The organism is Kribbella sp. NPDC051620, from assembly GCF_044453825.1.
Taxonomy (GTDB): domain Bacteria; phylum Actinomycetota; class Actinomycetes; order Propionibacteriales; family Kribbellaceae; genus Kribbella.
Window position 1 is genome coordinate 902,059 of record NZ_JBITDB010000002.1, and the last position, 57,165, is coordinate 959,223.

Below are 57,165 nucleotides of genomic sequence, written 5' to 3' on the forward strand. Positions count from 1 at the left end.
ATCCACTACGACGACGCCGCCGACGCGACCGTGCGGGCCGTCACGACGGGCGACCCCGGCATCTACCAGATCGCCGACGACGACCCGGCCTCCGCGGCGGTCTGGCTGCCGGAGCTCGCTCGGATTCTCGGCGCGAAGCCACCGCGTCACCTCCCGGTATGGCTGGCCAAGCTGGCCGCCGGTGAGGCAGCGGTCTCCGCCTTCACGCAGATCCGCGGAGCGGACAACAGCTTGGCGAAGGACGCCTTCGGCTGGCAGCCCGGCTATGCCAGTTGGCGGCAGGGGTTCCGCCACGGTCTGGGATAGCGGGTCCGGCCACCCGTTCGGGCAAGGCTGCGTTTCCGAAAATGCAGCATGTGCTTGATTCACCGCCTTGGGCGCCGTGAGCTGCTTACGGTTCCTGCTGACCGAAGTCATCGCTCAAGGGGGATACACCCATGCGTTACAAGTCGTTGCTCGCAGCAACCGCACTGCTTGCTTCCGGACTCGCTTTCGGCACGCCCGCCGAGGCCGCGCAGACGAAGCTGGAGTTCCTCAACGGCGACCGGTTCGCCCAGCTCGAGCTGTCGGCATTCGTCTCACCGATCGGCGCCGTTACCTGGACCCCGACCAGCACCTACGGCACGGACAGCGAAGGCGACAACGTCGCCGTCCTCAAGCCGGTACCGTCGGTCACGAAGTACGCGTCGTCGGCAACGATCTCCGGCAAGCGCGTCGGCGGCACCACGACGGTGGTCGCGACCGTCGGCTACTACAACCCGAAGGCCAACGCGTTCGTCCGCTGGCCGTCGAAGGCCGTCACCCTGCAGTACAAGGTGCCGGGCAGCACGAAGTGGCTGTACCTGCGCAAGGTCACCACGAACAAGGTCGGGCAGGCCGCCTTCACCTGGACCCCGAGGGCGACCCGGTACTACCGCGCGGTCGTACCGACCAACGCCACCATCTGGGACTTCACCACCGCTGCCATCAGCAAGTGAGCTGAAGGCCGCCATCTGCTCATACACCGGCGATGTCCGCTGGTTCCGGAAGCCGCGTCCTCGGGGGCGCGGCTTTCCGGTGTGCGCTGCGAAACTGGTCCCATGATCACTCCAGCCGAACAAGCCGTTCTCGATCGTGTCGACGAGCAGCTCCTCGTCCGGATCACCCAGAGCCTGTTGCGGGCTCCTGGACAGAATCCCCCCGGCGAGGAGGCGGCGACGGTCGCCGCGTTGAGCGCGGCCGCGATCGAGCTCGATCTCGACGTCGTCGCCACCCGGGTCGAGCCTGGTCGCGACAACGTCAGCATCACGCTTGCCGGGGGCAACGGACCTGGGCTGCTCCTGCTCGGTCATACCGACGTCGTCCCGGTCGGCGACGGCTGGACCACAGACCCCTTCGGCGGCGAACTGATCGACGGCCGGATCCACGGCCGCGGCGCCTCCGACATGAAAGGCGGCCTCGCAGCAGGCCTAGCTGCATTGGCTGCCTTGCGAGGCGTCGAACTGAGCGGTCCGGTCGAGCTGGCCGCGCTGATGGACGAAGAAGAAACCGGCAAGGGAATCCGTGCGTACGTGGAGAGTGCAACAGACTCTTGGATCGGATGTATCACCGCGGAGCCAACCGACCTGCAGACCATCATCGGGGCTCGGGGCGATTCCTACCTTCGCGTCGCGATCCATGGGAAGTCCTGCCATGCAGGGAATCCGGCCGACGGGGCGAACGCCATCTATGGCGCGGCGGCTGTTGTCGCCGAGATCGAGCGGTTGCATGCGGAGCTGGCTGAGTCGCCGCATCCGTTGCTCGGGGCAGCCACCTGGAGCGTCGGGCAGATCCAGGGCGGTACCGGTGGTTCGATCGTGCCCGCGGAGTGCGTGCTCGTCGCCGACCGCCGGCTGCTCCCAGGGGAATCGCCGGAGGCGGTGCTCGACGATCTCAAGGTCCGTGTCGCCGCACTCAACCTCCAGGATCGCGGCCTCTCGGTGGAGCTGGAGATGCCGATGGAGATGCCCGCCTTCCTCACCTCCGCCGACGCGGACCTGGTCACCGTGACCGATGCGGCGCTTGCCGACGCCGGTGGCCCACGGCTGCCGCTCGGCGGGTGGACGGCCGCTTGCGACGGCGGTTTCGTCGCGCGCGATCTCGGCGTACCGGTGGTCGTGCTCGGTCCTGGTTCCGTCACCACCCAAGCCCATCGCGCCGACGAATCCGTCGGCGTCGATGAACTGGTGGTCGCTGCCCGGGCCTACGTACTGACTGCTCTACGGTTACTTGGTTGAGTACTGCTTGATGATCGGTACGGACCCGGCGACTCGCAGGGCCGCGATCGGCAGGGCCAGTACGCCGACTCCGGTCAGCATCGCGATCGGGAAGAACCCGCCGACCGCCACACAGACCGCGGCCCAGACAGGTACCGCGCCGCGCAAAGCGAGCCCGGACAGGATCGACCCGACGAAGAACAGCGGGAACGCGAACAGCGCGACCAACGGCGGCGAACTCAACCGCGACGCGAGCTGATCCAGCGTCGAGTGATCGCCGAGACCGTTCATCAGGGCGACCGGCACGCTCAGCATCGCGTTGGCGAGCATCGCCGACAACCCGAGCACCGAGCAGGCCAGCCCGGCCCCGGCCAGTCGCGGCGAGCGCCGTCCGGCCACGGCGATCGCGAACACCGACCCGAACAGGAACGGGAAGGCGGCCGCGGCGAAGTTGAAGGACACCATCAACAGCCCATGCTCACTGTTGACGACGTCGTAGTCCGGCAAGTCCCCACTCCACGGCTCATGCAGCGTGGCCAGGGCCAGCGCGATCAGCACCGGCCCGAGAACCAGGCTGACCGGAGCAAGAACGGCGCCCACCGGGCGCGTCGTGGTAGCGGGAGTAACTGCTGTCTGTGTGCTCATACTCCGACAATCCACCGCCGGCCCACCCCAAGTCTGCGGTGCCCACCCGCCCCCGACCCCCGGGTTTTCCTGGTTGTGGAGTTGGTCGGCGGGGCGGGATCATCGAGCGGTGAGCCTACGGGTGGTGCGGTCCGACGCGCTCGCGGCGGCGGGCTGGATTCTCGGCTCGGTCGGCGCGCTCTGCGGGCTGCTCGGGCCGGTGCTGGCCGGCGGGCTCGACTCCACCTCGCTCGTCGGCATCTTCAGCGGCTCGGGCGCGTGCGTGTTCGCAGCCTTCATCATCGACCGGCAACCGGCCAACCGCGCCGGCTGGGCGTTTCTGGCCGGCGGCCTCGCGCTCGTCGTGTTCTCGCTCTGCTACAGCTATGCCGCCGGACAGGTCCGCGACGGCCGGCTCACCTCAGGAGTCGGTACCGTCGCGGCGATCGCCGAGATCATCGGGGTCTTCGCCGGCGCCAGCCTCCCGTTCTTCCAGTTCCTGTTCCCCGACGGCCGGCTCCCGTCACCCCGCTGGCGACCGGTCTTCGCCGGCTACCTGATCGGCTGGTTCGCCTGCCCGCTCGCCGTCGCGATCGCGATCTGGCCACACCGGGCCCCCGGAATCGTCGCCCACAACGGCCCGGTCGACATCGCGATCCCGGCAGACCTCTCCGGTGCCCTCACCGTGATCGCCGCCGCCGAAGCGTTCGCCGGTATCTCCATGCTGATCGGCTTCGTCTCGATCGCGGTACGCCTGCGGCAACCAACTGAGCGCCGCCGGGTACTGCTCGCCCTCTGGGGCATCGGCATCACCGCATCGTTGATCGCGGCAACCGCCGTACTGGACAACCTGAGCGCCTACACCGCCGAGACAGTCGTCTCGCTCTGCGCGCCCCTCCCCCTCCTCATCTCGGTCACCATCGCAATGCGCCGCCACGAACTCTTCGACGTAGAACGCCTGGTCGGCCAAACCCTCACCTACGCGACAGTCACCCTCCTGCTGACCGCCCTGTACGCCGCAGTCGCCATCAGCCTGGGATCCCTGGCCGCCCGAGCCGGCCTCGGATCCTCACTAGCCGTTGCCGCCGGCACCCTCGCCGTCGCCGCCGCCTTCCGTCCCCTGCTCCGCTTCGTCCGCGCCGCGATCGACCGCCGCTTCGACCGCCGAACCTGGCTGGCCACGCGCGCGATCGACGCCTTCACCCGCGACCTCCGCGCCGGCAAGGTGACGACAACCGACCTCACGCCGGTACTCCGGCAAGCCCTGGACGACCCCACAGCCGTCATCGCCTACCTGGACGAGGGCCGACCAATCAACGCCGACGGCAGCCCTAGCACCGTCAAACCACCAAGCCCAACAACCATCCCGAACAGGCCCACCAGCGCAGACGCCGTTGGCGGGACCAGTGGCGTGGGTGGGGTCGGTGGCGTGGGTGGGGTCGGTGGGGTCGGCGGGGGCGGTGGCGTGGGTGCGGTCGGCGGTGAGGGTGAGGTGGTGGGTGGGCGGGTTCGGCGGACTGTTTGGGCGGGTGGGGTGGCGGTGGCTGTGGTTGAGCTGGATGGGCGGCTCGCCGGTGAACCGCGGCTGGTGGCAGCGGTGCTTGCGGCGGCCGCGCTGCCGATGGAGAACGCTGCGTTGCATGCGCATGCGGCGGTCCGACTGGCCGAGGTTCGCGAGTCGCGGAGCCGGATCGTCGAGGCGGAGGACAGCAACTGGCGGCGGATCGAACGCGATCTGCACGACGGGGCTCAGCAACGCCTGGTCGCGCTCGCCTTGCGGTTGCGGATCGCCGAGCGCGAGAGCACCGACAAGGCGGCAGCGCATGTACTGGGTGACGCGGTGACCGAACTGCGCGGGACAGTCAACGAATTGCGCGACCTGACCCGCAGCGTGCTACCCCCGGTGCTCGCCGACGAAGGACTGGCCGTCGCCTTGCGGACGGCAGCAGCGCGCTTACCGTTGCCGGTGGCAATCGAAGTACCGGATGAGCGTTTCCCGGCACTCGTCGAGGCAACAGTGTGGTTCGTGAGCTGCGAGGGCATGGCCAACGCGGCCAAGCACGCGTCGGCCGAGTCACTGCGGATCTCTGTACGCCGTACAGGTGAAGCTGTCGTGTTGGAGGTAACCGATGACGGAGCAGGCGGCGCAGTGGTGACGCCGGGCGGAGGCCTGCAGGGCTTGGCAGACCGGGTCGCGGCAATCGGCGGCCGATTCGATTTCACCAGCCCGGCCGGCGGCGGTACCCGGATCGAGGCGGTGCTGCCGTGCACGTCGTGATCGCTGACGACAGCGTCCTGCTCCGTGAGGGAATCGTCCAGCTGCTGACCAAGGAAGGCTTCGTCGTCGATGCGGCCGTAGGCACCGCTGACGAGCTCCTGACCGAGGTCGCCTGCCATCGCCCCGAGGTGGTGATCGTCGACATCCGGATGCCACCGACCCACACCGACGAAGGCCTGCAGGCAGCCGCCGTACTCCGAACGTCCTACCCGTCCCTCGGCATCCTCCTGCTCTCCCAATGGGTCCACGCGGGCCGGGCACTCGACCTCTTCCGAGGCGGCGGCGCCGGTCTCGGCTACCTCCTCAAGGACCGGGTCACCGAGATCGACGACTTCGTCGACTCCATCCGCCGCGTCGCCCGCGGCGGCTCGGTCCTCGACCCCGACGTCGTGTCCTCACTGCTGAACACCGCCGCCGACCCCCTCGCCCGACTGACCGAACGCGAACAACAGGTGCTGGCCCTGATGGCCGAGGGCAGAACCAACTCGGCCATCGCGGACCGCCTGTACCTGGGCCGCAAAACCGTCGAGAGCTACGTCAACACCCTCTTCCTCAAACTCGACCTCCCACCAACCCCCGACGACAACCGCCGAGTCCTCGCCGTCCTCACCTGGCTCCGAACCCAGTGAGCACCGCGCTGGTACAGGTTCTGCCTGCTAGCTCGCCGGCGCAAAGAGTTCCAGCTGGATGTTGTCCTGGTCGCGGAACACCAGGACAGAGGCGTACGGTTCGTCGGCGATGGGCGACTGGGTCAGCGGCTTGTCGGCCAGGTCTGCGCGAATCACCCCATGGGCCTCCAAGTGTTCCTGCCACTGTTCGAGATCCGCCCGGCTGCCGACCGTGAAGCCGGCATGGTCGAGCCCGGTCCTCGTCTCGGCGCACAGCTCTCCGTCGTTGGTCTCGTGCCGGTGCAGAGCGATCATCAGCCGATGGTCCGCATCGGCGAGGATCCGGCCGACGCCGCCGCGATGCGGGACATCCATCACCGGGTGGACGTCGAAGATCTCCCCGTACCACGAGACGCTGGCCTCGAGGTCGGTCACGGTGAGCGCCAGATGGTGGAGCGTCGGCTGGGTGACTGTGGACATGATGTGCCCCTTCAGGTACTGGTTTCCCCGGTCGCGTAGCGCGCGAGGAACATCCGGATCACCTCGTCGACGTGCCGGGTCCACCGGTCGCCACCAGGCTCGTTGGAGACCTGCTGATCGACCAGGCCGGTCGTGACGGCGGTCAAGATGTCGAGGTACTGCGGATCGTGCACGCCGTTGCGTGCGAGGAGCTCGCGAGTGTTGACCAAGGCCCTCACCGCGAGTTCGTAGGACTCCGGCGACGGCGTGAAGCCGGGCACGGAACGCTGGAAGAGCAGCTGGTAACGCGGTACGTCGTCGACGCAGAAGCCGACGAACGCCTTGGCCTCGGTCAGCAGGTCCTGGCCCGGATCGTCGGTCACCGGCAGCCCGGCCTTGAGGTCGAGAAAAGCCTGTGCCGCCCCGGCGAACATGGCGTCGAGGATCGCGTTCTTCGACTCGAAGTACGCATACACGGTCGGCGTCGTGATCCCGGCCCGCCGAGCCAGCTCCCGCAAGGACAACGCGGCCAGCCCGTCCTCCCGCACGAGCTCCCACGCGGCAGCGAGCACCGCGGCCCGGGCACTCTCCCGCCGGGCCTCACGCCAGCCACCAGCATCCTTCTTTAACATAGTCAGCATTATTTGCACAGCGTATAAATCCTGTCAACGCCTCAGGCCCGCGGAGCAAGCTCACAGGCTGAAGTGGGAACCGGGGTCGGCTGAAACAGGTCCAACTGGCCAACGGGACCTGGGAGGACGTCAGGATGAGAGCGGCTGCGTTGTCGTTGCATGAGTTGTCCTGTCTTTGCGGCGGGGCTCGGCGGGCTGTGGTGACGGCTGTGCTTGCGCTGTGTCAGTCGGGGCAGTTGGAGATCGGCGCGGATGGCCGGGCCCACCGGTTGGACCAGCCGAATTCTGCCGAGCTGGACCTGATCGAGCAGGCGGTTCTGGCCGCGGTGCCGGTCGGTCCGTTCGAACTGAGCTCCATCGTGGAGGCGGTTGCTGGGTCCTCGGGTATGCGGCAGACGCGGGCCATGTTGGTTGCGCGCGGGCTGGCGCCGAAGTGGTTGCCTGGGCTGACGCGGACGGGTCGGCGAGCACGTCGTGAGGTGCTGGCCAACCCGCCCGAGGGGCTTCGCCGGGTAGCGGTGCTCGGGCCCGAGGCCATCGAGGACGCGCAACTCCGGCGTACCCTCGAGGGCTTGACCCTGACACCGTGTCAGACCGTAGAGCTGACCGCATGAACAGACTCAGCACCGCGACCGAGGCCGCCGCCGCGATCCGCGCCGGGCAGGCCTCTTCCCGCGAACTCACCGAAGACCTGCTGGCACGGATCGCCGCCGACAACACCGTCAACGCGATCATCGAGACGCGACCCGAGTACGCGCTGGCAGCAGCCACGGCCGCCGACGAAGCAGACGATGGCGGCCCGCTGCACGGCGTACCGATGACCGTGAAGGACGCGATCGACGTCGCCGGCCTGCACACCACCTGGGGCAACCCGGCCTTCGCCGACTACACGGCCGCCACGTCGGCGACTCTGGTCGAGCGGCTGACCGGGGCCGGCGCGATCATCGTCGGCAAGAGCAACGTCCACACCATGCTCGGCGACTTCGGCCAGACGCAGAACGAGCTCTACGGCCGTACCAACAACCCCCACGACCCCACCCGTACTCCGGGAGGCTCCAGCGGAGGTGGAGCCGCCGCACTGGCCGCCGGCCTCACGTACCTGGAATACGGCTCCGACCTGGTCGGCTCCATCCGCCTCCCCGCGGCGTATTGCGGCGTCTACGGCCTCAAGCCCACCGCGGGCGTAGTACCGCTGGACGGCTTCCAACCCCCAGGCCCACCCGCCCCCACCACCGAGTTCCCCAACCCCTCCAGCCTCGGCCCGCTCGCAACCTCCGTCGCGGACCTGCGCATCGCCCTCCAAATCACCGGCGGCCCAACCGGTAAAGCGATGTCATGGCGCCTCGAACCACCAAGGCATCGCAAGCTGACCGACTACCGAGTGGGAGTAGTCCTCGACCACCCCGACGCGCCCGTCACCGACGAGGTGGGCAAGGCGCTCTCCAACCAGCTCGACGCCCTCGCAAGCCAAGGCGTGAAGATCGTCGAAGGCTGGCCGGACGACGTCGACCCATCAGCCGAGGCGGAGGCGTTCGGTTTCCAGATCGGCCTTTTCTTCGCGACGCATGGCGAGGACACCGACTTCGCCCCTCTCGCTCAGGTCATCCAGGAAGAGCAAAGGCGCTTGGCGACGCGAGCAGCCTGGCAGACGTACTTCGGAGACATCGACGTCTTCCTCTGCCCGACCAGCTTCACCACCGCCTTCCCGCACGACGACCGGCCCTTCGAGGAACGGACGATCGACGGCCGCCCGTACGACGCCCAAGTGTTCTGGATCTCGCACGCCTCGCTGACCGGCCTCCCCGCCGTCAGCATGCCGATTCCGGCGAGCGGCCTGCCGGTCGGCGCTCAGGTGATCGGCCCGTTCCACGAGGACGACACGGCGATCACCTTCGCCGAGCTCGCGGCTGGTTAACTCGGGATCATGTTCGCGATCGGGGATTTCGCCAGGCACGGCCGGGTATCGGTCCGGATGCTGCGGCACTACGACGCCATCGGTCTGCTCCGGCCGGCCCACGTCGACGAGGCGACCGGCTACCGCAACTACGACGCCGCGCAGCTCGCCGACCTCAACCGGATCGTCGCTCTCAAGGATCTGGGCTTCAACCTCGAGCAGGTCGCGACGATGCTCACCGACGAGATCAGCCTGGTGGAGGTACGGGCGATGTTGTCGTTGCGCCGCGCCGAGCTCGAGTCAGCCGTGGCCGAGAGCGCCGCGCGGCTGACGCAAGTCGAGTCGCGCCTGCGCAGCATCGAGCAAGGCGACGACGTACCGGCGGTCGTGGTTAAGGACCTGCCCGCGGCCCGGTTCGTCGAGTTGTCCGGTACCGCGGCCAGCTTCACGCCCGACGACATCGGCCCGGTCATCCATCCCCTCTGCGCTGAGCTCGGGCGACGGTTGCCTGAGGCAACCGGAGTCCGGCCGGCCGGGCGGTTGACCTGCTATTACGAGGCGTCCGGCGATGAGGTGATCGTGCATGCCGCAGTACCGGCCGCCGTCGACTCCGATGCCTCGCTCAACGGATTGACGGTGGTCGACCTACCCGCCACGCGAGCCGCGACGCTCGTCCACCGCGGGCGCATCGACGGAGTACTGCCGTCCTGGCAGGCCTTGGCCCGCTGGATCGACGACAACGGCCACCGCTCCGGCAGCGCCTCCCGCGAGCTCTACCTGGACTGCCCCGACGACCCCGCGGCCTGGGTGACGGAGCTCCAGGAGCCGCTATTTCTCAGCGAGTGAGGCCAGCCCGGCCACGATCACCTGTACTCCGAACTCGAACCGCTCATCGCCCATGGCGCCCGAGGTGAGCGCGGTAGCCAGCGACACAATCATCGGGAACTTGTCCGCCGGCAGGCCCGCGAAGTACTGACGCAGTCCCTCGACGAACTTGACCACATCCTCTTCGGTCCACTCATCCGCGCGCTGGACGCTCTCCTCGAACGCCGTCGCGGTCACGTACAGCGGGATCAGGTCGACCGCGTAGGCAGCAACCTGATCCGGCAACCTGCCCGCCTTGAGGATGCCGAGCATGTTCTCACTGCTCTGCAGCGCGCGATCACCGAGCGGAACCTGACCGATCGCCGCCCGCGCTACCCCCGGATAGGCGCGCATCATCTTCAGCATCTGGCGCATCAGGTCCTTCAGCTGCTCCTGCCAGCGCTCCGGATCGGGCTCCTCGAGCTCGATCCCCTCCGCCGCCCGGTCGAGCATCAGCTGGTCGAGTTCCTTCTTGTTCGCCACGTGGGCGTACAGCGAGGCCGGTCCGGTGTTCAGCACCTGGGCGACCTTGCGCATCGAGACCGCCTCGTAGCCCTGCTCGAGCAGCACGCTCATCGCCGCGTCGACGATCCGCTCCCGGCTGAGCGGCTCGCGGACCGGCCGGGCCGGCTTCTCGGGGCTGATGGGTTGCCACGGCGACTGGTTCATACGGACCACTGTAGCGAACACCGTACTTGACACGAACACCGTACGCGCGTAGAACGGTGTTCGTCAGCGAACACCGTTCGAGATAATCTCGAGAAAGGGGCGCCACCGATGAGCACCCAAACCCTGGCCGAACCGGCCGCGCCGGCCACCTCCCCGGCGTACAAGTGGCGCTGGATCGTGCTCGGGACCGTGCTGGTCGCCGAGATCATGGATCTGGTCGACGCCACCATCGTGAACATCGCCGCCCCGTCGATCCGGGCCGAGCTCGGCGGCTCCGAGGCGGCGATGCAGTGGATGCTGGCCGGCTACACGCTCGCCTTCGCGATCGGGCTGGTCACCTTCGGCCGGCTCGGCGACCTGGTCGGCCGCCGCCGGCTGTTCCTGATCGGCGCGGCCGGCTTCACTCTCACCTCCGCGCTCTGCGGATTCGCCACCTCGCCGGAGCTGCTGATCGGCAGTCGGATAGCGCAGGGTTTGCTGGGAGCGGTGATGATCCCGCAGGGCTTCGCGATCCTCAAAGCGGTCTTCCCACCGGCCGAGATCGGCAAGGCGTTCAGCCTGTTCGGTCCGGTGATGGGGCTGTCCGCGGTGGCCGGCCCGATCATCGCCGGGGTGCTGATCGACGCGAACTGGTTCGACGCCGGCTGGCGGATGATCTTCTTCATCAACGTCCCGATCGGGATCCTCGCCATCTTCGGAGCTCTCCGCTACATGCCGGAGGTCAAGGCAGACGGCGCCTCTCGGCTGGACCTGCTCGGCGTACTCCTGGTCAGTCTTGCTTCCGGCCTGCTGGTCTACCCGCTGGTGCAGGGCCGCGAACTCGGCTGGCCGGCCTGGTCGATCGCGATGCTGATCTCATCCGTCGGCGTCTTCGCGCTGTTCGGCTGGCGTGAGCGCCGGTCCGGCAACCCGGTGATCGATCCGTCGCTGTTCCGCAACCGCGGGTACGTCGCAGGGCTCGGTGTGATCTCGACGTTCTTCCTCGCGATGTCCGGCTTCATGCTGGTGTTCAACCTCTTCACCCAGCTCGGACTGCACTACAGCCCACTGAAGGCCGGCCTCGCGATGGTGCCGTTCTCGCTCGGCATCGCGATCGGCGCGCCGCTGTCCGGCGGGCTACTCGCTCCCCGACTGGGCCGGACCGCGCTGCAGTTGGGCATCGTGGTGATGACGGTGGCGATGGTCGGGGTCTGGTTCACGCTGCACACCCAGGGCGACGCCACGACGATCTGGAACCTGGTACCGGCCACGCTGGCCACGGGGATCGGCGCGGGCATGGTGTTCGCTCCGCTGTTCGACATCATCCTGGCCTCGATCGACGACCAGGCGGCCGGCTCGGCTTCCGGCGTACTGACTGCCATGCAGCAGTACGGCGGGGCGATCGGCGTCGCGGTGATCGGCACGATCTTCTTCCAGCTGCTGCCGGCTCACCAGTTCCTCGGCGCCACCAAGACGGCCACGTTGGTAGCCGTCGCACTCTTCATCGTCAGCCTCCTGGTCACCTTCGCCCTCCCCAAGCGGGCACGTGAAGGAGTACAGCCTCACTGAGTTGGACGCCGTTCCCGGGCATGCCGAAGCCCCGCTCACCGAAGTACCGGTGAGCGGGGCTCTGGGGTTAGCTCAGTTGAACGAGTCGCCGCAGGCGCAGGAGCCGGTCGCGTTCGGGTTGTCGATCGTGAAGCCCTGCTTCTCGATCGTGTCCACGAAGTCGATCGACGCGCCCTTGAGGTACGGCGAGCTCATCCGGTCGGTGACGACGCTGACGCCACCGAAGTCGGTCACCACGTCGCCGTCGAGCTGACGCTCGTCGAAGAACAGCTGGTACCGCAGCCCGGAGCAACCGCCCGGCTGTACGGCGACCCGCAGGGCCAGGTCGTCGCGGCCCTCCTGGTCCAGCAGCGCCTTCACCTTGGCGGCGGCGCCATCGGTCAGCAGGATGCCGCTGCCCGTCGTGGTGCCCTCCGTGGTCTGCACTGCCTCGGTCTGCGCTTCAGTCATTCCTGACTCCAGTCATCTCATGAGCGCCCGGCCGCTTTGGGCAGGCGGCCACGCGCGGAAAGTCCGCTGTCATTCGAGCCAACATCAGCCGGTCTCGAACCATTCCCATGGTCGCACACCATTTTCAGGACTCAACTCCACGCCTCACCCCTGAGACCAGCCCGGCGCACGGCATACCGGGTGTTTTCAGCGGGCCCAGGTGCGGGCGACTCGCTCGGCGACGGTCGCCAGGGAGCCGTGCGGGTCGGCGAAGGCGCGCTCCTCGCCGACCGCGTCGACCAGCGAGTACGCCGATTCGACCCCCATCGTGCGCATCTCGCGGGCACCGATCTGGACCTTCCCGGCCAGCACCACGCACGGCCGCATCGCGTCGTTCGCGACCTTCGCCACACCCGAGATGACCTTGCCGTCGCGCGACTGGAAGTCGAACGCGCCTTCACCCGTCAGCACCAGATCGACCTGCTTCGCCTTCGTCTCCAGCCCGGTCAGCCCGGCGACCAGGTCGATACCGGAGACCCGCTCGGCGCCGAGCAGCAACAGCGCGTACCCGAGTCCGCCGGCAGCCCCCGCGCCCTTCTGATCAGCCGTTTTCCGCCCGGCCAGCTCGGCGAACTGCGTCAGGTACCCGTCGACCGCGGGCTTCCGCTCGTCGGCGATGCCCTTCTGCGTACCGAAGATGTTGGTCGCGCCACGCAACCCGAGCATCGGGTTCTCGACATCGCTCGCGGCCACGAACTCGACTCCCGCCAGCCTGCTCCGCGCCGGCTCCAGATCCACCGCGGTCAGCGTCGCGAGCCCCGTGGCGCCCGCCTCGAGACTCCCACCCTCGGAGGTCGCCCCCAGCGCCGCGAGCAGCCCTGCGCCCGCGTCGTTCGTACCCGACCCACCGAGCCCCAGGATGATCCGCTTGGCGCCGGCATCCACCGCCGACCCGATCAACTGCCCCACCCCGTACGTCGACCCGTCCTCCGGCCGCCGATCCGCCGGCTCAATGAGATGCAACCCACACGCCTGCGCGGTCTCGATATAGGCGGTCTCCCCCGCGACCAGCACCGTCGCAGGTACCTCTTCCCCCAGCGGCCCCCGCACGGTCACCGACAGCAGCGTCCCATCCACCACAGCCGCCAGCACGTCGATGAACCCAGGCCCTCCGTCAGCCATCGGCGCCACCAACACCACAGCCTCCGGATCCCGCCGCCGCCACCCCTCCTCGATCGCAGCCGCAGCCTCAACGGCCGTCAACGTCCCAGCAAACTTGTCCGGAGCAATCAGCACGCGCATGCCGCCCATCCTCCCCTACCCCCGCGCCACCCCGCCCCCACCCAGCCCATCCCCGGACAACCCGCCTGGGCGCGGTAGCCTCCGCGGCGTGGACTGGCCGACGACAGCAGCTGAGGCGATCGCGGTGCAGGAAGCGCTCCGGGGGCAGGTGGACACGACCGGACCCGGCCCAGCGCCGGGCAAGACCCGGTACGTCGCAGGACTGGATGTCGCCTACGACGGAGACGACCTGGCCGCCGCGATCGTCGTACTCGACGGACAGACCCTCACCGAGGTCGACCGCTCGATCGTCCTGGGCCGGACAACCTTCCCCTACGTCCCCGGGCTCTTCGCCTTCCGGGAGATCCCGGCGCTGCTCGACGCGCTCGCCAAACTGACCATCACCCCAGACCTCCTGGTCTGCGACGGCCAAGGCCTCGCCCACCCGCGGCGTTTCGGGCTGGCTTGCCATCTCGGCGTACTGACTGGTCTGCCCACGATCGGGGTGGCCAAGAACGCCTTCGTCGGCACCTTCTCACCGCCTGCCGCCGAGCGCGGGTCCTGCTCTGACCTAGCGCTGGATGGTGAGGTGGTCGGTGCGGTCGTCCGGACGCAGAAGGCGGTCAAGCCGGTGTTCGTGTCGGTCGGCCATCGCGTCGACCTGGCGAACGCCATTGCCCACACAGTCCAGCTGAGTCCGAAGTACCGGTTGCCGGAGACGACCCGGGCGGCTGATCGAGCCTGTCGGCGAGCGGTTGCTCGCGAGGAGTGAACGCTTCGCGCAAGCGTTCGTGCTTGTGCTTTCGTGCACATGATTTCGCATGCTGGGCAGTGACGTGGACCATGAAATCGAAGGCCTGGCGCGTGGCACGATGGATGCCGTGACCACCATTGCAGAGGGTTCGAAGTCTCTCCCGTTGCTGTTCCTGGGCCGCGACACCGACCCACATTCGGAGCGCGGGGTGGAGTGCCCCGGCGCGCTGCCGCCGGCCTCCGACCCGGACCTCGTCGAGCGGGCGCTGAAGGCCAAGGCCGCGCTCGGTGACCAGGTCTTCGTGCTCGGTCACCACTACCAGCGCGACGAGGTGATCCAGTTCGCCGACGTCACGGGTGACTCGTTCAAGCTCGCGCGCGACGCGGCGAACCGGCCGGACGCGCCGTACATCGTGTTCTGCGGCGTGCACTTCATGGCCGAGTCCGCCGACATCCTCACCAACGACAACCAGACGGTGATCCTGCCCGACCTCGCGGCCGGTTGCTCGATGGCCGACATGGCCCGGATCCAGCAGGTCGAGGCGGCCTGGGACGCCCTCGCCGACGCCGGGATCGCCGATGTCACCGTGCCGGTCACCTACATGAACTCCAGCGCCGACATCAAGGCGTTCTGCGGCCGCAACGGCGGTGCGGTCTGTACTTCGAGCAACGCCGACGTCGCCCTCGACTGGGCCTTCCAGAAGGGCGAGAAGGTGCTCTTCCTGCCGGATCAGCACCTCGGGCGCAACACCGCCGTACAGAAGATGGGGATCAGCCTCGACGAGTGCGTCGTCTACGACCCGCACAAGCCAGGCGGCGGCCTGACCAAGGAGCAGCTCGCCAAGGCGAAGATGATCCTGTGGCGCGGGCACTGCTCGGTGCACGGCCGCTTCACCGCCGCCTCCGTGGACGACGTCCGCAGCCGCGTCCCCGGCGTCAACGTGATCGTGCACCCCGAGTGCCAGCACGAGGTGGTCCTGAAGGCCGACCTGGTCGGCTCGACGGAGTACATCATCGACACCATCAACAAGGCCGAGCCCGGTACTTCGTGGGCCGTCGGCACCGAGCTCAACCTGGTCCAGCGGCTGGCCAAGCAGCACACCGACAAGAACATCGTCTTCCTCGACAAGACGGTCTGCTACTGCGCCACGATGAACCGCATCGACCTGCCGCACTTCGTCTGGACGCTGGAGAACCTCGTCGCCGGCCACGTCGTCAACCCGATCAAGGTCGACCCCGACACCGAGAAGTACGCCAAGATCGCCCTCGACCGCATGCTCGCCCTCCCCGGCAAAACCGCCAGGGACTGAAGGCTTTCCAGACCTGTACTCCGGGGTACAGGTCTAGTGCGGCACCCGCGTCGTGCTGTACCAGGTTGCCAGGACGTCGGGGAGGCGTTCGGGAGCCCAGCGGTTGACGGGTTCGATGCGACCCTTCAGCGAAGCCAACCCCTTGGCGAGGCCGCCCACCACGTCGCCCTGCAAGGGGACGACGGCGCCGTCCTCGGGCGAGACGATGACCGACGGCCCGGCTCGGTCGATGCAGACGACCGGGCAACCACTGGCCAAGGCTTCGGCGACCGCCCAGCCGGCGGCCTCCCGCATGGCGGGGGCGAGCATGGCTTCGGCTCGCAGGAAGGCGGCCAGTACTTCCTCCCGTGGGAGTTGGCCGACGAACTCGACCCGGTCCCGTACTCCGAGCTCCTCCGCCAGCCGTTCCGCGCGGCGCCAGTCGGGGCCGTCACCGATCACCCGAAGTTCCCACTGAGCGGCCTCCGGGCGGGCCAGCACGCTGATCGCGATCAGCAGGCCCTTCCACGGGATCATCCGGCCGACGAACACGGCAGTCTTCACCCCGGCCGGTCCGTACGGTTCACGCGGACCGCAGGCGGCGGCGAACCGGCTGATCGCGACGTTCGGCTGGACGGTCACCTCACGCGCGTACTTGCCGAAGTACTCGGCGACATCCTTGTTCTGGGCAACGACCAGGTCGGCCCGCTCGGCGTGCTTGCGGCCGACCAGTCGCCGCATCAGGCCGGTGTAGCCGCGGCGTACCAGCTCGTTGACCAGACCCTTCGAGCCCAGCCAGTGCGCCATCGACAACGGCACCGTGGTCGAGCCGCCGACCGGACCCCAGATCACCTTCGCCGTCGACTCCTGGACGACCCCAGCGGGCATCCAGTCGGTCGCGAACGTCAGGTGGTGAATGACGTCGAAGGAGTGCTCGGCATGCAGCCGAGCAGCCGTCCGCCCGGCCAGCTTCTGCCAGAGCGGGTAGTACCAGTAGACGTCCGCATGCCGGCGACGAAGCTTCAGCAGCCACTTCGGCAGCTCCAGCGGTACCACCGTCAGCGACGGAATCGGCCGGACGGCCAGCTCCTCGGTGATCTCGTGCGCGAACTTGCCGCGGGTGATCAGCCAGACGTCGTGATCACGCGCCGCAGCCTTCGCCCAGGCCCAGCCCGCGCCCGGCTCGGATCCACCTTTCGGCCGGCACGCGTAGGCGCTGAGCAGGATCTTCGGCCGGGTCGACATCAGAGCGTCCCCTCCAGGAGCCTGCGGAGATCCGTACTGGACGTGGAGGCCGTGTACGGGAAGTAGTGCACGCTGGCACCGACCTCACCGAGCAGCTTCTCCAGCCGCAGGCCCTTCTCGGTGCCCTTCCAGTCGTCACCCTTGAAGAGCACGTCGTAGCGCAACTGCTTCCACATCTCGAACTTGTCGCTGGACCAGTCGCTGACCACCTCGTCGACCAGGCCGATCGCCCGGACGACCTCCATCCGCTCGTCGTGCGGAACGACCGGCGGACGGCCCTTGATCTTGGTGACCACGTCGTCCTCGACCACGCCGGCGATCAGGTAGTCGCAGTGCTCGCTGGCCCGGCGCAGGATGTTGAGGTGGCCGATGTGGAACATGTCGTAGACCCCGGGCGCATACCCGATCACGCCCATCAGCCGTTCACCCCGGTGCTGCGCGGAGCCGGCTGCAACGCGGCCATTTCCCTGTACCACTTGGCGATCGCGGCCACCAGGAAGAGCAGGTTCGCGGCCAGCAGTACGCCGTACAGGCCGGCGAACAGCCTCGGCCAGCCGAAGGTGAGGAAGACCAGGCAGAGCACGCCGTAGTCGGTCGGTGCTATCAGCAACGACTTCAGCACGGAGTCGCCCCGCACGTTTGCGGTGCTCGCGCCATGCCGGCGGCGGAGCTGGTCGATCAGGATCAGCCCGAAGAACAGCACCGCCGAGACGCACAGGTACGCCAGCGGGATGAGCAGCACCAACTCGTTGCTGAAGGCATCGAAGCGGTAGAACGAGATCAGCACCGCACTGTGCAGCAAGGCGATCTTGACGCAGTCGATCATGTGGTCGAGCCACTCGCCCAGCGGCGAGCCGCCACCCCGCAGCCGGGCCAGCTGGCCGTCGGCGGAGTCGAACGCGTACCCGAGCACCAGCATCACGGTCACCACCAGCGCGAGCGGGGCACTCGGCTCGACGGTGGCCAGCAAAACGATGCCGACGAGTGAACAGAACCCGCTCGTCAGGCTGATCTGGTTGGGCGTCCGGCCGGCCAGGAACGCGCCGGCGGCCAGGTACCGGCCGATCCGCCGGTTGACGAAGCGCGAGTACGCCGGAGTGCCGGCGGACGGCTTCTGCGCGCGCGACAGCTCGCCGACGACGTCTCCGATGGAGCGCCGGCTCATGCGACCGAGCTGCGCGACTGCCGCTGGTCGATCGCGGCGCGCAGGATCTGGCTTCGGGAACCGCGTCCGGACACCAGCACGCTGACCCGGCCGGCCGGGATCCCGTCCAGCTCGTCGGGACCCAGCACTCCGTCCGTACCGTCGGCGGCGAAAACGATGGCGTCGGCGAGTTCATGGACCGCCTCGGCGCCGTCCACCACGACGATCTCGTCCACGCAGCGCAACTGCTCCAGGATCTGCGCCCGCTCGACGATCGGCACGAACGGCCGGGCGCCCCAGGCGTCCGCGGCCCAGTCGTCGGTGAGCACGCCCACGACGAGGTGGTCGCACTGCTGCTTCGCCTGCTCCAGCACGTCGAGATGACCGACGTGGAACAGGTCGAAGACCCCGATCAAACAGCCGACGCGTTGCGGCACCTTGTGCTCCCCCACTGAGCCCTCACGGACCCTGCCCCGTCGCCCCCCGGGCGAGTTGAAAGACGAACTCCTGGCGAACATCCCGACAACCGGACCCCACCAGTGACCGACGTGACCCCCCACGTCAGCGCTGACCTTACACCGGGTAATCGCCACTCGCCTAGGGCGCGCCGAGCGATCTCGCGCAGTAGCGAGCAGGTGCTCGGCGAAGTGCCTCGGGGTGCTGGAGTGAAGGTCTCGATGCTCTGGCATCGTGGCCTTCGCTCCAGTGCCGCGAGGTGCTCGCCGAGCGCCGCGCAGCACGCGCGAGATCGCTCGGCGCGCCCTAGCTATCCGCCGGACCGCGTGCTGGGCTGCGCGGGCCTGTTCGTGGGTCGGCCGCGTGCCGCGCGATCGCATCGGTGTAGATCCTCTCCGTGGCCGCCAGGTCGCGCTCCGGAGTGAAGCGGTCGAGATAGACCTGGCGTGCTCGTTGGCCGAAGGCTATCGAAGTCGCCGGCTCGGTGAGCAACCCCAGGGCCTTTCGGAGTTCTTCCGTGTCGCCCGGAGCCACCAGCGCACCGGTCTCGCCGTCGTCGACGAGCTCGGCCAGCGCCCCGATCCTGGAGGCCACCACGGGGACGCCGTTGGCGAAGGCTTCGATCACCACGAGTCCGAACGTCTCATACGACCGCGCCGGTACGACGACGGCGCGCGCGGACCGCAGCACCTCCATGCACTCGGCCCACGGCAGCGCGCCGAGCACCTTCACCGACGGGTCGCGGGCAGCGCGCTCGTCCGCCTGAGCCCGCAGCGGACCGTCGCCGATGACCTTCAGCTCCCCCAGCGACGCATCCCAGGCCGTCAGCAGATCGGCGAAGCCCTTCTCCTCGGTCAGCCGCCCGAGGAAGACGACGCCCTCCCCCGCACCTTCCCGGACGGCCCCGTCGTGCGGGACCGCGTGCGGCTTCACCACGATCCGGTCGGCGTTGAACCCACCGGCGACATAGCGGGACCGGACGAACTCCGACGGCGCGATCAGGGTCGTGACGTACCGCTGCCAGGTGTGGAGGGTGTTGTGGACGGCGATCCCCGCGACGAGCGGCAGGCTCTGCACTTTGGAGTCGCGGTAGCAGCCGTGGACCGCGCCACGCCACGGGATCTTGCCGACACAGGACTCGCAGGGGCCGCCGTCGCGCTGCAGCACCCCGTTGGCGCACATCAGCCGGAAGTTGTGCAGCGTGGCAACGATCGGAAGGTCCTGACGGGCCACGGCCCGCAGTACCGAAGGGCTGAGCAGCGGAAAGGTGTTGTGCACATGCACGATGTCCGGACGCGCCGATTGCAATCGGAATGTTAAATCGCGTTCGGCGGCGAATGACCATACGGAGCGGACCGGTAACAGCGCGCGATCTTTTCGGCTCATTTGCGCAATGTCGTCGCTGTGCCGCGCGTAAAGCTCAACATCATGTCCTGAACTACGCAAAAGATCAGCCGTTTGATCGACCACGGTGTTCTCGCCACTGGGTTGACCCGAACGGTAACGGTTGTGCAACATGGCGACCCGCATGACACCACCTTAAGTCCCGCGGTGGTGACAACTGGTACTTGACAGGCCGCACCTGGGGATGAACAACCGCGCGCCGAGACACCCGGAGGGTGCTTTGAGCAGGATCAAGTCGACAAGGGTGCTATTCGCTGCCCTTATCGCCACGGCGCTGGCCATCGTTACAGTCGCCTACCCGGTCATCTCTCATCACAAGAACGCGGCATCGGCCGACAAGTCACGCGAAACGGCCCAGAACGGTCCGTCCGGCTCAGCGGTCCTCCCCTCGAAACACCCGACCGCGCAGCCGAGCAAGGCCCCTGGCACCGTCTCGAGCAAGCCACCGACGGTCGCACCGCCGAAGAAGGTTGTCCCCAGCAAGAAGCCGGTTCCCAGCAAGACGACCACGGCTGTCCCGGAGACTCCACCCACCAAGACCGAGCCCGCGATCGGCGAGACCGATGCGGGGCCGGCCGTCGCGGGTCCCTGCAGCGGCGTACTGATCAAGCCCGGCCAGAACGCCCAGGCCGTGGTCAACTCACAGCCCGCCGGCTCGACGGTCTGCTTCGCCTCCGGCCTGCACCGGATCAGCCAGACGATCCGGCCGAAGGCGAACATGACGATCGCCAGCTCCGCCCGCGCGGTCCTGACCGGCTCGGTGCCGCTCACCAGTTGGGCCAAGTCAGGCACTCGTTGGGTCAACCGCGGTGCGCTTCCCTCGGCGTACGGCAAGGCCGGGCAGTGCGAGGACAACAAGGCGAACATCTGCTCGCTGCGTGAGCAGGTCTTCCTGGGCGGTACTCACCTGACGCGAGTCGCCTCGCTGGCGGCGGTCAAGGCCGGCACGTTCTACGCCGACTATGCCGCCAACGCGATCTACCTCGGCAGCAACCCGGCCGGACACGCGGTGGAGATGTCCAAGACAGCGACCGCGATCGAGTCGAACCAGCCCGGCGTCACCGTCCGCGGGCTGACCATCGAGCACTTCGCCAGCCCGGCCCAGGCCGGCGCGCTGGTTTCCGGCCCCAACTGGACCGTGAAGGCGAACGAGGTCCGCTGGAACAAGTCGGTCGGCCTGATGCTGGTGAAGGCGAACAACACCAAGGTCGACCGCAACCTGGTGCACCACAACGGGCAGCTCGGCCTCGGCCAGTACAACTCGCTGAAGGCGAACGTCACCCGCAACGTGATCACCTACAACAACACGGACGGCTTCTGGATCGCCGACTGGGAATCGGGCGGGATGAAGTCGACCCGCTCGTCGGGCACCGTCAGCGCCAACCTGATCCGCTCCAACAAGGGCGTCGGGTTCTGGGCGGACGTCGCCGACGACGGCCGGACGATCAGCTCGAACAAGATCACCGGCAACGCGGCCGACGGGATCCGGTTCGAGATCAGCCGCAACGGCGTGATCGAGAACAACACGATCACCGGCAACGGCTTCGGCACCGGCCGCGGCTCCGGTACGTCGCTGTGGGACGGCGGCGGGATCAACGTCAACACCTCGTCGAACGTGACGGTCCGGAACAACACCGTGTCGGGCAACGTCAACGGCATCTCGATCCAGTCCCGGACCCGCGGCGACGGTCCCTGGGGCCGGTACCTGCTGCGCAACGTGCACGTCACCGGCAACACGATCGGGATGACCGGTGGCACCCAGGCGACCGGCATGGTGCAGAACTCGGGTGCCGAGGTCCCGGCCGGGCAGCTGACCTTCAGCGCGAACACCTACCTGCTGGACAAGCTGGCCGCGCAGCGGTTCAGCAAGTTCGGCACCAAGCTCACCGCCATCGGCTGGCGCAGTGCCGGCCTCGACACCGCAGGGAGCTTCTCGACGAGCTGAGCCGGTACGACACTCCCGAGCCCGATGCCCCGGGCAAGCATCACGGAGCGCAGTTTCGATGACAGAGCGCAATTGATGCACCCAGCAACAGTGTGCCGATATCAACCTCGGCACGCCTGGGGCAACTGACTCGGAAGAATGCCGATATCCCTGCGTGCAGGGAGGCCTGGTCGGCATTGGGGGGCATGCGCAACCATTTGCGTATTGCCACGACTACCGCTAGTAGTAGTCTTCTGGGGAAGGCCGCACCAGGGGGGTGCAGAAATAGGTACCCAACCCCCGGAGGGTCGTCAGTGAAGAAGTCAGTGACCATCATCTGCGTCGCGGCAGCCGGTGCGGTCGCCTTGACGGGGATCGTGGCCGGGACGCGGACCAACATGGCGTCCGCGTTCGGCCAGGACAAGTCCGGCGTCCTGCCGGGCGACCGGCCGCACAAGCCGTGGCCGCCCCGGCATACGCCGAGCCCGACCATCAGCGCGCCGACCACGGCTGCCCCGACGCCCACGCCGACAGCCACCTCCGCCACCCCGACTGCGACGCCGACCACCACGAAGCCCACCGCCACGCCGACGCAGACACCGACCGCGCCGCCGACCACCCCGCTGCCACCTGGCGCGTTCCCGGCCGGCCCGTCGCTGGCCCCGGAGTGCAAGGGCACCACGATCGGTACCGACCAGAACGCGGCCGACGTGATCGACAAGGCCCCGACCGGTACCACCTTCTGCTTCTCGGCCGGTCTGCACCGGATCAACCGCACTCTGCAGCCGAAGGCGAACTCGACGCTGGCCAGCGACCAGGGCGCCGTGCTGACCGGGTCGATCCCGCTGACCAGCTGGACCGCGGACAACGGCGACTGGGTGACGCGAGGCGTGCTGCCGGCGGCGTACGGGATGTCCGGGCAGTGTGAGGACAACGCCGCCAACATCTGCTATCTGCGGGAACAGCTCTTCCTGAACGGCAAGCACCTGACCCGGGTGAAGTCCCGCGACAAGGTTGCCGCCGGCACCTTCTACGCCGACTACGCTGCCAACGCCGTCTATCTGGGCGACAACCCGTCGGGCCAGTCGGTGGAGATGTCCAAGACGCCGACCGCGATCCAGTCGGGTGCGACGAACGTCGCCATCGTCGGGCTGACCGTCGAGCACTTCGCCTCGACGCCGCAGTCGGGCGCCGTCGTACTGGGCAGCGGCTGGCGGGTCTTCGCCAACGACATCCGCTGGAACCACGCAGTCGGCGCGATGCTCGTCAACGCGGACGGCGCGGTGCTGGACAAGAACCTGATCCGGTCCAACGGACAGCTCGGCGTCGGCCAGTACAGCACCACCAACGGCCGGATCGTCGGCAACGAGGTGAGCGGCAACAACACCGACGGGTTCTGGATCGCCGACTGGGAGTCCGGCGGCATCAAGACCACCTGGTCGACCAACGGCGCCGTCACCGGCAACCTGATCAAGGAGAACCGCGGCGTCGGGCTGTGGAGCGACGCCTACGACGACGGCCGGGTGTTCAGCGACAACCAGATCATCGACAACGCCGCGGACGGGATCCGCTACGAGATCGGCCGCAACGGGGTGATCGAGAACAACACGATCACCGGCAACGGGCTCGGCACCGGGCGCGGTTCGGGCCAGTCGCTGTGGGACGGCGGCGGGATCAACGTGAACACGTCGACCAACGTGACGGTCCGCAACAACGTGCTGAGCGACAACGTGAACGGCATCTCGATCCAGTCGCGGACCCGCGGCAACGGTCCCTGGGGGCTGAACGTCCTGCGCGACGTGATCGTCACCGGCAACAAGGTGACGATGCGCGGCGGCAAAACCTCGACCGGCATGGTGCAGAACTCGGGCGCGGCGATCCCCACCGGCGAGGTCCTGCTCAAGTCCAACACCTACGTCCTGGACAGCCTGACGGCCGACCGCTTCCAGAAGTTCGGCCAGTGGTTCAGCGCCGCCGAATGGAAGGCCGCCGGCCTCGACACCGACAGCCAGTTCACCACCGGCTGACCCCGATCGCCCGGCCGCTTCTCCCAGGGGTTGCCGGGCACAGGTGGCGGCCGTCGCGAGCAGCATCTCGCGACGGCCGCTGCTTCTACTCGGTGAGACCGCCGACCTGATCGACCAGCAGCCCACGAAAGACCGCGTTGTCCCGAAGGTCTTCGCCGAAGATCGACTCGACCCCCAGCAACGCGCCAACCACAGCAGCGGGCGCGGCGCCCAGGGCGATCCCGCTGCCCGCGGCGGAGCCGCGCTGGACGGCGGCTCCGCCAGAGCGGTGTCCTGGGGTGATGCCGGCGTCGGCGAGGGTTTCTTGGAGTCTGGCTGCCTGGGGATCGTCGAGCTTCAGAGGGTTGCCGTTGGCATCTACTCCGCCAGCGACGTAGACCATCCACGCGGCGACCGCGAGGGCAGCCAGTCGGGGTTCCGCGTTGGCGGCGAGGCGGTCGCGGATGGTGCCGAGCAGCCGGACGGGAAGTTTGACCGATCCGTCCATCGCCACCTGCGCCGTACGGTGCTTCAGCGCCGGATTTGCAAAGCGTTCCAGCACACTCTGCCCGTACGCCGTGAGGTCAAGCCCCTCCGGCGGGGTCAGCGTCGGGATCACGTCCGCGGTCATCAACTCGTTGGCGAGCCCCGCCAACTGCTCGTCCCGCACCGCCTCGGCGATCGTCTCGTACCCGCGCAGCGCACCCAGATACGCGAGCATCGAGTGCGTCGCGTTCAGCATCCGGAGCTTCGCCTGCTCCCACGGCGCGACATCACCCGTGAGAATCGCCCCAGCCTTGTCCCACGCGGGCCGCGCACCGGCAAAGTCGTCCTCGATCACCCACTGCAGGAACGGCTCCGCGACAACCACCGCCTCATCCCGTACTCCGAGCAGCCCCGCGGCCTCCTCCCGATCAGCATCGGTGGTAGCCGGCACAATCCGATCCACCATGCTCGCCGGAAACCGCGCGATCTCCAGTTGTTCGATCAAATTCTTGGCCTCAGGTAATGCTCTTACGTAGTCCTCCATCAAGCGACGGAGAAAGGGGCCGTTGGCCACCAAGTTGTCGCAGGACAGCACCGTCAACGGCCCGGCCCCGGACTCACCTCGCCGAACCAGCCCCGCCGCCAACTGCCCCACCACGGTCCTCGGCGCCCGCCCGGCGAGGTCGGCCTGGATCTCCGGGTCGGTGAGATCGAGCCCACCCTGTACCGCCGCCCGGTACCCCTTCTCCGTGACCGTCAGCGTCACCACCGAGACCGCCGGATCCGCGATCCGGGCAACTACCGCCCCCGGATCCTCCGGCGCTGTCAGCACCTCGCGGATGCTGCCCATCACCCGGACGGTGGGGTCACCCGGGCCACGCGTCAGTACGGAGTACAGGCCGTCCTGTGGGGCGAGCTGCTCGCGAACGGTGGCTGAGCGCTGGCTGACACCGCTGATCCCCCAGCCGGTCTCTCCGGTGATGATCGCCGCCTGTTCCGTGAAGACGGCCTGGTGGGCCCGGTGGAAGGCGCCGAGCCCGAGGTGGACGATGCCGATCCTGTCCGGCTCCGCTATCGGCCGCTGGCCGGCTGGGAGGGTGGTCAGGCTGAGTCGGGCGGTCATGCAGATACCTCCGCTGCTCCGTTGGCCGCATGGGCCCGGGTCTCCTCGAGAGTGGCTACGTGTCCGGTGCCGCCGAGTCCACTGACCGACAGCGAGGCGGCCGCCACACCAAGCCGGACCGCGTCCTCCAGCCCATCACCGAGCGCCAACCGCGCCGTCACCGTGCCCGCGAACGAATCACCCGCACCGGTCTGGTCTACAACTGAGGGCGCCGGGATGACCGGCACCTCCACAATGCGGCCGCCATCGTCCAGCAACACTCCATCGCCGCCACGAGTCAGGGCGACTGCGTCTACTCCAAGCGCCCTGATGGCAGCGCAGGCCGCAACCGGGTCAGTAGCGTCCGTGACCAACTGCGCCTCGTGCGGCCAGCCAGGCGTGACCAGCCGCGTGTACTGCGCGAGGGCCCGCAAGTGGTCGCCGGCACCCGCAGCACTGACCAGGCGTGGTCGCCAGTTGGGGTCGTAGACGAAGCATCGCGAGGTGGACGCGGCAACCCGCACCGCCTTCGCCGACAGCGGAGAGATGGCGCATGCGATCCCACTCGCCAGCACTGCGCCGGTCCTGGCAACCAGGTCGAGCGGTACGTCGCCCGGCCCCAGCCCAGAGCCCGCGCTGCCCCGCCGTACATAGGCGAACTCCCGCGCCCCCGACGGGTCCGCGTGCTGCAGGTAGAGACCGTGCTGCCCCGGCACCCGGAGTACTTGGGAGGTATCGATGCCCAGAGCAACCACTCGTTCGAGCAGACGGTCGCCCAGCTCATCGTCGGGCACCCTGGCGAGCAGCGCCGTGTGCGCCCCCGCGGCAGCGGCCGCGGCGGCCGAGTTGAGCGCGTCACCGGAGAAGTTCAGCGTCAGCGTGGTCCCCGCGTCCAGCGGCTCGGTCGAACTCAGCTCAACCAGGATCTCGCCGATCACGAGTACGTCGGGGATCGCCATGACTACGCCCTTCTCACGCCGGTGGAGTCCCGAACCATCAGCTCACCCGGCAGAACCCGGCGGCCGGGCCCCGCGCCGGGATCCTCGGTGGGGTTGTCGAGGAGCTCCAGCAGCAGCTCGACGGCGAGTGCACCGGCCTTCTGCGTGGGAAGCCGGACCGTGGTGAGCGCCGGCCGGGACATGCCGGCCATTGCGATGTCGTCGATGCCGAGCACGCTCAGCTCCCCCGGCACCTCGATCCCCCGCGCGTGCAGCCGGGCCAGCAACCCGATCGCCACGAGGTCGTTGTACGTCACCACGGCCGTCGCCCCCGTCGCGACGGCCTGGTCCGCGGCGGCCACCCCACCCTCGTACGTCGGAGCGAACTGCCCGACCGGGACCAACTGCACGCCGCACTCCACCGCCGCGGCGTGCAGCCCGATGAAGCGCTGCGAATTCGACCACGAGGTGGCCGGCCCGCCGACCCAGGCGATTCTGCGATGGCCGAGCGCGGCCAGATGGGCGATCGCCTGCCGCATCCCGCCGCCGTTGTCGAACGTGACGGCGGGAACACCGTCGACCAGCCGGTTCACCAGGACGACCTTCGTCTCCTGGGCCACCGCCACCAGCTCCTCGTCGCCGGCCCGCGGCGAGCACAGGATCAGCCCGTCGACCTGCTTGGCCAGAGCGTGAACCAGGCCGACCTCTGCCGTCGCGTCCTCGTCGGTGTCCGCGAGGAAGACAGCGATGTCGTTGGACCGCGCCCGCGCCTGGACCCCCTTCACGACACTCGGGAAGAACGGGTTCGCCAGGTCCGGGACGACCAGGCCGATGTTGCCGGTCCGGCCGGTGATCAGGCCGCGGGCCGCCTTGTTGGGCTGGTACCCGAGCTGCGCCGCGGCCTGCTCCACCCGGCTGCGGGTCGCGGCGTTCACCACGTCCGGCAGGGAGAGCGCGCGGGACACGGTCGAGGCCGACACTCCGGCCAGTCGGGCCACGTCGCGAATGGTCGCCGGCATCTGCCACCTCCGCGGGTCTCGGGCCGTGGACTGAGTCTGCAATCGGTTGCAATCCTGTGTCAAGCTGGCCCTGGCGTCATCGAATCACCCCGGTATTTTCCTTGCTGGCCAGCGTTGCACCGGCTGCAATGCTTTTCAGACTGTGTTGCAAACCGACTCTCCCGGAGGACTCATGCCGAAGGCCCTGCAGCCGCACCCGGACCGCGCCCTTCCCGCCGGCGAGGCGCGCGACGTGGCTCGCCGGATCCACGCGTCCACGAAGGGCCTGCCGCTGCTCTGCTTCCACGGGCATGTCGACGCCGGACTGTTCGCGAGCGACGAGGCCTTCGGCAATCCGGCCGACCTGCTGGTGGTGCCGGATCACTACGTCACCCGGATGCTGGTCTCCCAAGGCGTCTCCCCCGACCGGCTCGGGCTGCCGCGCCGCGACGGCGTACGGACCGCGGAACCGCGCGACATCTGGCGGGAGTTCTGCTCGCACTGGCACCTGTTCCTCGGCACTCCGAGCCGGTACTGGCTGGAGCACGAGTTCGCCGAGGTACTCGGGCTGAAGGTCGCACCGTCCGCGGAGACCGCTGACGAGTTGTACGACGAGATCTCGGCCCGGCTGGCCGAGCCCGAGTTCCGGCCGCGCGCCTTGCTCGACCGCTTCAGGATCGAGGTCATCTCCACCACCGACGCGGCAACCGACGACCTGGAGCAGCATGCCAAGCTCGCCGCTGAACTCCCCGGCCGGGTGATCCCTACCTTCCGCCCGGATGCGGTCGTCCACCTCGACCGGCCAGGCTGGAGCCGGCTGGCGCGCGACCTCGGAGTACGGGCCGAGGTCGACACGTCGTCGTACGCCGGATATCTGGACGCGCTGCGGCAACGGCGGCAGGCGTTCGTGGCGGCCGGCGCCTTGGCTACGGATCACGGACACCTGAGCGCGGCTGCGCTGCCGCTCGACGACTCGGCGGCCGCGCGGATCTACGAGGCCGCATTGCGCGACGAGGTGTCGGCGGAGGACGCGGCCGCGTTCGCCGGGCACATGTTGTTCCAGATGGCCGCGATGTCGGCTGAGGACGGGCTGGTGATGCAGCTCCACCCCGGCGTCCTGCGCGATCATCACTCGGGGATCCACGGGACGTACGGGCCGGACCAAGGGCATGACATCCCGGTCGCCACTGAGTTCACCCGGTCGCTGCGGCCGCTGCTGGAGAGATTCGGGCACGCCGAGGGGTTCCGGCTGGTGCTGTTCACCGTCGACGAGACGGCGTACTCGCGAGAGCTCGCGCCGATCGCCGGTGTCTACCCGTCGGTGCGTCTCGGCGCACCCTGGTGGTTCCTCGACAGCCCCGACGGCATGCGGCGGTTCCGTGACCTGGTGACCGAGACAGCCGGCTTCTACAACACCTCCGGCTTCGTCGACGACACCCGCGCCTTCCTCTCCATCCCGGCCCGCCACGACCTGTCCCGCCGGATCGACGCCGGCTACCTGGCCAAGCTCGTCGTCGAACACCGGCTGGAGGAAGACGACGCCTTCCAGGTGGCCCAGGACCTCGCCTACAACCTCGCCCGCGCCACCTACATGCACTGAATTCGCAATCGATGGTTGCGCATTCCGCCAGAGCTGATCTACTCTCGTGCAACCGATTGTTGCATAAGAGGAGATCAACCATGTCTGACTATTCGACGTCCTTCACCGTCCAGCAGTCCGCGGAGGAGGTCTACGCCGCCGTCGTGAACGTAGGAGCCTGGTGGACCGGGGAGATCGAGGGGCGGGCGGACGAGGTCGGGGCCGAGTTCGCTTACCGGCACCTCCCCCAGCACTACAGCCTGCAACGCGTGGCGGAGCTCGAGCCGGGTCGGCGCGTGGCCTGGCAGGTCGTGGACAGCAAGCTGGCGTTCGTCTCGGAGCCGGGCGAGTGGACCGGCAGCCAGATCGTGTTCGACATCCTGCCTGGAACCGCCGACGGCACTGAGCTCCGGTTCACTCACCTTGGGCTGATCCCGGACGTCGAGTGCTTCGGCGCGTGCTCGACGGCTTGGCGGCACTACGTCAACGGCAGCCTGCACAGCTTGATCACCACGGGCGCGGGGCTACCCGATCCGTGGTGAACCTATAGTTGGGCAACTTCTGGGGTCGGCTGTGTGGGGGAATCGATGGGACGCGGGTTCACGTCGGCGAGCGGTATTGTGCTGGCCGTCTTCTTGCTGGCCGGATGTACGGACGACAAGGCGGCGGTACCGGACCCGAGTGAGCCGACGGTCGCGCTGCCGACGGCGGCTCCGGCAGCGGCGAGTACCAAGCTCGGGCCGACGGGGCCGGTGACCGCGCCCAAGTGTGTTGGCGTGGCGATTCCGGCAAACACGGATCCGCAGCAGGTGATCGATGCGAATCCGGACAGCAAGACGTTCTGCTTCGGCAAGGGGCTGCACCGCATCGCGCGGGCGATCCGGCCCGCGGACGCAACGACGTTGGCGAGCAGCGAAGGCGCGGTGCTGACCGGGTCGGTGCGGCTGAGCCAGTGGCAGGCCGAAGGCGGACGCTGGGTCGCGCGGAACGTGTTGCCCGCGCAGTACAAGTTGAAGGGGAAGTGCGAGGACGAGAAGACCAATCCGTGTCAGCTCGGTGAGCAGATCTTCGTCGACGGCGTGCATCTGACTCGGGTGATGAGTCTCGACGAGCTCAAGACCGGCACCTTCTACGGCGACTACCAGGCCAATGCGCTGTACCTGGCTGACGATCCGGCCGGAAAGGACGTGGAGCTGTCGCGGACGCGGACGGCGATCACGGCTTCGGCGCGGGATGTGACAGTCAGCGGGCTGACGATCGAGCACTTTGCCAGTCTGCCGCAAGGTGGCGCGCTGCAGGTCGGTACCGGGTGGAAGGTCGTCGCCAACGAGGTGCGCTGGAACCATGCGGTCGGGGTGATGGTGATCGAGGGCGATCGGGCCACGGTCAGCGGCAATACCGTTGCGGACAACGGGCAGCTGGGGATCGGGCAGTACCACTCGGCCGATGTGAAGCTGACCGGGAACCTGGTGACTCGCAACAACACGGATGGCTTCTGGATCGCGGACTGGGAGTCGGGCGGGATCAAGTCGACCCGGTCGTCCGGTGAGGTGTCGGGCAACGACATCGTGGCGAACCGCGGGATCGGGATGTGGAGCGACATCGCGGAGTACGACCGGTTGATCGCCGGGAACCGGATCCGGGACAACGCTGCCGACGGGATCCGGTACGAGATCAGCTATCAGGCGGAGATCTCGGGGAATGTTGTCGAAGGCAACGGATTTGGGACCGGGCGGGGGTCGGGGCCGAGTCTGTGGGACGGCGGTGGGATCAACGTGAACACGTCCGCCGGGGTGACCGTGGTGGGGAATCTGATCAGGGGCAACCGCAACGGGATCGCGATCCAGTCGCGGACGCGGGGTGACGGGCCGCGCGGGCAGTACGTGCTGAAGGACGTGCTGATCGAGGCGAACCAGGTGGTGATGGACGAGAAGACGGCCAGTACGGGCGTGGTGGAGAACAAGGAGTCGCCGGTCGCGGACGGCGCGATCCGGTTCAGCCGGAACAGCTACCGGATCGGCGGCCGGCAGGCGGAGCGGTTCGCCTACCGCGGCGAGACGATGACCTGGGAGCAGTGGCAAGCCGCCGGCTTCGACAAGGACAGCATCTCCAGCTGAGCCTCAGACCCAGCGGGGTTTTGGGGGTTTTGGTGGGGGTGGATGGGCCTTGGCTCTCATTCGGTCTGCGTCGCAGACTGCGGCTGCCACTAATAGGTGCAGCGTCATGGAGCTCAGGTCGGACAGGCCGCTCTCGTTGAGGGAGGCCACCGAGACGTAGCCGAGCAACAGGGCGCCGCTGGCCTTGACATAGGGCGTCGGGGCCCGGAGGACCGAGATCCACGCGACGATGAAGGCGATTCCGACGATGGTGACCGCCAGCAGGCCGGTCTCCCAGTAGAGGCTCAGCCAGCTGTTGTCGATGGCCATCACGTCGATGTCGCCCTCGCCCCGGCGCAGCAGGACGCGCTTGTTGCCGAGGCCGTGGCCGATGATGGCGGTCTGCAGTGAGACCTCTTCGTCGATCACGTAGTGCCAGCTCGTGGTCCGGCCACTCAGCGAGCTGATCTGCTTGGTCCCCTGCCCCCGCAGCAACCAGTTGTGCAGCGTCGGAATCACCAGGAAGGCCAGCCCCATCAGGGCCGGCACGGAGACCGAGGCGATCCGGGCGAGCCAGGTCTTCCGGGTCAGGAACAGCGCAAGCACCAGACCGACGGCGATCGCCGCGGCGGCCGTCCGGGTCCGGCTGGCAGCGACCAGTACTACGCCGAGACCGATCAAGGCGCCGGCCGGTATGAACGACAACTTCCGCGAGAAGAACGCGACGATCGCCAACCCCAGCAGCAGCGCGCCGACCTCACCGACCCGCGGCGGCAGCATCGGGATCAGCACACCTTGCAGCCGGTACCCGCTGCCGAACGACGTCAGCGGCCGCCACGCCACCGTCGGCCGCCAGATCACACTGAGCACGACCGTGAGCGCCAGCAGCAGATGCGCGACCAGATGCGCACGGATCAACCGCTCCGGCACCCGGATCAACGGCCGCCACAGCATCAGCAGCAGCACCAGACCGATCAGCAGCCGCGCCAGCCGCAGCAGCGGGCCGCCCGGCTCGGCCAGCAGGAACGCCGTCGCCGTCGCGAAGAGCGTGTAGACGACGTACATCGTGGTCGCCGGGCTGGAGCGAGTCCGGAATCCCGGCTTCGTCGCCGCCAGGCAGATCAGGAAGATCGCACCGAGCAGCACGCCCTTCATCAGGCTGTTGGTCGACCCGGTCGACCCCTGCGGCGCCGCGGCCCGAGAGGTCCACGGCTGTACCCCGAGGACCAGCAGGCACCACATGGCAATCCAGAGCCAGCCGGCCTTGGTGCTGTCCGACTCCTCGATCGTCCCCGGCACGGGCGGTGCCGTCAGCGTCATCCCAGCACCATCAGCGCAGCGGGAGAGCGGACGTCTCGGCCGGGGTGAAGTTCGCCGGGATCCCCAGCGTCTCGTCGTGCTTCGAAGCACCGATCAGTACGACGCCGAGCACCGGCGCCCCCGCGAATCGCAGAGCCGCCGTGAGCCGGGTCAGGTCCGTCTCCTTGTCCTGACCGACCTGTACCACCAGCACCGACGCGTCGACGGCGGATGCGAGCGGCGTGATCCCGTGCCCTCCGCGCGAGGCCTGGCCGTGGACGACCACCGAATACCCCGGCGGCAGGTCCGCCACGATGCCAGGCACCAGCGACGGCGCGACGGCCAGCGCCGCCTCGTCGTGAGTCAGCCCAGGAGGCAGGACGTACAGATCCGCCACCGTGCCCGGCCGGAACATCTTGCGAGCCCGTACTGCCCGAGTGGGTGCCGGCTCGGCGACGAGATCGCTCAGGCCCTCGTGGTCGGTGACGTGCGAGAGCACCGGGGCACTGCGCAGATCGGCGAGCACCAGCAGCGTCTCGCGACCGTCGCGCGCGCTCGCCTCGGCCATCGCCAGCGCGATTCCTGCCGTGTTGCTGTTGGGCGAGGCGGACACGACCAGCAAAGCGCCGGCGCCGCTCGCCCCGATGCCCTTGGGGTTCAGCTCGCGCCGGGCCAGCGCGCCACTGGCCTCGGTGCCGAGTGCCATCGTCTCCGCGGCCGGCAGCTGCGGCGTCGCGCGGAGCCAGAACCGCAAGCGGAATCCGAGCCGGTACCGCCGGAAGCCGATCGCCGTGGTGATGACCGGAGCACCGGCGGAGCGGGCCGCCTGGTCGCGGGTCAGGATGAACGGGCTGAGATGCGTGCTGAGCAAGGCCAGGCCGAACCCGAGCACCAGGCCGAGGATCGCGCCGACGGTGATGTCGCGCGCTACCAACGGTGACGACGACGCGGTGTCCACCGTGGCCGGCGTGACGAGCGTGCTGCTCGCGCCGACACCGGTCAGCGCCTTGTTCATCGCGGCTGCCTCATCGGCGGCCTGCCGGGCTTCGGTCGCCAGGCCGACGCGCTGGTCACGCAGCGAGCTCGCGCCGGACGTGTCGCCACGTCCCTGCGCCTCGTTGATCTGGGTGACCAGGGCCTTCGACTGCGCGTTCGCGGTCTTGGCCCGGTCGGTGGCCTGACTGGCCAGCGTGACCAGCAGGTTCTTGGCCTCCCGGCTGCGCTGGGCAAGGTAGATCTGGGCGATCGCGTTGGCCCGGCGGACCGCCTCTTCGGCGGTCGGGCCGTCGATGGTGATCAGGTAGGCGTTGTCGGTGACCGCCTTGACCCGGGTCACGCCGGCCAGCGACTGGATCGAGTCGTCCGTGGTCGGCATCTGCAGGAACTTGGCGACCTCGCGCAGGATCGCCGGGCTGGCCATCACCCGCGCCTGCGTCTCGGCCGGCAGGTCGAGGCCGAGCGGGCCGGTCTTGTCCGTGCCCGTGGGCAGGTTGCCGACCAGGGCCGGCGGCACGGCCGGGCCGATCACCACCTGGCTGGACGCGGTCCAGCGCACGGTCTGCGACAGCGAGAAGAAGGCGGCACCGCCGATCCCGAGCAGAACACATCCGATGATCAGCCACTTGTGCCTCAGCAGTGACTGCGCGGTGTCCCGCCAGACGACAGTGCCCGGTTCCATTCCGGTCCCCCAACTTCCCAACCCTTGGTCACGCGAGGTGACCGGCTCCTTGCCGGGGACAGGATATAGGCATCACCACACCGGAGCGGCAATCGTCGGCAACGTTCACGCACCGTGACGAAAGCCGGCAACTCGCCGAAGACAACCATTCGGTGACTGGTCAAAGCTCACTTTGTGTGGCCTACTCTGTCTCGGGGGAATTCTGGGGATCACGAAAAACGGGAATCACTTGTAAGGCGCCGGGGATGGCGCCTGTCCGAGGGGGGACACCGCACGATGAAGAAGAGATGGCTTTTCGCGCGCCTGGGCGCTGTCGGAGCACTGCTGGCGGGGGCCGGCATCATGGTGCTCGCACCGTCGGCCCAGAGCATCGAGGCCTCGCTCTCGGCGCAGGACAGCCCGGTCTGGCAGACCAACGCCAGCGTCCAGGGACTGGCCGTGGCCGCTGGAAAAGCTTACGCGGGTGGACGGTTCACCAGCGTCCGGCCGCCGGGCTCACCGCTCGGCAGCAACGAGGTCGGCCAGGCGTACCTGGCGGCCTTCGACTCGACCACCGGGAACCTGGTCGCGTCGTTCAACCCGGTCCTCGACGGCCAGGTGTACGCCGTGGCCGCCTCGGCCGACGGCTCCCGGATCTTCGTCGGCGGTGACTTCACCACCGTCAACGGCCAGACCCGCAACCGGATCGCCGCCTTCGACACCGCCACCGGCGCGCTGGTCGCGAACTGGAAGCCCTCGGTCTCGTACCGGGTCAAGTCGATCGCCGTCTCCGGCAGCACCGTGTACTTCGGCGGCTCGTTCGGGCTCGTCAACGGCGAGGACCGGCTCCGGCTCGCCGCGGTCACCGCTGACACCGGCACCCTGTTGCCCTGGGCCCCTGCCACCAACGGCGACGTGTACGCCGTCGACGTGGCCGACGACGGCTCGAAGGCGTACGCCGGCGGCCAGTTCAGCACCGTCAACGGCACCAGCCAGAACACCGTCACCAGCCTCGACCCGGTGACCGGCGCGGTCCTGCCCTTCCCGGGCGCGAGCGCGGTCCCGCCGCCGAACGGCTCCTGCACCACCCGGGTCAAGACCATCGACACCAGCGGCGACACCGTGTACTTCGGCAACGGCGGTGACGGCGGCGGCTGCTTCGACGGCACCTGGGCGGTCGACATCGCGACCAACACGCTGAAGTGGAAGAGCCAGTGCCTGGGCGCCACCGAGGCGGTCAAGATGGTGAACGGCTGGCTCTACAAGGGTTCGCACGCGCACGACTGCGCCAACCAGGGCGCCGGCGGCTTCCCGCAGGGCTTCGGGTACCGCTTCCTGCTCACCCAGAACCCGGTCGACGGCAAGCTCGGCCCGTGGTTCCCGAACACCAACGCCGGTCCGCCCACCGAGGTCGGCCCGCTGGCGTTCGCGACCGGCGGCTCGGACCTGTGGGTCGGCGGCGACTTCCTGCTCACCAACGGCGTCGGGCAGCAGGGCCTGACCCGCTTCACCAACGCGGCCCCGGGCGCCGCTCCGGCCAAGCCGGCCAAGCTGCTCCCGTACTCCGTCCAGCCGGGCGTCGTCCAGATCCACTTCCCCACGGTCGGGGACAACGACGACAGCACGCTCACGTACCGGCTGCTGAAGGGCTTCAGCAACACCACGATCGCGACCTGGACGGTCAAGTCGACGCCGTGGGACAAGCCCTGGCTCCACTACACCGACACCAACGTCACGCCGGGTGAAGTGACCAACTACCGGGTCGAGGTCACGGACGGCACGACGACGATCCGCGGCAACTACTCCGACCCGCTGACCGTGGCGAGCACCGCGAGCACGGCGTACGACCAGCTGATCAACGCCGACGGGCCGCAGGCGTACTGGCGGCTCGGCGAGGCGGCCGGCACGACCACCTCGGTCGACTCGTCCGGCCAGAGCAACAACGGCACCTTCAGCGGGATGACGCTGGGCACGGCCGGCAAGGTGAGCGGCAACACGGCGGCGACGATCAGCGCGAGCAACGGCAAGATGGTCGGCGAGAAGGCGTACAGCATGCCGCAGCAGTTCACCGTCGAGGCCTGGTTCAAGCAGGGCTTCCTCAAGGGCGGCCGGATCATCGGCTTCGGCAACTCCAAGACGGCCAACAGCAGCCTGAACGACCGGATGCTGTACCTGCGCTCCAACGGCCAGGTCACCTTCGGTGTCAACGACGGCAGCCAGCGGACCATCAACAGCGCGTCGAACAAGAACAACAGCGCGTGGCACCACGCGGTCGGCACCTACGACAACGGCGCGATGAAGCTGTACGTCGACGGCGTGCTGGCCGGCAGCCAGACGATCGGGCAGGCCTCCCTGTACTACGGCTGGTGGCGGGTCGGCAACGACACCACCAGCAGCTGGTCGGGTGGCGGCGCGACCCAGACCGGAATGGTCATCGACGAGGCGGCGGTCTACCCGTACGCGCTGACCGCGGACCAGGTCACGGCTCACTACAACGCGGGCTGATCCAGCCGCGCCGACGCGCACGCTGAGCGGACGGTCAAGCGTTCATAGCACAAAGTCATAACGCCGGTGGGAGCCTGCCTTCCAGTCGGGTTCCCACCGGCGCTAGGTTACGGACGCTGATGGACTTTCCCCCCGCCCAGTCCTAAGGAAGTTGATGAAGAAGTTAGTTCTGGCAGTTGTGACGGTCGCCGCCGTGCTCGCCGCGGCCCTGATCCCGTCCGGGCCACCCGTACAAGCGGCCAACGGCGGCTTCGGCTCCGCCGTGTCCGCGATCAAGCAGTTGTCGTGGCAGACCAACTCGAGCGTGAACGCGCTGGCGACCGCCGGCAACGTCGTGTACGCCGGTGGCCTGTTCACCCGGATCCGGCAGCCCGGCAAGCCGGCCGGTCAGGGCGAAGCGGTCCGCACCTACGTCGCCGCCTTCAACCGCACCACCGGCGCGCCGCTGGCGTTCGCGCCGAAGCTGAACGGCGCCGTCTACGCCATCGCGACCAGCCCGGACGCCAAGTGGGTCGTGATCGGCGGTGACTTCACCACCGTGAACGGGATCAAGCGCAACCACATCGCGATGTTCAGCGTGGCCACCGGCCGGCTGGTCTCCGCCTGGGACGCGTCGGTCGCGACCCGGGTCAAGGCGATCGCGATCTTCGGCAACAGCGTCTTCTTCGGCGGTTCGTTCGGCCGGGTCGACAACACCGTCCGCAACCACCTGGCCGCGGTCCGGCTGATCCAGGGCGACCTGCTGCCGTGGAACCCGAACGCCGACGACGAGGTGTACGCGATCGATCTGTCCGACAACGGCACCCGGGTGTTCGTCGGCGGACCGTTCACCAAGATCAACGGCAAGGACCACTACTCGCTGGCCATGGTCGACAACGGCCGCGGCAACGCCTTCGCCTTCCCCGCCGCGGCGGCGATCCCGAAGCCGACGCTCGGCTGCACCACCCGGGTCAAGGACATCGACACGCTCGGCACCAAGGTCTTCGTCTCCAACGGCGGCGACGGCAGCGGCTGCTACGACGGCGTACTGGCCGCGGACGCAGCCACCGGCAAGCTGCTGTGGCAGAACAAGTGCCTGGGCGCGACCGAGGCGATCAAGGCGATCGGCAACTGGGTCTACAAGGGCTCGCACGCGCACAACTGCAGCTCGAGCGGCGCCTTCGGTGACGGGACCGGCACCCACTACCTGCTCGTGGAGAGCGGCATCGACGGCAAGATCGGGCCGTGGTTCCCGAACACCGACGCCAACCCGAACAGCACCACCAAGGTCGGCCCGCTGGCGTTCGCGTCCGGCGGCAACGACCTGTGGGTCGGCGGCGACTTCCTGCACGTGAACGGCAAGGTCCAGCAGGGCCTGACCCGGTTCACCAACGCCGCGGGGGGCGCGTATCCGGCGGCACCGAAGGTCCCGACCGTGTCGACCGCGGTCACCAACCAGGTGTCCGTCAGCTTCAAGGACAGCTACGACCTGGACAACCTGACTCTGACCTACAACGTGTTCCGCGGGGCGACCAACATCAGCTCGCAGAAGCTCACCACGTACTACTGGCAGCCGCGCAAGACGATCACGGTCGTCGACAAGGGCGTCAAGGCCGGCCAGTCGGTCAGTTACCACGTCGAGATCCACGACGGACGAAACATCATGAAGGGCCCGGCGATCGCCGTGAAGGTGAAGTGAGCCCGGGCATGTGACTCTCGGCCGCACCAGGCGGCCCGGGAGGACATCCTTGAGGGGGGATGTAGTGAAGAAGGTGGGGATATTCGCTCTGGGTGGACTGCTGGTGGCAGCTTTGCTGTCACCAGCAGCACCGGCCCAGAGCATCGGTGCTTCGCTGTCGGCTCTGACGAGCCCGGCGTGGCAGACCAACGCCAGCGTGCAAGGACTCGCGGTGGCGAACGGCAAGGCGTACGTCGGGGGACGTTTCACCACGGTCCGGCCACCGGGGGCGGCAGCCGGCACGAGCGAGACCGCGCGGACCTATCTGGCCGCGTTCAACCAGAGCACCGGCGCGCTGGACACCGGGTTCAACCACACCCTGAACGGCATGGTCTGGGCGATCGCCGCGACCGCTGACGGCTCCCGGGTCTTCGTGGGCGGCGACTTCACCAACGTCGACGGCCAGACCCGCAACCGGGTTGCCGCGTTCGACACCGCGACCGGTGCCCTCGTCTCCAACTGGAAGCCGTCGGTCTCGTACCGGGTCAAGGCGCTGGCCGTCTCCGGCAGCACGGTCTATCTGGGCGGCTCGTTCGGCCTCGTCAACAACGTCGCCCGGCCGCGCCTCGCGGCGGTCACGACAAGCACTGCCGCGCTACTCCCCTGGGCTCCCCAGGCGGACAACGACGTCTACGCGGTCGACGCGGCCGACGACGGCAGCAAGGTGTACGTCGGCGGCACGTTCTCGACCATCAACGGTACTTCGAGTTGGGCCGTGGCAAGTCTTGACCCGACTGACGGGTCGCTACAGCCCTTCGCGGCGGCGAGCGCGGTACCGGCGCCGAACCCGGGTTGCACCTCGCGGGTCAAGGACATCGAGACCAGCGGCGACCGGGTGTACTTCGCCAACGCCGGTGACGGTGGCGGCTGCTTCGACGGGACCTGGGCAGCCGACGTTGCCTCGGGCAACCTGGTGTGGAAGAGCAACTGCCTCGGCGCGACCGAGACCGTCACGGTTGTGAGCGGCTGGCTCTACAAGGGCTCGCACGCGCACGACTGCAGCTACCTGGGCGGCAACGGCTTCCCGCAGGGCGCAGGACGCTACCTGCTCACGCAGAACCTCGACACCGGCGAGCTGGGTCCGTGGTTCCCGAACACCAACACCGGTGGCCCGACCGTGGTCGGCCCGCTCGTGTCCGCGACCGGTGGCTCCGACCTCTGGGTCGGCGGCGACTTCACCACGGTGAACGGGGCCGGTCAGCAGAGCCTGGCCCGCTTCACCAACACCGGTCCGGGTGCGGCACCGGCCAAGCCGGCCAAGGTGACGCCGGTCAGCTACAAGGCCGGCCAGGTCAAGGTGAACTTCCAGACCGTCGTGGACAACGACGACATCACGCTGACCTACCGGGTACTCCGCAGCTTCAGCAACACCGTCGTTGCGACCTACACGGCCGACTCGCGGTTCTGGAACCGGCCCTGGCTGTCCTTCACCGACACCGGGCTGACACCGGGTTCCTCGCAGGTCTACCGGATCGAGGTGACCGACGGGAACAGCACCCTGCGCGGTGACTACTCGGCGGCGGTGACAGTGGCCAGCGTGGACGCGCCGTACGACCAGCAGGTGCTGGCAGACGGCCCGACGGCGTACTGGCGGCTCGGTGAGGCCAATGGGACGGCCAACGCGACCGACTCGTCCGGGCAGGGCAACACCGGCCCGTACTCCGGGGTGACGCTCGGCGTACCCGGTGTGCTGACCAGTGGTGGCAACACGGCCGGCGACTTCGACGGTACGGGCAAGCTGATCGGCCAGACCGTGATCAGCCAGCCGCAGAACTTCAGCGTCGAGGCCTGGTACAAGACCACCTCGGGCAGCGGCGGCAAGATCGTTGGCTTCGGCAACAGCCCGAACGGGACCAGCAGCCAGTACGACCGGCACATCTACCTGCAGAACGACGGCACTGTGACGTTCGGGCTGTGGGACGGCTCGGCGCGGACGATCAGCTCCGCACCGGGGACGAACGACGGCCAGTGGCACCACGTGGTCGGCACGTTCTCACCGGGATCGCAGAAGCTTTACCTGGACGGCGTACTGCAGGGCACCCAGAACGTGGCCGCCGCGGAGGCGTACACGGGCTACTGGCGGATCGGCGCCGACAACCTGGGTGGCTGGCCGAACGGCCCGTCCGACGCAGGCATCAACGGCACCCTCGACGAGGTCGCCGTCTACCCGGTCGCGCTCGACGCGGACCAGGTCGTAACGCATTACGACGCACGCTAGATAAAGGGAGTGCCGGAGGGGGTTCCGGCACTCCCAAGGGGGGAACACAAATGCGACTACGAAGAATCACTGCTGCACTCGGTGCGGCAGGCCTCGCGCTGGCCGTCGTTCCGACGCTCCCGGCACCCGGTACCGGCGCTTCACTGACAGCGGTGGCCGGCTCCACCTGGCAGACCGATGCCAGCGTGCTCGGGCTGGCGGTGGCCAGGGGCAAGGCGTTCGTCGGCGGCCGCTTCACCCGGGTCCGCCCGCCGGGCGCCGCGCCCGGCACCAGCCAGACCGTCCGGACCTACCTGGCGGCCTTCAACCAGAGCACCGGCGCGCTCGACACCACCTTCAACCACACGCTGAACAACTTCGTCTGGTCGATCGTGGCGTCGCCGGACGGCTCGAAGATCTACATCGGCGGCGACTTCACCCGCGTCGACGGCCAGGTCCGCAACCGGATCGCCGCCTTCGACGCGACGACGGGTGCGCTGCTGCCGAACATCAAGCCGAACGTCTCGTACCGGGTCAAGACGCTCGCTGTCGGCGGTACCAGCCTGTACTTCGGCGGCTCGTTCGGCCTGGTCAACAACGTCGCTCGCAACCGCGCAGCGGCGATCAGCACGGCCGACGGCAGCCTCTTGCCGTGGAACCCGAACGCAGACGCGGATGTCTACGCGATCGACGCGGCCGACGACAACTCCAAGGTCTACCTGGGCGGCACCTTCGCCAAGGTCGGCGGCGTGGCCCACTGGGCCGTGGCCAGCGTCAACAACTCGACCGGCGCATTGCTGCCGTTCGCGGCCTCTACCGCGGTACCGGTGCCGAAGCCGGGCTGCACGACGCGGGTCAAGGACATCGAGACCAGCGGCGGGGTCGTGTACTTCTCCAACGCCGGCGACGGTGGGGGCTGCTTCGACGGGACCTGGGCGGCGAACATCGCCACCGGCAACCTGGTCTGGAAGAACACCTGCCTCGGCGCCACCGAGACGATCACGATGGTCAACGGCTGGCTGTTCAAGGGTTCGCACGCACACAGCTGCCCGGGCGCCTTCCCGGACGGTACCGGAGCCCACTTCCTGCTCCTGCAGAACCCGGCCAACGGTGCACTCGGTCCCTGGTTCCCGAACACCAATGCAGGCCCGCCCACCGAGGTCGGCCCGCTCGTGTCGGCGACCGGTGGCTCGGACCTGTGGATCGGCGGTGACTTCACCACGGTCAACGGCGCCGGTCAGCAGGGCCTGACGCGGTTCAACAACCTGGGCGCGGGCGCAGTGCCACTGGGCCCGGTCCTGCCGACGCTGTCCAGTACTACGGCCGGCCGGGTACAGGCGACCGTCCAGACGTCGTTGGACAAGGACGACATCACCCTGACCTACCGGCTGCTCCGGGGTGGCACCAACACGGTCGTCGCGACCACGACGGCGAACTCCACCTTCTGGAGCCGCCCGAACGTCACGCTGACCGACACGGCTGCCCCCTCGGGTACGTCGCAGCAGTACCGGATCGAGGTCTACGACGGCCACAACACGGTCCGAGGCGGCTTCGCCAGCATCACCGTCCGCTAGAGCATGCGTCCGAAGTCGTGGTGGCCAATGGCGCCACGGCTTCGGGCGTGACGCGGATCAAGGCGGCACCGACGGCCGCGATCACGAACACCACGGCTGCAGCGGCCAGGCCGAAGCCGTAGCCGGCAGTCACTGCGGCATCCGCACCCGTGCCGTCGGCAACCAGCCGATCAGCACGAGCGGCCGACAACGTCACCAGCACGGTCATGCCGATGGCAGGACCCATCTCCAGCGCACTGGTGGTCACTGCCCCGGCCAGACCGGCCTGACCAGCCGGTACGTCGCTGGTGGCGATCACTGTCGCCCCGGCGAAGACCAGGCCGACGCCGAGCGGGAACAGCACCAGGCCGGCCAGCACCGCACCGACGTACGGGGTGTTGGCTCCGATCGTGCTCAAGGTGCCCAGCCCGACCGCACACACGACCAGGCCGGCCACCGTCGTCGCCCGGGCACCGAAGCGGAGCACCAACCGACCGACGGCGATACCAGTGACCACCAGGCCGACGCCATAGGGAAGGAACGCCGCCGAGACCTCCAGCGGCGCGTAGTCGAGCATCTGCTGGAAGTACAGCGACAGCATGAAGAAGATCGTGGTCGTCCCAGCAGAGCCGAGGAACACGGCCACCAGCGCGATGACTCGCGGCGGCGAGGCCAGGAACGACAGCGGCAACAGGGGAACCGCCACCCGTCGCTCGACCTGGACGAACACCACCAGCAGCACCACACCGCCGCCCAGCATCCCCAGCACCAACGGTGAGGTCCAACCGCGCTCAGGCGCTTCGACCAAGCCATAGCCGAGGACAGTGATGCTGGCGGTCACCAGCACCGCGCCGAGCACGTCCAGCCGCTCGCCGACCGCTGTGTCACCCACCGGCAGCAACCGCGGTGACAGGGCAACCGCCAGCGCACAGACGAGCACCGGCAGAACGAAGGCCCATCGCCAGGAAGCGATCGTGGCGACCACTCCCGAGAGGAGCATCCCGGCCATCCCGCCGGATGCGGCCAATCCGCCCCACACAGCCATCGCCCGCGCATGCCGGGCCGGCTCGGGGTAGAGCAGGCTGACCAGCGCCATGGCGGCCGGCACCGCCAATGCCGCGCCCACCCCTTGCAGGAAGCGCGCGGTCAGCAGCACCTCTGCTCCCGGCGCCGCTGCGGCAGTGACGGAGCTGAGCGCGAACAACGCCGTCCCGGCCGTGAAGACGCGGCGGGCGCCGTACAGGTCGGAGAGGCGGCCGCCCAGCAGCAACAGGCCGCTGAACGACATCCCGTACGCCGCGTTGAGCAGCACCAGCTCCGCCTGACCGAGGTGGAACTCGGCCTGGACCTCCGGCAGCAGCACATTCATCACGGTCATGCCAAGAATCAGCACGACCTGGACGGACGCGAGCACCGCGAACGCCCCGGCGACAGACCTCTTCATCCCTCGAACATCACACCCAGTGATGAAGCTCGGCAAAAGCTGGCCACTACTTAGTCAGATCCGGCACTCGCGCGGCATCGAAGCCGTGCAGCCAGGCCACCTTGTCCTGCAGCTCCCCAACCGACAGCCCGGACAGCATCTCGTTGCGAGCCACCCTCGCCGCTCCGGCCGGGTGGTACAGCTGCGTACCGAGCTCCCGGGCCACTAGCGTCGTCCGCCCGGTGCGGTCACGCCGCGCCTCGACAAACCGCTCCAGCCGGTACTGCGCCTCGCCGGCCGGGCAGTCGAGTAGCTCACCGAGCAGTACGGCGTCCTCCAGCGCCATGCACGCGCCCTGGGCGGCGTACTGGAGCATCGGGTGCGCAGCATCGCCGAGGAGGACTACCCGGCCGTCGGACCACTGCGAGATCGGATCCCGGTCGCAGAGCACCCACACCCGCCAGTCGGCCCCTAGCTCGAGCAGCCGACGGGCGGTCTCCCCCAGGTCTGGGAACTGCCCGAGCACATGCCCCCGCTCCGCCGGCTGACCAGCCACCGCGACCGATGCACCGTCATCCCTGGTCGCGGCCAGGTTGAGCAGCGTCCCACCGGCGATCGGGTAATGCACGAAGTGCCACTTCGGCCCGGCCCACAAGGTGACGGCGTGCCAGCGAAGGTCGTCGGGGACGAGTTCCATCGGGATGACGGACCGGTAGATGGTGTGCCCGGAGACTCGCGGCTCACCGTCGCCGACCAGCTGGCGACGGATCGTCGACCGGATGCCGTCCGCGCCGACCAGCAGGTCGCCACGGATGCTGGTGCCGTCCGCAAGCAGCAGGATGACACCATCCGCATCCTGCTGATACCCGGACACCGCACTCTTGCTCCGCAGGTCGATCAGCGGCGATCGTTGCGCCGCCGCGAGCAACGGGGCATACAGGTCGGCCCGCGCGACAACGGCGTACGGGTTGGCGAAGCGTGCCCGGTAGTCCTCGTCCAGCCGCAGGCTCTGCACCCGTTGCCCGGTGGTGCCGTCCATGAACCGCAGCTCGTCGATGTAGACCGCGCGCTCGCGGACCTCGTCGCCGATCCCGAGCCGGTCCATCGCGCGGAACCCGTTCGGCCCGATCTGGATACCGGCGCCCAGCTCCGCGAAGGCCGCCTGCCGTTCGAGTACGACGATCCGGTGGCCGCGCTCGGCCAGCGACACCGCCGTCGCGAGCCCGCCGATGCCACCCCCGGCGATCAGGATCGTGCTCATCGGGACACCAGCGCATCGGTCGCGAGCAACCGGCTGAAGGCGTCGTGCAGCAACAGCACGCCTTCCTCGGTCAGCACCGACTCGGCATGGAACTGCATCGACGCGAACCGCGGCCCGCGCAGCGCGTGCACCTCATTCGTCACCGGGTTCCGGCTGATCTCGACGTCGCCGATCCGGTCGGTCGCGGACCGCGCGGCGAAGGTGTTGTAGAAGCCGACCCGGGTCGGCCGTCCGAACAGATCGATCTCCTTCTGCACGCCCTGGTTGGGCTGCGGGCAGCGCTGGATCTCCAGCCCGAGGATGCCGCTGAGCACCTGGTGGCTCAGGCAGACCGCCAGGAACGGGCGCTCCTCGGCGATCAGCCGCTTGATGGTGCCCCGCAGATGCGCGATCTTCGGGTGCTGCAGGTCGCCCGGGTCTCCCGGCCCCGGCCCGGCCACGACCAGGTCGTGGTCCTCGATCCGGTAGGGCTCGTCGTACCGGCGTACGGTCACGATCAGGCCGAGCGAGCTCAGCTGGTGCGCGATCATCGAGGTGAAGGTGTCCTCGGCGTCGATCACCAGGACAGTACGACCGGCGAGGTCGTCGGGAGTTGCCGACGGCAACGATCGATCGTTGAACCAAAAGCCGGAGATCCCGGTGTTGCGGCCCTCCAGCGCGCTCCGCACCTGCGGGTGATCCGCGAACCGGGAACCACTGCCACCCGCCAGCGCGGCAAGCAGCCCGGCTGCCTTTGCCCTGGTCTCGGCGACCTCGGACAACGGGTCCGAGTGCCGGACCAGCGTGGCGCCGACGCCGATCGAGAGCCGGCCGGCGCTGGAGATCTCGGCGGTCCGGATCAGGATCGACGAGTCCATCGTGCGACCACCGGCCGCGTCCGAGCCGATCAGTGCGACCACACCGCTGTAGTAGCCGCGGCCGTTGAGCTCGTGCCGGCTGATCACCTTGCAGGCGCTCTCCAGCGGGCTGCCGGTGACGGTCGGTGCGAACAGGGTCTCGCGCAGGATCTCGCGGACGTCGCGGGTGGTCCGGCCCTCGATCAGGTACTCCGTGTGAGCCAGCCGGGCCATCTCCTTCAGGAACGGTCCGACCACCGTGCCGGCGCCGTCGCAGACCCTGGCCATCATCTTGAGTTCCTCGTCGACGACCATGTAGAGCTCGTCGGTCTCCTTGCCATCGGCAAGGAAACTCAGCACGCCGTCAAGGGTCGGACCGGAGGCCGGGTAGCGGTAGGTGCCGCTGATCGGGTTCATCACGGCGGTACCACCGGAGACGCTGACGTGCCGTTCCGGGGTGGCGCCGACGAAGGTGCGGTCGCCGGTGTGGACGACGAAGATCCAGTAGGCGCCGACTTCCGAGCTGAGCAGCCGGCGGAAGAACGACAACGCGTGGGCCACGCTGTACCCGGTGATCTCGGCCGTGAAGGACCGCTTGATCACGAAGTTCGCGCCCTCGCCGGTGCCGATCTCGTCCTCGACGACCCGGCGGACGATCTCGGCGTAGGTCTCGTCCTCGACGTCGAACCGTTCGTTGACGAGTGGCGTCGGCAGATTCGGCAGCCGTCGCATCAACTCGTCCAGCGGTACGACGGCCTGCTCGGCGACCTGCAGCACCAGCAGCGGGGCGCCGTCGTCGGTGCACTGGAAACCACGCTCGGCAAGCTGCCGATACGGCACGAGCACCAGCACCTCGTGCTCCCCCGCCGGCGCGTTCGCGGCCAGTGGTACGTCGGCCAGCGTCTGGACGGCGGCCGACTCCCCCACGATCAGGTCGACCCGGTCGCGGCCGGCCGTCTCCGGCCGGTAGAGCAGGGCGAACGGCGGCACACCGTTGCCATCAGCAAGCACTTGGTCGAGCAGGGCGGTCATACCAGCACCTCCTGGGCGACCAAAGACCCGAGCAACACGTCGGTCGGCGCGACGACCGCACACCGCTCGGCGGCGTACGTCAGAGCAGTTTGGTGGTACGACGCGTTGAAGTCGGCGACGGCGTCGGCGGCCAGGAAGGCCTCGATGTCGTTGGTGAAGGCGTCGCACAGACTCATCAACACTCCGACGTGCGCGTACACCCCGCAGACGATCAACTGGTCGCGGCCGGCCGCGCGCATCCGCTCGAGCAGATCGCTCTTGTGGAAGGCGCTGTACCGCCACTTCGTGAACACCCAGTCGCCCTCGGCCGGCGCCAGCTCGGGTACCAGCGCGCGGTCCTCCGGGGACGGCGTCATGCCGGGGCCCCAGAAGTCCTTGAGCAGGCCGCGCTCGGCCACGGTCATCCCGCCGGGCTGGGCGGTGTAGGCCACCGGCATACCGACCTCGGCGGCCGTCTTGCGAAGCCGTGCGGCGTTGTGCACCAGGGTTTTCACCGGTGCCGCGTCGCCGAACGGCCTGAGAAAGTACCGCTGCATGTCGTGGACGAGCAGCACCGCGCGGGCCGGATCGGCCTGCCAGCCGGCCACGTTGACCGGCAGCTCGGCCGCCACCGGCATCTGATAGGTCTCGATCAGGGGAATTCCAGCCATCATTGCCTCCTTACACGCCTAGGGTTGCGCCGCCGTCGACCGTGAGGTCGTGCATCGTGATGTGTCCGGCCTGGTCCGACAGCAGGAACTGCACCGCCGCCGCCACGTCGGCCGGCTGAGCGATCTTGCGAAGCGGGATGCCGAGCTTGTACGCCGACGGGGTGCCCGCGATCGAGCTCTCCGGGCCGGCGCCGTCCTTCCAGAGACTGGTCAGCATCGCGGTGTCGGTCGAACCGGGCGCCACCACGTTGCAGCGGATCCCGTACTCCGCGGCCTCCAGCCCGAGACACTTGGTGAACATCGCCGCGGCGGCCTTCGAAGCGGCGTACGCGGCCATCTCGGTCCTGGGTGTGCCGGCCGCGTTCGACGCGATCGTGACGACAGCACCGCGTCGACGGCCGGCCATCCGCTCGATCACGGCCCGCGAGACGTAGAAGGTGCCGGTCGCATTGACCGCGAAGGTGCTGGCCCAGTCGTCGTCGGTCAGCTCGCGCGTCGTGCCGAGCCGTAGTACGCCGGCGCCGTTGACCAGGTAGTCGATCGGGCCCAACCGCCGCTCGACCTCGTCGACCACAGCCGCGACGTCCTGGCTGGAGGTGATGTCGAGCCCGAACGCCTCGGCCCGCAGCCCGTCCGCGACGAGCAGCTCGACCTGCTCCTTCAGCACCTGCTCGGCCCGGTCGGCCGCGGCGACGATCACACCTTCACGCGCGAGCGACTCGATCACCGCAGCGCCGATGCCACCAGCAGCGCCCGTCACGAGAGCCACCTTGCCCGCCATGCCCCTCATGACTGCCACTCCGCAGCCACGGTGATCGCCTGGTTGGGGTTGAGCCGCGGGTCGCAGAAGCTCGTGTACACGTCGCCCACCTCGCCCAGGCGGCTGAGGTCGTCGGCGCACTCGGTCACACCGGTCGGTGTCGTCTCTAGGTGAAGCCCACCGGCCACACCACCCGCAGCCGGTACGACGAGCTGGAAGTCACGTACCTCCTGGACGACTCGCTCGACCAGGCGCGTCTTCAGCCCACTGGGCGTGCTCATCGTGTTGCCGTGCATCGGGTCGCACATCCAGATCACCGGATGTCCGGCGGCGCGTACTGCGGCGACCAGCGGCGGCAGCAGGTCCGTCACCGCGTTCGCGCCCATCCGGCTGATCAGCGTCAGCCGGCCGGGTTCGCGGTCCGGGTCCAGCTGCTCGCAGATGGCCAGCAGATCCTCAGCGGTGGTACTCGGTCCCACCTTGCAGGCAACGGGATTCGCCACCATCGCGAGCATGGTGAGGTGAGCACCGTCGACCTGGCGGGTGCGGTCGCCGATCCATGGCCAGTGCGTCGAGGTGAGCAGCGACCGGCCGTCGGAGTCGCGACGGATCAGCGGGAGTTCGTAGTCGAGCAGCAGTGCTTCGTGGCTGGTCCAGATCGGCGCGTCGGCAACGGGATAGCCGGCCGCGCCGCGGTCCCGCAGGGCACCGGACACAGCGGCCGCGGCGTGGTATCCGGCGAGGAGCCGCTCCGGCTGGGCCTGGCGCGACACCAGGTCCGCCTCGGGCCCGTTCACCATGTGGCCGCGGAAGACCGGCATCTCCTGGCCGTCCACGTGCTCGGTCGGCTTCGACCGGGGCTTGCCGAACTGTCCAGCGATCCGGCCGACCCGGAGCACCTTGCGGCCCGCGTTCAACGACATCACCGAGGCCAGTACGTCGAGCAGCGCCGCCTTCGGGGCGACCGCCTCCGGGGTGCACTCGGCCGGGTCCTCGGCACAGTCCCCGGCCTGCAGGACACGCAGCTCTCCGGCCGCCACCCGGGCGAGCAACGCCCTCAGGGTGTCGATCTCCGTCCCGTCGACGAGCGGCCGGGCCTCCTCCAGCTCGCTCGTCACCGCCGCCAGTCGGCCGGCGTCGTGCCACTCCGGCTGCTGAACCGCCGGCAGCGATCGCAGGAACTCGCGATCCACTCCGGCTTCGGCCAGCGGGTCCGCTGCGATATTGCTGAATCCGGCTGTCGCACCGCTCATTGGATCCTCCCCAGAACACATCAAGCTCGTTGTCTGCCAGGGACAAACATCGCCTGGGACGGCGATGCGTTGTAGCGAACCGGCCGCACTTCGTCAGGTCACTTCTACTTGGTCACTTCGTGAAGCAAGCGTTGCAATACGCAGCGAAAGACCCCTGCTCCGCAGTCGCGGAACAGGGGTCGACCGATCCTGGAACAGGCCGGTCAGGACACTTCCAGCAACGCCGTTTCGTCAAGCCCCTCACGCATCTGACCCAAATCGGCCAGCGCCCGGACGGCATGTGCGATCGATGCCAGAGTGGCGTGCCGATGCCACCCCTGGAAGCTGCGGCCCTCGAAGTCCTGGATGCCGACGTCCTTGGCGATCGCCTCGAAGTCGTGGTCCACCCGCAGTACCAGCTTGGACAACCGGAGCAGCTCAGCCGTCGACCGGCCGGCCACATCGGTCAGCCAGAACCTGTCCGGCTTGGGGCCGGGCTTGTCCCACTCGGCCAGCAGCACCATCGGCACCCGGCCCTGCGGGGTCGGCAATGCGACCCGGACGGCCGCCGTACAGCTGCGTCGCAGCCTGAGCTGCGGGTCCAGCCAGCAGACCTGCCGGCGCAGGATGCCGGCCGAATCCGCCAGCCGGCCGGCGCTGATCAGATCACCCGGCGGACTCTGCAGGCGGACATCCGTCCCCAGCAACTGCAACCCGGGACCGACCTGCATCATTACCGGTACTCCGGCCGCGCGGAACTCACGCACGCAATCGACCGGGTCGAGTGTCCCCACACTCAGCACGGCCGGCAGCGGTACGGCGTCGCGGCGTCCATCGACCAGGTCCAGCACGGACCGGCAGGCAGCCTCCCCCGGGAACGTCTCGGCCTGTTGCTCCGGAACCCCTGCCCGGCGGCGCCGATCCGTGTCGGTCACCCAGGCGTCAGGCAACTGCAGGCGCCAGTTCATCGGGCTGCTCGCCGTCTCCGACGCCACCCAGGCACCGAACGCCTGCTGGCTGTTCACGGTCTGGCCGAGCATCCGGACGAAGGCCTGCCCGACCCCGACCGAGTGGTTGCCTGCCTTCGGCACGATCATCTGCCGGACCACCCAGGCCTGCGGCTCCAGGCTCTGCCGCAGATGACATCGCAGCGCCTGGCGGACCGGCATCCAGTCCCAGGGCGAATTGCTGATGAAGTGCTGCATGCGCTGCTGCTCGGCGTCACCGCCGTACTGCTCGGCCAGCGAACGCATCGTCTTGCGTCCCTGGACCGTCAACAGGCCATGCACATAGCGGATCGCGGTGGCGCGCTGAGCCCGCCGGCGCAGCGACGCGAACAACGGACCGTAGAACTCGCCGACCGGGTCTTCGAGCAAACCGATCGACGAGGCGGGTTGAACGACCGAACACGTTTGCACTGATCCCGTCCCCTCAACACCGACAGAGCCTCACCTGCCGTCGGATACGAAAGCATAACAAACCAAGGGGTCTGTTTCGGGCCGGCAATGAAACTGGAAACTAATTTGCCTGAGACAGCAAGGGGCAGCTCTCGACAGCGGGTCAGCCCGCGATCGGCAGCTCGGTGGCAACGTGCGGGAGCACTCCGGGCACCGCGATCCCGGGCAGCAGATAGCGCCAGAACGTACTCAGCCGCTCGGGCAGGTCGACCCGGCGGCTGTAGACCTGGGAGACCAGCTGGATGCCGGTGAACGAGGCCACCACCAGCTCCGCGACCGCCGGCGGCCGGACGTGCCCGAGCAGCTCGCCGTTCGCCTTCGCCGCGGTCAGCAGGGCCTCGCAGATCTCGATCCACCGGGCGTACGGACTCACCCGGCTGGTGCCCAGGAGGTTCAGCGTGCGCTCCTCCACGGTCAGTCTGATGCCCGCGCGGAGCAGTACGTCGGTCTGCAGCCGACTCGCGATGAGCTGGGTCAGACACACCAGGTCCTGCAGCTTCGAGCCCGTCTCGGGCAGCTCCAGGTCGACGGTCTGGGCCTCGATCACGCCGCGGGCGAGCTCCTCCTTGGAGGCGAAGTGGAAGTACAGCGCCCCCTTGGTCATGGCGCTGCGACTGAGGATCTCGCTGATGCTGGCGGCGTCGTAGCCGACCTCGTCGAAGACCGACGCGGCCGCCAGCAGCAGCACCTGCCGGGTCCTGATCGCGCGTTCCTGCTGGGCCACCGAAATCAATCCTCCCTCGGTCTGACGGGCTCGCCTCAGGGTAAGACCAGGGCGAACCCTCTGGAAACCAGACCGTGCGGTCTGTATCTTTCCAGCAGACCAGGACGCGACCGCAGCAGGGTCAGCTCGGGAGCTCGATCGACTGCGAGTGGCGGAAGACGTTGCGCGGATCCCAGCGGGCCTTCACCTGCTGCAGCCGGGAGTAGTTCCCCTTGTAGTACAGGGTCGACCACGGCACCCCGGAGGTGTTCTGCTGCGGGTTCCGCAGGTCGCCGTCGGGGTAGTTGACGTAGCACCCGTCCGTGAGGGAGTTCGAGACCGGGACACCGCCGGTGTCGGCGTAGACCTCGCGGTAGAGGTCGCGGACCCAGCCGATGTGCTGGGCGTCCTCGGTCTTGTCCGCCCAGAACGCCTGGAAGAGCAGCTTGAACGTCGAGCTGCGCTGGGCGCTCGCGGTGGCGTTCTCGGCCACGGTGTTGATCTTGCCGCCGAACGACAGCATCGTCACCATGGCGTTCGGATTGGCGTAGTCCGTCCGGGTCAGGTGCTTGTAGAGCGCGGCGATGTGGCCGGCCGGGAAGTTCTTCTTCATGTACGTCGACTTGTGCGCGCCCCGAAGTGTGGGGTTCGTCAGGACCGGGTTGCTGGTGCCGAGCAGCCGGATCGACGCCAGCCAGGGCAGCCGGCGCGGAGATGTCAGCTGGACCGGTACTACCGAAGTACCGGCCGTGATGGCTGCCACATAGTCGCGCAGCCGGGCCTCGGGGTTCGGAGCGTTCGCGTCCAGCGCGGTCAGCATCACCAGGTTGCCGTTGGAACGGTGGTACAGGGTGAAGAAGCTGCTCAGTCCGGCGTTCGGTGAGCTGGGTGCGCCGTTGGCCTCGTGCCAGGCGCCGTAGTTGCTGACCAGCCGGGCGAAGGTCGGCTTGTCGATGGAGGCCCAGGGGAAGGACACCACGTTGACGAGTGCCTCGGTCGGCGGCTTCACCAACTGGGCCGACGGGTCGGTGCCGGTCGCACCCGGCGAGCGGAACCAGTAGCGGGTGATGACGCCGAAGTTGCCGCCACCACCACCGGTGTGGGCCCACCACAGGTCGCGGTTCGGGTCGTTGGGCTCCCGGGTCGCCACCACGGCCTTCGCGGTGCCGGCCCGGTCGACGACGACGACCTCGACGGCGTACAGGTGATCGACGGTCAGGCCACTGGTACGCGAGAGCAGGCCGTAGCCGCCGCCGCTGACGTGCCCGCCGATGCCGACCGAGTAGCACATGCCGCCGGGGATGGTGACGCCCCAGCCCTTGAAGAGGCTGTCGTACACGTCCATCAGCAGCGCGCCGCCCTCGACGGCGAACGCCTGCACCTGCGCGTCGTAGTACACCGCCTTCATCCGGGACAGGTCGATGACGACCTGGATGTCCGGGTTGTAGACGAAGTCCTCGAAGCAGTGGCCGCCGCCGCGGACCGAGAGGCGCTTGCCGGTGCGCACGGCCTCCTGCACGGCCTGGACGACCTGCTCGGTGGTACCGACCAGGCGGACGGCCTCCGGCGCCGCGACCCACCTGCTGTTGTTGCCGGTGATCAGTTGCGAGTACCTGGGATCGCCAGGACGCACGGTCACCGCCTCGATCGGCGGCACAGCCTCGGTGGCACCGGTGGAGGCGGTGGCGGTCGCCGTACCGCCGACGCCGGCCGTCAGCACCCCGCCCAGGGCGGCGGTGGCACTCCCCGCCAGCATCCGTCGGCGGCTGAAGTCCTGGCCTTTTGTCTCAGACATGTTCGCTGCGGACCTTTCTGTCGCTCGGAGCACCCAGGCTCACCGAGTCCGCGGCCGCTGGGAATCGCGCGTTCTCGTGATGCCGCGGCGGTACCTGGCGGCCGCATCCTGGGGACCGACAAGGATCGAAATTTCCGACGAGGGGGCCGGCGCACAGTGAGTTTCGAGGGTCAGCAGACGAGTTTCGAGGACCCGGTGGCCGAGCCGGCCAGGGGCGCGGTCTACGTGCCGCCCGGGCAGGGTCCGAGCCGATGGGTGTTCAAGGATCGCTATACGCTCAAGTCCGGACTGCACAACACCGGTCCGGCGTTCGGCCTGGTCGAGGCGATCGTGCCGCCCGGCGGCGGTCCGCCCGCGCACATCCACTACAACGAGGACGAGGCGTTCTACGTGATCGGTGGCCAGCTCGAGCTGTTCACCGGTGAGGACACCGTCGTCGCCGACCCCGGGTCGTTCATCTACGTGCCCAAGGGTGTGACGCACTCGTTCCACAACGCGAGCGACGCCGACTGCAAGATGCTGCTGATGTTCCTGCCCGCCGGCAAGGAGCGGTTCTTCCTGGAGATGGGGATCTCGGCCGACGACGGCGCACCGCCGCCACCGCCGGAGCAGTACCTGCTGGACCAGGAGAACGCGATCAGGCTGGCCCCCAAGTACGGAGAGAAGTACGTCTGATGCTCATCGATGTGCACCACCACGCGATTCCCCCGGCGTACGCCGCCGCGATCAGCGGGCTCGACCCGATCCCGGGCGTCGACTACCCCACCTGGAGTCCGGAGCAGAGCCTCGAGGTGATGGACCACAACGGCATCGCCGCCGCGCTGTTGTCGATCACGTCGCCCGGCGTCACCTTTGTCTCGGGCGACGAGGCCCGCCGGCTGGCCCGGCAGGTGAACGAGTACTTCGCCTCGCTGGTCGCCGAGCACCCCACCCGGTTCGGCGCGTTCGCGATTCTGCCGCTGCCGGACGTGGCCGCGGCCAGGGAGGAGCTGGCCTACGCGATCGACGAGCTCGGCCTGGACGGCGTCGGCCTGCTGACCAGCTACGGCAGCGACTACCTCGGGACGCCCGAGTTCGAGCCGCTGCTGGCCGAGATCGCGGAACGCGGCGTGGTCGTCCACGTGCACCCGACCACCCCGCCGGCCAAGGACGTGGTCAACTTCGGGCTGCCGCCATCGCTGTACGACTTCACCTTCGAGACCACCCGTACCGCCGTGAGCCTGCTGTTCAGCGGCGTACTCGACCGGCTGCCGGATCTGCGGCTGATCCTCTCGCATGCCGGTGGAACCCTGCCCTTCTTGGCGAAGCGGCTGACCTACGGACCGACGATCGGCTCGTACCTGGAAGGCAGGCCACCGGCCGATCTGATCGGCTCGCTGCGCCGGCTGCACTACGACATCGCCATGTCGGCAACGGATTTCGCCCTGCCCGCGCTGACCGAGCTGGCCGGCCCGTCGAACATTCTGTTCGGCAGCGACTATCCCTTCATGCCGGACTGGCACACGACCGAGAACGTCGAAGGCTTCCAGGCCTACCAGGGCTGGACGCCGCAGGAGCGCGAAGACATCGGCCGGCACAACGCCCTGAAGCTCTTCCCCGGGCTGGCCGCCAGAATCTGACCCAGAATCTGACTTAGTCGGCTGACCTGACTTAGTTCTGCCGGAGTGACCAACTGGCGCCGACTTCGTTGCCGCGCCCTGCTGCCCCCGCCGAGAGTGGCGGTGTGGGGCAATCAGGGACCGGCTGTGAGGGGCGGATTCAGTGGCAGTGACAGGAACCAGGCAAGTTGTGCAGGAGCAGGTTGTGCAGGAGCAGGACGGGCCGGGCCGATGGGCCCGGCTGACGTCTGCCGAACTACGGGTGGCGCGGCTCGTCGCGCAGGGATTGACCAACCGGGCGGTCGCAAGCCGCCTGGCCATCTCCCCGCACACCGTCGACACCCACCTGCGGCACGTCTTCGGCAAGCTCGACGTCCGCGGCCGGGTCGAACTGACCCGCCACGCCATGTCCTACGACGCCACCCACCTGACTGCCTGACAGCCTGATTCCCCGGCCGCCGTCAGTCGGCCGGGGAATCAGGTGGTCGGGTCAGGTGGCTGGGCCGAACCAGCGGGTGATGGCGCGGTCCAGGGTGATCGGGTCGTCGTCGCGGCCGCGTGCGCTCCAGGCCACGTAGCCGTCGGGCCGTACCAGCAGGGCATCGGTGCCGGCCGACGAGTCGCTGGTCGCGCTCACCACCGCCAGCCGGTCCGGCCGGCCGCCCGCCACAGCCCGCAGGTCCGTCCGGCCGGCGAGGTCCAGCAGGAACGCCTTCCCCTCGCGCTGAAGCCGCGCCACGCTGGTGATCCCGGCACCGGTCTTCAACCGCAGATCCGGGGCCAGCTCACCGGCCAGCGGCGCATCCTGGAGGCCCACGTCGTACGAGACGTCCATGCCACTGATCATCCGGCTCAGGTACTCGTTCACCTGGTCCAGTCCCATCAGCTCGCGGAACAGGTCGCGCAACCAGTCGACCCGTGGGTCGGGCTGCATCAGCGCGACCTGAGCCCGCACGTTCCACAGCACCCGGGCGCCGATCGGATGACGCTCGGAGTGGTACGTGTCCAGCAGGCCGGCCGGCGCCCAGCCGTGCACCGCGGCGGCCAGCTTCCAGCCCAGGTTGAGCGCGTCCTGCAGACCGAGGTTGACGCCCTGACCGCCTGCCGGGAAGTGCACGTGCGCCGCATCCCCGGCGACGAACACGTTGCCCTTGCGGTACTGCTCGGCCTGCAACGCCGCATCGCCGAACCTGGCCAGCCAGCCGGCGTCCGTCATCGGCACATGCCGGCCCGCGATGTAGTCGACGGTCTGGCTGAACTCCTCCAGCGTCAGCGGATCGTCCCGCTTCTCGTGCGGCCCACGGAAGTCGTAGGTGAAGATCCGGCTCGGCCCGTGGAGCGAGGCGGCGACCATCGTCCAGCCTCGGGAGTTGCGCTGCCAGCCCTGCGGAGCGTTGTACGGATCCAGCAGCCGCACCTCCCCCAGCATCGCGGCGACAGTCGCCTCGGTACCGGTGAACGGGATCCCGGCACTCTTGCGTACCGCGCTGCGCGGACCGTCGCACCCGACCACATAGCGCGCGGTGAAATGACCTTCGGCCGTCTGCACCGACACGTGGTCACCGTGATCGGTGAGGTTCACGACCTCCTCGCCACGGAACACCTCGGCCCCACGACCGACGGCCTGCTCGGCGAAGACCCGCTCGGCGTATGCCTGCGGGCTGCCCACGATCGCGGGCCCCTCGTCGACGACCTCGGCCAGGTCCAGGTCGAACATGCCGGCGAAGTGGAACGGCACCGGGCCGCCGGCGGACTGGTTCACCGCGACCAGATCCAGGAGCCCGCGCCGCTCGAGAACCTGAGCGGTCCGGGCGTGCAGCGTGCCGGCCTTCGACCTGCCGGTGGGCGCCGCCAGCGCCTCCAGCAGACCGACGCGGACACCCTGCAGCGCCAGCTCGGCAGTGAGCAGGGAGCCGACCGGGCCGGCTCCCACCACAACTACGTCGAAGTCGTAGGCCATGTCAGTCCTTGGTGCCCGCCGCGACGGGCTCGAGCTCGTCCTCGGCCACGACGGCCGGCTTGGCGAACGCGAAGCTGGCCAGGATGCCGAGCACGATGCCGGCGGCCGCGATGTAGACCGCGGTCTGCAGCCCGTGGCCCAGCTTGTCCTGGAACGCGTCCCCGGTCAGGCCGCGGGTGCCGTGGTTGGCGACGGCGACCAGTACGGCGAGGCCTACGGCGGTACCGACCTGCATCGCGGTCGACGTCATCGCCGACGCGACACCCTGCTCGTTGCCCGCGACGCCGGACGCTGCCGCGATCCACATGCCCGTCCAGGTGATGCCCTGGCCGATGCCGTAGAGCGCGATCCCGGGCAGCACCTGGAGGAAGGAGCCACCGGAGTTCATGCCGGCGGCGAGCACGGCGGTACCGACGATGCCGATCGACAGACCGAGGATCAGGATCGTCTTCAGGCCGGCCTTGCCGGCCATCCGCCCGCTGATCTGCGTTCCGACCGCGATCAGCACGGCCGGTACCAGGAAGACCAGGCCGGTCTGCAGCGCGTTGTACCCGTGGATGGTCTGGAAGAAGACGGTGAGGAAGTACGGC

General features: G+C 68.6%; 50 protein-coding genes (2 of these 50 cut by a window edge). 23 read left to right on the plus strand and 27 right to left on the minus strand.

The genetic code is table 11. The features are described from left to right. The 3 genes from ACIA12_RS11395 to ACIA12_RS11405 all read left to right on the plus strand — a co-directional run. Positions 1-306: the final stretch of an NAD-dependent epimerase/dehydratase family protein gene (locus tag ACIA12_RS11395; RefSeq protein ID WP_396366813.1), read on the plus strand. 636 nt of this gene lie to the left of the window's left edge; 306 of the gene's 942 nt are visible here — the last part of the coding sequence; its start codon lies off the left edge, out of view; the stop codon is at positions 304-306. A gap of 131 nt (positions 307-437) precedes the next feature. After that, the gene (locus tag ACIA12_RS11400; RefSeq protein ID WP_396366814.1) at positions 438-977 is read left to right on the plus strand and encodes a hypothetical protein; all 540 of its coding nucleotides are present in this window, start codon (positions 438-440) and stop codon (positions 975-977) included. A 102-nt stretch (positions 978-1,079) separates the two neighbouring features. Next, positions 1,080-2,255, plus strand: a complete 1,176-nt coding sequence (locus ACIA12_RS11405) for a M20 family metallopeptidase (protein WP_396366815.1) — start codon at positions 1,080-1,082, stop codon at positions 2,253-2,255. Here ACIA12_RS11405 and ACIA12_RS11410 read toward each other — a convergent pair. Further along, entirely contained in the window at positions 2,244-2,879 is a 636-nt protein-coding gene (locus tag ACIA12_RS11410) for a hypothetical protein (RefSeq protein ID WP_396366816.1), read from the minus strand. The genes ACIA12_RS11405 and ACIA12_RS11410 overlap by 12 nt on opposite strands. A 109-nt stretch (positions 2,880-2,988) precedes the next feature. Here ACIA12_RS11410 and ACIA12_RS11415 point away from each other — a divergent pair, with 109 nt between their 5' ends. Both ACIA12_RS11415 and ACIA12_RS11420 read left to right on the plus strand, forming a co-directional pair. Further along, a complete protein-coding gene (locus tag ACIA12_RS11415) occupies positions 2,989-5,136 on the plus strand; it encodes a sensor histidine kinase (protein WP_396366817.1) in 2,148 nt (715 codons plus the stop codon). Continuing rightward, positions 5,124-5,765, plus strand: coding sequence for a response regulator (locus ACIA12_RS11420; protein ID WP_396366818.1), 642 nt, complete (start codon positions 5,124-5,126; stop codon positions 5,763-5,765). Before ACIA12_RS11415 ends, ACIA12_RS11420 begins: the two co-directional genes overlap by 13 nt. A gap of 27 nt (positions 5,766-5,792) precedes the next feature. On the opposite strand, the gene ACIA12_RS11425 is transcribed toward ACIA12_RS11420, so the two are convergent. Together ACIA12_RS11425 and ACIA12_RS11430 are read right to left on the minus strand one after the other, a co-directional pair. Further along, positions 5,793-6,224: a VOC family protein gene (locus tag ACIA12_RS11425; RefSeq protein ID WP_396366819.1), complete on the minus strand. Its 432-nt coding sequence runs from the start codon at positions 6,222-6,224 to the stop codon at positions 5,793-5,795. 11 nt (positions 6,225-6,235) lie between these two features. Then, positions 6,236-6,844 (minus strand): TetR/AcrR family transcriptional regulator, encoded by a 609-nt coding sequence (locus tag ACIA12_RS11430; protein ID WP_396366820.1) that lies wholly within the window; start codon positions 6,842-6,844, stop codon positions 6,236-6,238. Between the two features lie 125 nt (positions 6,845-6,969). Between ACIA12_RS11430 and ACIA12_RS11435 the strand changes: the two genes are divergently transcribed. The 3 genes from ACIA12_RS11435 to ACIA12_RS11445 are packed head-to-tail and all read left to right on the plus strand — an operon-like array spanning position 6,970 to position 9,575. After that, entirely contained in the window at positions 6,970-7,449 is a 480-nt protein-coding gene (locus ACIA12_RS11435; protein WP_396366821.1) for a TIGR04222 domain-containing membrane protein, read from the plus strand. Then, entirely contained in the window at positions 7,446-8,750 is a 1,305-nt protein-coding gene (locus ACIA12_RS11440; RefSeq protein WP_396366822.1) for an amidase family protein, read from the plus strand. Before ACIA12_RS11435 ends, ACIA12_RS11440 begins: the two co-directional genes overlap by 4 nt. Positions 8,751-8,759: 9 nt before the next feature. Then, on the plus strand, positions 8,760-9,575 hold the full coding sequence (locus ACIA12_RS11445; protein ID WP_396366823.1) for a MerR family transcriptional regulator: 816 nt from the start codon (positions 8,760-8,762) through the stop codon (positions 9,573-9,575). Here the strand turns inward: ACIA12_RS11445 and ACIA12_RS11450 are convergent. Continuing rightward, complete coding sequence (locus ACIA12_RS11450; protein ID WP_396366824.1) at positions 9,558-10,262, minus strand: TetR/AcrR family transcriptional regulator; 705 nt, start codon at positions 10,260-10,262, stop codon at positions 9,558-9,560. The genes ACIA12_RS11445 and ACIA12_RS11450 overlap by 18 nt on opposite strands. Positions 10,263-10,370: 108 nt before the next feature. Here ACIA12_RS11450 and ACIA12_RS11455 point away from each other — a divergent pair, with 108 nt between their 5' ends. Further along, positions 10,371-11,810: a DHA2 family efflux MFS transporter permease subunit gene (locus tag ACIA12_RS11455; RefSeq protein WP_396366825.1), complete on the plus strand. Its 1,440-nt coding sequence runs from the start codon at positions 10,371-10,373 to the stop codon at positions 11,808-11,810. A gap of 72 nt (positions 11,811-11,882) precedes the next feature. Here ACIA12_RS11455 and ACIA12_RS11460 read toward each other — a convergent pair whose 3' ends face one another. Next, positions 11,883-12,260, minus strand: coding sequence for an iron-sulfur cluster assembly accessory protein (locus ACIA12_RS11460; protein ID WP_343980883.1), 378 nt, complete (start codon positions 12,258-12,260; stop codon positions 11,883-11,885). 186 nt (positions 12,261-12,446) lie between these two features. After that, entirely contained in the window at positions 12,447-13,541 is a 1,095-nt protein-coding gene (locus ACIA12_RS11465; RefSeq protein WP_396366826.1) for a glycerate kinase, read from the minus strand. A gap of 88 nt (positions 13,542-13,629) precedes the next feature. Here ACIA12_RS11465 and nfi point away from each other — a divergent pair, with 88 nt between their 5' ends. Next, complete coding sequence (gene nfi, locus ACIA12_RS11470) at positions 13,630-14,292, plus strand: deoxyribonuclease V (RefSeq protein ID WP_396366827.1); 663 nt, start codon at positions 13,630-13,632, stop codon at positions 14,290-14,292. 100 nt (positions 14,293-14,392) lie between these two features. Next, positions 14,393-15,583, plus strand: a complete 1,191-nt coding sequence (gene nadA / locus ACIA12_RS11475; protein ID WP_396367160.1) for a quinolinate synthase NadA — start codon at positions 14,393-14,395, stop codon at positions 15,581-15,583. 33 nt (positions 15,584-15,616) lie between these two features. On the opposite strand, the gene ACIA12_RS11480 is transcribed toward nadA, so the two are convergent. The 5 genes from ACIA12_RS11480 to ACIA12_RS11500 form a co-directional block, all read right to left on the minus strand. Continuing rightward, positions 15,617-16,807, minus strand: coding sequence for a glycosyltransferase (locus tag ACIA12_RS11480; protein ID WP_396366828.1), 1,191 nt, complete (start codon positions 16,805-16,807; stop codon positions 15,617-15,619). Next, on the minus strand, positions 16,807-17,223 hold the full coding sequence (locus tag ACIA12_RS11485) for an adenylyltransferase/cytidyltransferase family protein (RefSeq protein WP_343980900.1): 417 nt from the start codon (positions 17,221-17,223) through the stop codon (positions 16,807-16,809). Before ACIA12_RS11485 ends, ACIA12_RS11480 begins: the two co-directional genes overlap by 1 nt. Beyond that, the gene (locus tag ACIA12_RS11490) at positions 17,223-17,972 is read right to left on the minus strand and encodes a CDP-alcohol phosphatidyltransferase family protein (RefSeq protein ID WP_396366829.1); all 750 of its coding nucleotides are present in this window, start codon (positions 17,970-17,972) and stop codon (positions 17,223-17,225) included. The genes ACIA12_RS11485 and ACIA12_RS11490 overlap by 1 nt, the downstream gene beginning before the upstream one ends. Beyond that, entirely contained in the window at positions 17,969-18,388 is a 420-nt protein-coding gene (locus tag ACIA12_RS11495) for an adenylyltransferase/cytidyltransferase family protein (protein ID WP_396366830.1), read from the minus strand. The genes ACIA12_RS11490 and ACIA12_RS11495 overlap by 4 nt, the downstream gene beginning before the upstream one ends. 325 nt (positions 18,389-18,713) lie before the next feature. Further along, positions 18,714-19,937, minus strand: a complete 1,224-nt coding sequence (locus tag ACIA12_RS11500; RefSeq protein ID WP_396366831.1) for a glycosyltransferase family 4 protein — start codon at positions 19,935-19,937, stop codon at positions 18,714-18,716. 94 nt (positions 19,938-20,031) lie between these two features. Between ACIA12_RS11500 and ACIA12_RS11505 the strand changes: the two genes are divergently transcribed. Together ACIA12_RS11505 and ACIA12_RS11510 are read left to right on the plus strand one after the other, a co-directional pair. After that, entirely contained in the window at positions 20,032-21,756 is a 1,725-nt protein-coding gene (locus ACIA12_RS11505; protein ID WP_396366832.1) for a right-handed parallel beta-helix repeat-containing protein, read from the plus strand. A 293-nt stretch (positions 21,757-22,049) separates the two neighbouring features. Then, positions 22,050-23,762, plus strand: a complete 1,713-nt coding sequence (locus ACIA12_RS11510) for a right-handed parallel beta-helix repeat-containing protein (RefSeq protein ID WP_396366833.1) — start codon at positions 22,050-22,052, stop codon at positions 23,760-23,762. Positions 23,763-23,847: 85 nt separating this feature from the next. Here the strand turns inward: ACIA12_RS11510 and ACIA12_RS11515 are convergent, their stop codons facing one another. Genes ACIA12_RS11515 through ACIA12_RS11525 form a run of 3 tightly spaced genes read right to left on the minus strand, consistent with a single transcriptional unit; the run spans position 23,848 to position 27,286 of the window. Next, positions 23,848-25,350 carry a mannitol dehydrogenase family protein gene (locus ACIA12_RS11515; protein ID WP_396366834.1) on the minus strand — a complete coding sequence of 501 codons (1,503 nt, stop codon included), beginning with the start codon at positions 25,348-25,350 and terminating at the stop codon, positions 23,848-23,850. Further along, entirely contained in the window at positions 25,347-26,288 is a 942-nt protein-coding gene (locus ACIA12_RS11520; protein WP_396366835.1) for a sugar kinase, read from the minus strand. The genes ACIA12_RS11515 and ACIA12_RS11520 overlap by 4 nt, the downstream gene beginning before the upstream one ends. Positions 26,289-26,290: 2 nt before the next feature. Then, entirely contained in the window at positions 26,291-27,286 is a 996-nt protein-coding gene (locus ACIA12_RS11525; RefSeq protein WP_396366836.1) for a LacI family DNA-binding transcriptional regulator, read from the minus strand. A 172-nt stretch (positions 27,287-27,458) separates the two neighbouring features. Here ACIA12_RS11525 and uxaC point away from each other — a divergent pair, with 172 nt between their 5' ends. The 3 genes from uxaC to ACIA12_RS11540 all read left to right on the plus strand — a co-directional run bounded on the left by uxaC (position 27,459) and on the right by ACIA12_RS11540 (position 30,961). Next, on the plus strand, positions 27,459-28,865 hold the full coding sequence (gene uxaC, locus ACIA12_RS11530) for a glucuronate isomerase (protein WP_396366837.1): 1,407 nt from the start codon (positions 27,459-27,461) through the stop codon (positions 28,863-28,865). 80 nt (positions 28,866-28,945) lie between these two features. Continuing rightward, positions 28,946-29,386, plus strand: coding sequence for an SRPBCC domain-containing protein (locus ACIA12_RS11535; RefSeq protein ID WP_396366838.1), 441 nt, complete (start codon positions 28,946-28,948; stop codon positions 29,384-29,386). 45 nt (positions 29,387-29,431) lie between these two features. Further along, the gene (locus ACIA12_RS11540; RefSeq protein ID WP_396366839.1) at positions 29,432-30,961 is read left to right on the plus strand and encodes a right-handed parallel beta-helix repeat-containing protein; all 1,530 of its coding nucleotides are present in this window, start codon (positions 29,432-29,434) and stop codon (positions 30,959-30,961) included. Between the two features lie 3 nt (positions 30,962-30,964). Here the strand turns inward: ACIA12_RS11540 and ACIA12_RS11545 are convergent, their stop codons facing one another. Next, positions 30,965-32,260 (minus strand): O-antigen ligase family protein, encoded by a 1,296-nt coding sequence (locus ACIA12_RS11545; RefSeq protein WP_396366840.1) that lies wholly within the window; start codon positions 32,258-32,260, stop codon positions 30,965-30,967. A gap of 10 nt (positions 32,261-32,270) precedes the next feature. Next, a complete protein-coding gene (locus ACIA12_RS11550; protein ID WP_396366841.1) occupies positions 32,271-33,917 on the minus strand; it encodes a Wzz/FepE/Etk N-terminal domain-containing protein in 1,647 nt (548 codons plus the stop codon). A gap of 276 nt (positions 33,918-34,193) precedes the next feature. On the opposite strand from ACIA12_RS11550, the gene ACIA12_RS11555 reads away from it, so the two are divergent. From ACIA12_RS11555 to ACIA12_RS11570, 4 genes are all read left to right on the plus strand, one after another. Next, positions 34,194-36,401, plus strand: coding sequence for a LamG-like jellyroll fold domain-containing protein (locus tag ACIA12_RS11555; protein WP_396366842.1), 2,208 nt, complete (start codon positions 34,194-34,196; stop codon positions 36,399-36,401). Positions 36,402-36,555: 154 nt separating this feature from the next. Continuing rightward, entirely contained in the window at positions 36,556-38,079 is a 1,524-nt protein-coding gene (locus tag ACIA12_RS11560; RefSeq protein ID WP_396366843.1) for a fibronectin type III domain-containing protein, read from the plus strand. Positions 38,080-38,182: 103 nt separating this feature from the next. Next, positions 38,183-40,336 carry a LamG domain-containing protein gene (locus ACIA12_RS11565; RefSeq protein ID WP_396366844.1) on the plus strand — a complete coding sequence of 718 codons (2,154 nt, stop codon included), beginning with the start codon at positions 38,183-38,185 and terminating at the stop codon, positions 40,334-40,336. 50 nt (positions 40,337-40,386) lie between these two features. Next, a complete protein-coding gene (locus ACIA12_RS11570) occupies positions 40,387-41,889 on the plus strand; it encodes a fibronectin type III domain-containing protein (protein WP_396366845.1) in 1,503 nt (500 codons plus the stop codon). Here the strand turns inward: ACIA12_RS11570 and ACIA12_RS11575 are convergent. From ACIA12_RS11575 to ACIA12_RS11615, 9 genes are all read right to left on the minus strand, one after another. Then, a complete protein-coding gene (locus tag ACIA12_RS11575) occupies positions 41,876-43,312 on the minus strand; it encodes an MFS transporter (RefSeq protein ID WP_396366846.1) in 1,437 nt (478 codons plus the stop codon). The two genes, ACIA12_RS11570 and ACIA12_RS11575, sit on opposite strands and share 14 nt — an antisense overlap. 46 nt (positions 43,313-43,358) lie before the next feature. After that, the gene (locus ACIA12_RS11580; RefSeq protein WP_396366847.1) at positions 43,359-44,552 is read right to left on the minus strand and encodes a 3-hydroxybenzoate 6-monooxygenase; all 1,194 of its coding nucleotides are present in this window, start codon (positions 44,550-44,552) and stop codon (positions 43,359-43,361) included. Continuing rightward, positions 44,549-46,420 carry an anthranilate synthase family protein gene (locus ACIA12_RS11585; RefSeq protein WP_396366848.1) on the minus strand — a complete coding sequence of 624 codons (1,872 nt, stop codon included), beginning with the start codon at positions 46,418-46,420 and terminating at the stop codon, positions 44,549-44,551. The genes ACIA12_RS11580 and ACIA12_RS11585 overlap by 4 nt, the downstream gene beginning before the upstream one ends. Further along, on the minus strand, positions 46,417-47,070 hold the full coding sequence (locus ACIA12_RS11590; protein ID WP_396366849.1) for an isochorismatase family protein: 654 nt from the start codon (positions 47,068-47,070) through the stop codon (positions 46,417-46,419). Before ACIA12_RS11590 ends, ACIA12_RS11585 begins: the two co-directional genes overlap by 4 nt. Before the next feature lie 10 nt (positions 47,071-47,080). After that, entirely contained in the window at positions 47,081-47,860 is a 780-nt protein-coding gene (locus tag ACIA12_RS11595) for a 2,3-dihydro-2,3-dihydroxybenzoate dehydrogenase (protein WP_396366850.1), read from the minus strand. Next, positions 47,857-49,083: a 3-deoxy-7-phosphoheptulonate synthase gene (locus ACIA12_RS11600; protein WP_396366851.1), complete on the minus strand. Its 1,227-nt coding sequence runs from the start codon at positions 49,081-49,083 to the stop codon at positions 47,857-47,859. The genes ACIA12_RS11595 and ACIA12_RS11600 overlap by 4 nt, the downstream gene beginning before the upstream one ends. Positions 49,084-49,286: 203 nt before the next feature. Further along, complete coding sequence (locus ACIA12_RS11605; protein ID WP_396366852.1) at positions 49,287-50,480, minus strand: IS701 family transposase; 1,194 nt, start codon at positions 50,478-50,480, stop codon at positions 49,287-49,289. A 142-nt stretch (positions 50,481-50,622) separates the two neighbouring features. After that, positions 50,623-51,243, minus strand: coding sequence for a ScbR family autoregulator-binding transcription factor (locus ACIA12_RS11610; RefSeq protein WP_396366853.1), 621 nt, complete (start codon positions 51,241-51,243; stop codon positions 50,623-50,625). 121 nt (positions 51,244-51,364) lie between these two features. Further along, a complete protein-coding gene (locus ACIA12_RS11615) occupies positions 51,365-53,017 on the minus strand; it encodes an FAD-binding oxidoreductase (RefSeq protein ID WP_396366854.1) in 1,653 nt (550 codons plus the stop codon). 156 nt (positions 53,018-53,173) lie between these two features. On the opposite strand from ACIA12_RS11615, the gene ACIA12_RS11620 reads away from it, so the two are divergent. The 3 genes from ACIA12_RS11620 to ACIA12_RS11630 all read left to right on the plus strand — a co-directional run bounded on the left by ACIA12_RS11620 (position 53,174) and on the right by ACIA12_RS11630 (position 55,054). Beyond that, the gene (locus ACIA12_RS11620; protein ID WP_396366855.1) at positions 53,174-53,692 is read left to right on the plus strand and encodes a cupin domain-containing protein; all 519 of its coding nucleotides are present in this window, start codon (positions 53,174-53,176) and stop codon (positions 53,690-53,692) included. Then, on the plus strand, positions 53,692-54,636 hold the full coding sequence (locus tag ACIA12_RS11625) for an amidohydrolase family protein (RefSeq protein ID WP_396366856.1): 945 nt from the start codon (positions 53,692-53,694) through the stop codon (positions 54,634-54,636). Before ACIA12_RS11620 ends, ACIA12_RS11625 begins: the two co-directional genes overlap by 1 nt. A gap of 184 nt (positions 54,637-54,820) precedes the next feature. After that, a complete protein-coding gene (locus ACIA12_RS11630) occupies positions 54,821-55,054 on the plus strand; it encodes a helix-turn-helix transcriptional regulator (RefSeq protein WP_396366857.1) in 234 nt (77 codons plus the stop codon). A 51-nt stretch (positions 55,055-55,105) separates the two neighbouring features. On the opposite strand, the gene ACIA12_RS11635 is transcribed toward ACIA12_RS11630, so the two are convergent. After that, positions 55,106-56,575, minus strand: coding sequence for an FAD-dependent monooxygenase (locus ACIA12_RS11635; RefSeq protein ID WP_396366858.1), 1,470 nt, complete (start codon positions 56,573-56,575; stop codon positions 55,106-55,108). A gap of 1 nt (position 56,576) precedes the next feature. After that, on the minus strand, positions 56,577-57,165 hold the 3' end of the coding sequence (locus ACIA12_RS11640) for an MFS transporter (protein WP_396366859.1). It continues 857 nt past the right edge of the window; 589 of the gene's 1,446 nt are visible here — the last part of the coding sequence; its start codon lies off the right edge, out of view; the stop codon is at positions 56,577-56,579.

What these genes read in the sequence shown, in the direction of transcription:
- ACIA12_RS11625 (WP_396366856.1), top strand. Translation starts at nt 53,692, where the DNA reads ATGCTCATCGATGTGCACCACCACGCGATTCCCCCGGCGTACGCCGCC.
- ACIA12_RS11540 (WP_396366839.1), top strand. Translation starts at nt 29,432, where the DNA reads ATGGGACGCGGGTTCACGTCGGCGAGCGGTATTGTGCTGGCCGTCTTC.
- ACIA12_RS11555 (WP_396366842.1), top strand. Translation starts at nt 34,194, where the DNA reads ATGAAGAAGAGATGGCTTTTCGCGCGCCTGGGCGCTGTCGGAGCACTG.
- ACIA12_RS11615 (WP_396366854.1), bottom strand. Translation starts at nt 53,017, where the DNA reads ATGTCTGAGACAAAAGGCCAGGACTTCAGCCGCCGACGGATGCTGGCG.
- ACIA12_RS11400 (WP_396366814.1), top strand. Translation starts at nt 438, where the DNA reads ATGCGTTACAAGTCGTTGCTCGCAGCAACCGCACTGCTTGCTTCCGGA.
- ACIA12_RS11445 (WP_396366823.1), top strand. Translation starts at nt 8,760, where the DNA reads ATGTTCGCGATCGGGGATTTCGCCAGGCACGGCCGGGTATCGGTCCGG.
- ACIA12_RS11590 (WP_396366849.1), bottom strand. Translation starts at nt 47,070, where the DNA reads ATGGCTGGAATTCCCCTGATCGAGACCTATCAGATGCCGGTGGCGGCC.
- ACIA12_RS11575 (WP_396366846.1), bottom strand. Translation starts at nt 43,312, where the DNA reads ATGAAGAGGTCTGTCGCCGGGGCGTTCGCGGTGCTCGCGTCCGTCCAG.
- ACIA12_RS11460 (WP_343980883.1), bottom strand. Translation starts at nt 12,260, where the DNA reads ATGACTGAAGCGCAGACCGAGGCAGTGCAGACCACGGAGGGCACCACG.
- ACIA12_RS11585 (WP_396366848.1), bottom strand. Translation starts at nt 46,420, where the DNA reads ATGACCGCCCTGCTCGACCAAGTGCTTGCTGATGGCAACGGTGTGCCG.
- ACIA12_RS11515 (WP_396366834.1), bottom strand. Translation starts at nt 25,350, where the DNA reads ATGACCGCCCGACTCAGCCTGACCACCCTCCCAGCCGGCCAGCGGCCG.
- ACIA12_RS11520 (WP_396366835.1), bottom strand. Translation starts at nt 26,288, where the DNA reads ATGGCGATCCCCGACGTACTCGTGATCGGCGAGATCCTGGTTGAGCTG.
- ACIA12_RS11570 (WP_396366845.1), top strand. Translation starts at nt 40,387, where the DNA reads ATGCGACTACGAAGAATCACTGCTGCACTCGGTGCGGCAGGCCTCGCG.
- ACIA12_RS11405 (WP_396366815.1), top strand. Translation starts at nt 1,080, where the DNA reads ATGATCACTCCAGCCGAACAAGCCGTTCTCGATCGTGTCGACGAGCAG.
- ACIA12_RS11580 (WP_396366847.1), bottom strand. Translation starts at nt 44,552, where the DNA reads ATGAGCACGATCCTGATCGCCGGGGGTGGCATCGGCGGGCTCGCGACG.
- nadA (WP_396367160.1), top strand. Translation starts at nt 14,393, where the DNA reads ATGGATGCCGTGACCACCATTGCAGAGGGTTCGAAGTCTCTCCCGTTG.
- ACIA12_RS11450 (WP_396366824.1), bottom strand. Translation starts at nt 10,262, where the DNA reads ATGAACCAGTCGCCGTGGCAACCCATCAGCCCCGAGAAGCCGGCCCGG.
- ACIA12_RS11410 (WP_396366816.1), bottom strand. Translation starts at nt 2,879, where the DNA reads ATGAGCACACAGACAGCAGTTACTCCCGCTACCACGACGCGCCCGGTG.
- ACIA12_RS11545 (WP_396366840.1), bottom strand. Translation starts at nt 32,260, where the DNA reads ATGACGCTGACGGCACCGCCCGTGCCGGGGACGATCGAGGAGTCGGAC.
- ACIA12_RS11440 (WP_396366822.1), top strand. Translation starts at nt 7,446, where the DNA reads ATGAACAGACTCAGCACCGCGACCGAGGCCGCCGCCGCGATCCGCGCC.
- ACIA12_RS11525 (WP_396366836.1), bottom strand. Translation starts at nt 27,286, where the DNA reads ATGCCGGCGACCATTCGCGACGTGGCCCGACTGGCCGGAGTGTCGGCC.
- ACIA12_RS11600 (WP_396366851.1), bottom strand. Translation starts at nt 49,083, where the DNA reads ATGAGCGGTGCGACAGCCGGATTCAGCAATATCGCAGCGGACCCGCTG.
- ACIA12_RS11560 (WP_396366843.1), top strand. Translation starts at nt 36,556, where the DNA reads ATGAAGAAGTTAGTTCTGGCAGTTGTGACGGTCGCCGCCGTGCTCGCC.
- ACIA12_RS11635 (WP_396366858.1), bottom strand. Translation starts at nt 56,575, where the DNA reads ATGGCCTACGACTTCGACGTAGTTGTGGTGGGAGCCGGCCCGGTCGGC.
- ACIA12_RS11550 (WP_396366841.1), bottom strand. Translation starts at nt 33,917, where the DNA reads ATGGAACCGGGCACTGTCGTCTGGCGGGACACCGCGCAGTCACTGCTG.
- ACIA12_RS11535 (WP_396366838.1), top strand. Translation starts at nt 28,946, where the DNA reads ATGTCTGACTATTCGACGTCCTTCACCGTCCAGCAGTCCGCGGAGGAG.
- ACIA12_RS11490 (WP_396366829.1), bottom strand. Translation starts at nt 17,972, where the DNA reads ATGAGCCGGCGCTCCATCGGAGACGTCGTCGGCGAGCTGTCGCGCGCG.
- ACIA12_RS11465 (WP_396366826.1), bottom strand. Translation starts at nt 13,541, where the DNA reads ATGCGCGTGCTGATTGCTCCGGACAAGTTTGCTGGGACGTTGACGGCC.
- ACIA12_RS11425 (WP_396366819.1), bottom strand. Translation starts at nt 6,224, where the DNA reads ATGTCCACAGTCACCCAGCCGACGCTCCACCATCTGGCGCTCACCGTG.
- ACIA12_RS11485 (WP_343980900.1), bottom strand. Translation starts at nt 17,223, where the DNA reads ATGGGCGTGATCGGGTATGCGCCCGGGGTCTACGACATGTTCCACATC.
- ACIA12_RS11455 (WP_396366825.1), top strand. Translation starts at nt 10,371, where the DNA reads ATGAGCACCCAAACCCTGGCCGAACCGGCCGCGCCGGCCACCTCCCCG.
- uxaC (WP_396366837.1), top strand. Translation starts at nt 27,459, where the DNA reads ATGCCGAAGGCCCTGCAGCCGCACCCGGACCGCGCCCTTCCCGCCGGC.
- ACIA12_RS11435 (WP_396366821.1), top strand. Translation starts at nt 6,970, where the DNA reads ATGAGAGCGGCTGCGTTGTCGTTGCATGAGTTGTCCTGTCTTTGCGGC.
- ACIA12_RS11480 (WP_396366828.1), bottom strand. Translation starts at nt 16,807, where the DNA reads ATGTCGACCCGGCCGAAGATCCTGCTCAGCGCCTACGCGTGCCGGCCG.
- ACIA12_RS11430 (WP_396366820.1), bottom strand. Translation starts at nt 6,844, where the DNA reads ATGCTGACTATGTTAAAGAAGGATGCTGGTGGCTGGCGTGAGGCCCGG.
- ACIA12_RS11500 (WP_396366831.1), bottom strand. Translation starts at nt 19,937, where the DNA reads ATGCGGGTCGCCATGTTGCACAACCGTTACCGTTCGGGTCAACCCAGT.
- ACIA12_RS11595 (WP_396366850.1), bottom strand. Translation starts at nt 47,860, where the DNA reads ATGAGGGGCATGGCGGGCAAGGTGGCTCTCGTGACGGGCGCTGCTGGT.